The sequence below is a fragment of the Elusimicrobiota bacterium genome (assembly GCA_028718185.1).
GTDB lineage: Bacteria > Elusimicrobiota > UBA8919 > UBA8919 > UBA8919 > JAQUMH01.
Genome location: JAQUMH010000014.1, coordinates 1 through 44,869, shown reverse-complemented (window position 1 = coordinate 44,869; position 44,869 = coordinate 1). Strand labels below are relative to the sequence as shown.

Genomic DNA, 44,869 nt, shown 5'->3' with positions numbered 1-44,869 from the left:
CTCGCTACCTTCTCGCCGCTCTCATTCGTCCCATCCCATTCAGTTGACCATGTCCCGGCAGGCTTAGGTTCATCTACCAACGTTTTTATTAATTCACCGGAAACTGTATAAACTTTCAATGAAACAGGAAGATTGTCAGTTGTTAAATCATAATTAATGGTCGTTTTAACATCACCTTTTGCGGGTATAAACGGATTTGGACCGTTTTGGTAAAGTTTGTTTTCAGGTGCTGCGGCAACTACATTTACGACTAATGGTAATGGGTCAGAAGATTCTGATTTTCTAATACTGCCCTTAGATATTGATATCTGGTTATTACTATTAGTTACTTTAAGGATAACTGTATAGAGACCAACCGCAGTATAAGTGTATGTTGGTGAAATTCCTTCAGCATCATATATTCCATCGCCATCAAAATCCCATTCATACTTGGTTATCGTAGCACCCGAAGTGTCCAGTGACCTTGAACCATCAAAAGTAACAGACTTATTTACAATTACAGAACGACTTTTCATAGGCGTATGGTATACTTGATAAACAGGATCATACGGGCTTCTATATCTTTCGGAGACCTTAATATCAGGACAAGCATATGGTCCCGCAGGTAGCGCAGGAGTGTATAAGTCCACCTGGTAAAAATCAGAAAAAGAGATATATGACTCATATGGTCTTATGTTGGTTCGGCCTAAGAATAACTTATAGTAATTGTTTACTTCCTTTGGTACTGCGAATCTTAACGATATATAATAATCGTTCGGCATGTAATTGTAAGTAACGGTACCATATATAGGATCAGCTACCTTCCATTCAAGTATATAACTGTCCCAAATGTTGGTATTACCATCAAGATCTGTATCTATCATATCATATAAATCACCATCTGCAGAAGCCAGCCAATCTTGGTCAGTATAATTATCTATATCTCCGGTGACATATACTTTTGGATCAACGCCATTCACTTTAGGCGTCATGTCTACTGTAAGCAGAATATCTATAAAACCTTGTGCCTTATGAGCTGCTGTAACGTATTGTGAGATATCTGCCCACGCAACAGGCCAGTCGCTCGTTAAAAGATCTGCAGCAAGGAAATCACCATCAGCATGTTCAGGAGAACAGGTATATTCTCTGGATTTGTATATCAAAGTAGCATTCTGGAATGTTGAATCGCTGTTAGGTTGCGGTGTTACAATAGCTGTTAATAAACTAAAATTAGCAAAACCCAATAAAATTGCTAAGGCTAACACAAAACACTTCTTATGCGTTCTTAAACTTTTTATCATAAACCTCATGTTTTTCATTATATTTTTAACCTCTTTACATATTCAACTTCTCTTTGTTTATGTAGCAATTTTATTGCCAATTCGTTGTTTTTAACAAATCAATGAATCTTCAATACTGGTTTTTAGCAATTTTAAATAACTCAAAATAAATTTTATATTAAAATTTATTTTTCGGTTGGTACAACAATGCCGCGCATAATAAGATTTTGAGCGAAAACAAATATTATAAATGTTGGTATAGCAGCAATAATAAGAGCAGCGAAGGTTACCGATTGATGCGTGAGATCTTGTAGCTGATACAACCATACCATTATCGTCCACATCTTCTCATCCTGGCATACTATAAACGCAAACATAAAGGCTCCGTACGCTCCGTTAAATGCGCCTAAAGCTATAACTGCTAATATTGGTTTTGATAAATACATTGTTATATTCCAGAACATCACCCATTCGTTTGCACCGTCTAACATTGCTGATTCATATAATTCTCTTGGTAAACTATCAAAAAAACCTTTAAGTAAAAATATTGAATATCCGTTTACCATTCCGGGTAGAATCAATGCCCAAAATGTGTTTAGCATCCCTAACTGTTTAAGTAGTAGAAAGTTTGGAATTGCTGTTACCATGGGTGGGAATGCCATTGTTGCTAATAAGAATAAGATAATTTTGTAAGTTGAAGGCAGATTAAATCTGCTCATTGCATAAGCTGCCATAGGATTAACTGTAATCGTTATTAAAATTGACAGAAGGCAATATACAAAAGTATTCCATATTCCCCTGCCCTGTAAAAGCAGATATTGAAACACATGAATATAATTACGTGTTATAAATTCCCAGCGTATTTGTTTGGAATGTTTTAACATATTCTGATAATTTACATCTTCAGTCGGCATTGGGATTTTCTCAAATGATGCATACTCAGCTTCATGTGCCTGATTTAATGTTTTTATATTTTTGTATTTTTCTTTTAGATAATCTTGCCATAGAAATTCCGGACCTGTTAATGTTATATATCTTGGTGATATCTGCATAACAAAAACATTCCAGTCTACTAACCCGGTGCCGCCTATTTTTAAAGCATCTTCAAGGTAAGGTACTTCTTCAAAATTTTTATATTTTGTTCCATAAATTTTATTCAAAAAGGATATTGAACCTTCATATTTTTTACTTAAAAAATTCAAAAAGTCTGCTTTTGCTTTGGGACTTACACTAATGTACCGTAAGTTCAATTGTTTTTGCACAAACTCTGTCCAATCCTCTGCTTGCTTTTTGTTTTCCGGCACTGTTCGGGTCAAAATAAATTCATTATAACTCTTATAATTAGTGCCATGTGCTTTATTATAAGTTTCTATATTTTTACCATATTTCATGTATAAAAGAGTACGGACGTATCTGCCATCAAGTGATAAATAATAATAGTAACGACTTGGTTGTTCTGTCTTAAATTCGAACGCTGAACTTAAGGTTTTTGATGCTGCTAATGTGAATGAACGTCCTGCTACTGAATTAATAGGCGGAGGATTTACCATCAGCCAGGACGTGCTGGATGCGTCATGAACACGGTTATATTCTTTTAAGGAATTATTCCATTTTTTCTGTAACCATTTCCGGTATTTTCTTCCCATCTCAGGTAACATTTTATTGTTATACGAAATGAAATTTCCGAGGATACCATATGTTGACGGCATTTTTACTTTATCAGTAAATTCTTGCCAGTCTTTTATTCTTCCTTCATGTATTTTATCAGGCAGGGTGAGTTTAGCAAAATTGAATTTATCATCCCTGGCATTTTCATTATATTCTGTTAATGATTCATTATATTTTGTTTCTATATATTTTTGATATAATGCTTCATTCGAATAAAAATACCTGGGAATTGCATCGTAGTCATATATATCCACTCCACTTTTAAAAGACCCCGATATCATGATAAGAAAAGGATAAATCATTGTTATTCCACCGGTTATAAGCAGAAAATACATTATTACAATAACTATAATTGTTCCCAAGTCTTTTTTCCCCTGCGTTCGAAGTAACCCCATGTTTTTTTCCTCCTGTTTGAAATTGTGTTATGTGTTATGTGTAATGAAATTTAATAATCTTTCAATCTTTAATTTATTTTTTCTATTTCATTTACTATCTGATGTTCTGAACTGCATTCTGGTTAAGCGTTTTAATTGATATACAGTAAATCCAATCAATATAAAACCTAATATCCAGCTCATTGCGGTTGCTATCCCGAATTTTAAATCCATAAATGCATTATAAAATATTTCTAATCCCAGGACCGTTGTTACCTTTGCCGGTCCACCGCCTGTCATTACTAATATAAAATCGGCTGCCCTGAACGCTCCTATAAATGCACCTACAAAACTTATTGTGATTAACGGTTTTATTGTAGGAATAGTTACATTCCATAACTTATGCCATAAATTAGAACCATCTATTTCCGCTGCCTCGTATAAATCCTCAGGTATTGTTTTTAACGCAGCCAGATAAATTAGACAACCGGGTCCCACAGACGCCCATATAATAGGTATTATTATACATATCATAGCCAAATCAGGGTTTCTGAGCCATGCTTGAGGAAGTATTTTACCACCTGAAACAATATCTAAAAGCTTATTTAATAAACCACCGGCTGACGGGTCATAGAAACCTTTCCATAGAAATATTACTATTATACTGCTTATTACATGCGGCAAATAAAATATTACCCTGAAAAATACTTTGCCTTTCGGTACTTCATGTAACATTATCGCAAGAAATATCGGCGAGAAAAAACCTAAGCCAAGACTTAAAGCTGCATAATATAAACTATGTCCCAATGCCTGCCAGAATACTTTATCAAATAGAACATTTGCGAAATTATCTAATCCTATAAACTTGCTTTCACCGATTATCCTGTAATCCATAAATGCCATAAGAGCGCCGCGAAGCGTTGGAACGTACTGCCATACTGCCATGCTTAATATAGCAGGAATAAGTATCAAATATGCAACCCAGTATTTTTTGAATCCCCAACTTGATTTGACTCCTTCTGGTGTAAATGCTTTTATAATATATCTAAACGCAAAAACGAAGGTTATCAATATAATGGCAGCTAGAGATAATGCTACTCCTCTTCTAAATTTCATTTCCTTAGGAGGAATTATCCCCAACATCTTTTCATTAGCTTCTTTAACTCCGGCATCTAACAGTTCCTTTATACGTTTCTTTGCAATTTCAGGTGGTTTGGTGCCAAGTTTTTCTATCAGTGCTAAATCTAAAGGTTTGGACATATAACCATACTGCCAGTTTCTGCAATATGGTTCAGGAACACCATTGTTCAGGGTTTCTTTGTAATCTTTTTCCCAGCCTTTAGGAGTGTATTTTAAATATTCTGTATATCCATATTTCTTTAGTAGTACAGGATTAACAAAATTGCCGAAGCCATTTTCAACATATACTTTAGTGCGGATTTTCTCCGCTTCAGCACTACCCCAAAAATATATGAATTTCCAGCATGCATCACGGACTTCAGGGTCTTTTACTCCTGAAAATATTGCCAGTGAACCGGCATTAAGTTCCGAACCTCTTAATCCTGTAGGTCCTTTTGGAACCGGGCATATCCCGATAAATTGTGGGTCTACTTCAGCTATCGTGTCCGGGTTAAAATAAAATATGCGCATACCTATTTTACCGGCACCCCATTTCGTATTCATATCCTTATCGTTAAACGCTGCACCATAAACGGTTTTACCATTTTTAACAAAAGGTTCTTGTATAATACGGGTATAGAAATAAACTGCGTCTACCGCTTCCGGAGTATTAAAAACTGCCCGCCACTCGCCTTTCTCATTTTGTACTACCGCTTTTCCACCGGCTGATAAAAGCAGGAAGTAAAAATACCAGGAAGCTATACCTTCGTTTACAAACTCAGTTCCATAAATGCCTTTATCTGGGTCAGTAATTTTACGGGCGTATTCCAAGTATTCATCCCATGTCTCTGGAGGGTGTTCAGGGTCAAGCCCGGCTTCATAAAATAAATCTTTACGATATGCAAATCCCATAATTGAATAATTATGCGGGAACGCCCACCAGTGTTTTTTACCGTCAGTTCCTTCCCGGTATAATACGGGAAGTGCTTGCGGTAAAACCCTCTCTTTAAGTTCTTTTTTTGGTAATTTTTCCACGAATTCATCAAGCGGATATAGAAAATCCTGGTGGATATAATTATCTGACCTTGCAAAATTAACATAAAATATATCAGGTGCGATTCCACCTGCTATTGACATCAATATTCCTGAACCTATTGGTAAATTTCTGGAAGCTATACCACCCGATTCAACAATTTCTATCCAGGGATATTTTTCTTTGAACGCCTTGAGAACATTTCTGTTACACATTGTCGGTGGTCTTGAATCGTCAGGTCTTGGGAGAGCGGCTCCTTTTTCTATGGAGATTGTTATTTTTTTGTGGGTTTCTTGACCAGAGGAGACTGTCTGACAGAAAACATTAAATAACCATGTAAGCGACAATAGAATACAGAACTTTTTTATTAAGATAAAATCAACCTTTTTGTTTTTCATTTGCAGTTATACTAAAAGAGGTTTAAGATGTTTAGCTGCAAGTACTAACCCCTTTTTGATTTTCTCTTCACTACCAGACCATACCGGATCTTCATGTTCTATGCTTAATACACCATCATAACCTGCTTCTTTTAAAGTAGAGATAAACTTGCTCCAATCGATTTCACCAAGTCCCGGCATTCGTGCCTGCCACCATCCATCACCATAAATGCTTTTTTGACTTAACAAATCTTTTTTTATTATTGTGTCTTTAGCATGAGCATGAAAAATATATTTACTATATTTTTTTATTGCCTGTAAATAGTCAACATGTAACCAGTAAAGATGTGACGGGTCAAAATTTAAACCGAAATTTTTACTTGGAATCATTTTAAACATCTCTTCCCAAAGTTCAGGTGAAAACGATACTGTTCCGGGCAAACCTTCAAATTGCCAACCTACCATTGGGCAATTTTCAATCATTAATCTTATGTTTTTCTTCTCAGCATATTCAACTAAGTCTGTAAAAACTTTCTTATATTCCTTTAAGTTATCTTTGATAGTCTTACCGGGATCCCGCCCGACAAAAGTTCCTACCAAATCGCAGTTTAATAGTTTTCCTGCATCAATTACCTTTTTCAAGTGCTTAATTTTGGTTTCTCTTTCGTCAGGTTTAGGAGTCAGCATGTTGTCATAATAAGCCAGTGAAGATATTGTGATATTATTCTTATTAAATAGTTTTTTTATTTCATCTGTTTTTTTATTGTCAAGAGTTAATACATCTATGTGAGATGAAGCAAAATCACGGCCATGTACTTTTGGCCAACAAGCTACTTCCAGCGTTTCAAAATTTTCCTGTTTTGCCCAACTAACAATATCTTCCAACTTCAACTGCAGACAAGCAGTTAAAAAACCTAATTTCATATTGCCTCTCTGTTTTCTCTAAAATTATCAAAGATTAAAACTTAAATTTCATTTTGATAGTATTGAATGTAGTTTCTTACTATTCGCAGTAAGAAAAGATTTAAAAACTATTAAAGCTTCCTTTACTTTAATTTCGTGACCGCCTCTAAAAATGTTAAGAAATATATCTGCTTTAGGATGTTTTTTAATAATTTTGTTATAAAGTTCAAGGCTATGTGTAAATGGAACACTATTGTCACATTTACCATGAGAAATATATACTCGAGCTTTAGATATTTCATCAATATAATTTATTGGAGATCGAGCTGCATATTGATATTTGCTATCACAACAAGCTTCTATATGTGTTTTATAATGTAAATTTTCAAATCGCCATTTGTTTAAATCTGTTATAGGACACCAAGCACATACAACACTCCAAAGAGAAGGATAGGACGCAGCCATTAACAATGCCATATGACCGCCACCACTTCCTCCAAGAAGGAATACCTGTTTAGATGTTAAATGATACTTCTTTTGTATAAAGTAAACCGCATCTGCTATATCTTGTTTTGCAAGTTTAGAACCACAAGCTTCTTTTGCTCTTGGATTATTTGCTAAATTGGGACCTCTGAATTCCGGAGCAAGTATGTTCCATCCGGTAGACTTAAAAATATTTTTGATCTCTTTTTTCTCAGCTTCCTTGCTAAAACTCCAAGTATGAAGTTTTACAAGAAGCGGTGCATTTTTTCTTTTTGCTGGTATAAAAAAAACTTCTTCTATGGAATTATCAATACTAGATTTAACTTTTACAATTTCAATTAAACTGTTTTTGCCATACATAAAACTATAACTTTCCGATAGAAAACAATGTGTATACGTTTATAATAACAATATAACCGGTTATTAAACTTATAGATTTATGCAATTGTTTTTTCGGTTTCTATGTCAAAAACATGTATTTTATCCATGTTAAAGACGACTTCAATATCCTGATTTACTTCAACTTTATTGTGTGTGTCTACTATTGATATAAAAGAGTTTTTACCTGTTTTAAGGTAAAGATATTTTTCTGCACCGATGGGTTCTACTACTTCAACTGTTGCCATTAGTGTTTTGCCTTCAGTTTTAGTACCTGAATAGTAAAATTTATCATAGATATCTTCCGGTCTCACGCCGAGTGTAACCTTTTTGTTTAAATATTTTTCCAACAAAATACCTGACATTTTATCGTTTGTCTTTACTAAAAATGTACCTTCGTCTAAATGTGCTACATTATCTTTTTTTACTACTGTACATTCCATAAAATTTGTTGGCGGCGAACCTATGAAACCTGCTACAAATTTATCTGCCGGACTATCATAAATTGTATTTGGATCTGCTACCTGGTGAATAATCCCGTCTCTCATAACTACAACTTTGTCTCCCAATGTCATAGCTTCTATCTGATCATGGGTAACATAAATTATAGTGGTTTGAAGCCGTTGATGAAGTTTCTTTAATTCTGCACGCATTTGTACTCTCAGTTTTGCGTCAAGATTTGACAACGGTTCATCAAATAAAAAAACCTGCGGTTTGCGGACTATAGCTCTTCCTACTGCAACCCGCTGTCTTTGACCGCCAGAAAGTTCTTTGGGTTTCCTATTCAAGAAATCTTTTATTCCTAACATCGTTGATGCATATTCTATTCTTTTTTCAATTTCTTCTTTAGGGTACCCTCTAAGTTTCAATCCGAATTCCATGTTTCCCCGGACGGTCATATGCGGATATAATGCATAATTCTGGAATACCATAGCTATATCCCTATCCTTAGGTACTACATCGTTAATCAACCTGGAACCTATATAAATTTCGCCGCTTGTTATCTCCTCTAACCCTGCTATCATTCTTAATGTTGTAGTTTTTCCGCACCCGGAGGGTCCTACCAGAACACAAAACTCTTTGTCTTTAATTTCCAGATCAACACTTTTTACTACCTCCGTTTTGAAAAAAGACTTGCACACCTTCTTTAAGATTACTTCTGCCATAGATACGTCCTCCTTTTAAATTGTGACATCATCACAATATTAATTTGATCAAGACCGTTTAGGACTTTCAAACGGTCTTGATATAGATATAGTTCTACCGATGGATTCAGATAGACGTTTTATTAGTTTTGGTGCTCTAAGAAAAGCCTCACTTAAATTCATAGGGGAATCAACTATGCTATAGATTCCTTTTACACCATATGAATATAACATATCTGCATTTTCAGCAATACTTCCTGTAATACAAATTACCGGTTTATTATGTTTTCTGGCTAAATCAACTATTTTTCTGACCGTTTTTCCACAAAGGGTTTGGGAATCAATTTTTCCTTCACCTGTTATAATTAAGTCACAATGACAAAGCTCTTCTTCTAAATGAGTTGTATCTTTGAGAATTTCAAAACCGGAAGAAATTTCTGCATTCATTATTACTTTTAAAGCACCGCCAATTCCACCGGCGGCACCTGAACCGGCAACTTTATCAATATCCACCTTATAACTACTCATTAAAACTTTTTTAAATTGTTTTAAACATTTATCTAAAGTAAGCATCATCTTTTCAGTAGCACCCTTTTGTTTAGCAAACATTAGTGCTCCATTAATACCGGTTAAAGGGTTGGTAACATCTGAAGCAACAATTATTGTCACACTACGAAGTTTCTGGTTAATATTATGAGCGTTGATTTCATTAAGTTCAAGTAATCCCCTGGCATTTAGTTCTATGGATTTTTTTCTTTTATTTAAAAATTTTATACCCAGAACAGATAAAGCTCCAACACCGCAATCAATTGTAGCACTATCTCCGATACCTAAAATTATTTTTTTGCAATTTTTGTTTACAGCATCTAAAATAAGTTCACCCACACCTTTAGTTGTTGTTAATAGCGGGTTCCTTAGTTTAGGCGGTACAAGTTTTAAACCACAAGATTCCGCAAGTTCTATAATCGCAGTATCTTTTATTATTCCGTATTTTGCTACAACAGATTTTGTCAATGGTCCGGAAACTTTAAGGTTAATAAATTTTCCTTTCATCGAAGATGTTAAAATTTCACACGTACCGGTGCCGCCGTCAGCAAGTGGGAGTGTCTTAATTGTTAATTTTTTATTTCCTTTTTTTAATCCTTGAGAAATATACTTTGCAACTGCAATAGAATTTAGCGATTCCTTGAAACTGTTTGGAGCGACTAATATTTTCATAACAAAGCAAGCACTTTTACAAATTTATATTGATAGATTTAGTTGAGTCCTGATTTGCAGATTTAATATTTAACGGTAAATGTTTCGGCAAAATTATATTATCTGCAAGAAGTACCGCTCTTTTAACAGTATTTTTTAACTCGCGGATATTTCCGGGCCACTTATATGAAATAAATAGTTCTTTAACATCATCGGAAAAACCAGTAATTTGTTTGTTAAACTCTCTGTTTGCTTCTTCAAGAAAATATTCTATTAACAAAAATATATCGTTTCCCCTTTCCCTTAACGGCGGGATTGTGATGTCAAATTCGTTAAGTCTATGATAAAGATCTTCCCTGAATTCCTTGTTTTTTACTTTTACTTCTAATGGGATATTAGTATCTGCAATTATTCTTATATCTAGTTTTATTGTTTTGTTTCCGCCGATATGCTGAATTTCCCTTTCTTGTAATACTCTTAATAATTTTGCTTGTGCTGAAATGCTTAAGTTAGAAACTTCATTCAGGAACAATGTTCCTCCATTTGCAGTCTCAAACTGGCCTTCTTTTCTCCTGTCAGCACCGGTAAATGCGCCTTTTTCATGGCCAAAAAATTCACTTTCAATAAGCCCTTCCGGCAATGTTCCGCAATCAATTACGATGAATGGTTTTTCTCTCCTTAAACTATGATAATGTATCAACCTTGCAATTAATTCTTTACCAACACCACTTTCACCCTCTAAAAGAACCGTAATATTAGTAGGAGCTACTTTTTGCACAATTTCAAGTATTTTTTTAATACTTGAATCACTCCCAACCAGACGATCAAATTTATAGGTCTCGTATAACCGTTCGCTGAGATCTTGTACCTTTTGACGAAGTACTTTTGTTTCTAGAGCGTTTCTTATCGTAAGAAGTATTTTTTCTTCATCAAATGGTTTAGTCATGTAATCAAACACGCCCAGTTTCATAGATTGTACTGCTGATTCAATAGTGCCATAACCCGTTAAAATGATTATGAAACTATTTGTAGATGTTTGAAGATGTTCGCCAATCAAAGATAAACCATTTATATCAGGTAATCTAATGTCAACTAAAATAACATCCGGTTTTTCATTTTTTATTTTATAAAGTCCTTCTTTTCCGTTATTTGCAACAATAACTTCGTAACCTTCTTCAGATAGAATACTATCTAATACTTTACAGATTCCGGTATCATCATCTAAAATTAGTATTTTATTCATCATAATTATTTAAGATTAATTTATGTTAGTTTTTGTGCTTAACTCATTCATATAATAAGAAATACTTCTTCTCGGGATATCTATCCGATAATCATTTTTAATAATTTTCTTTATTTTTTCAGCACTAATATTTGCTTTATTTTTGTTAATAATTGTTTTAATGAGTGATATTTTTATATCTTTCTTGTTTAAAAAGAAATTTTTTAAAGGAATTTCTTTGCCGGATCTAAATTCAATGCTTTTGTTCATTATACTACGGCAAATAATACTCGGGTTTACATTAATATGTTCAGCAAGTTCCCTTTGTGTCAATAATCTTCTTTTATCTAAATCACTTGAAAATAAAAATTCTTTTTGATGCAATATTACACTTTCTAATATTTTATATATAACCGTTTTTCTTATGTTGACCAATTCAAGTTTGCGAACAAATGATTTTATTTTTTTATTTTTTAGTATTTCAAGCTTTTCATAATCAATTTCATATTTTCCTCTTGCTAAGTTCGGCGAAAAAAAATTTATTGTAAAATCATCGTTACTGGTTCTCTCCACTAACGCAAGTTTGTTATATTTAATTTGTGATTTTATATCAAGTTTCGAAGGATTATAAAATTCGGAATGAATGGATATTTCATTTAGTAACTTGACGACGATGTTTATTTCATTAACGGATATTCCGCATTTTGTTGCCATTTCGTTGTTTGAAATATTATCTGTAGCGTACAGGAAGTACTTTTGAAAATTTGATAATCCTATTTTTTTGATTATTTGAATTGCCTTTTGTTTTGTTTCTAAAATTAATTCTACATCAGGAGATGTGTGGTCGGTAGAGAGGTTTTCGTTCAATTCTAAAAATTGTGAATAAAATCCCCCTCTGTGAAATTTTTTATATCTGACAATATTTTCATTTTTTAATTTTTCAAAAAAGGGATGTGCTTCCAGTTCATTTATGAGTTGATTAAATCTATTGTCAGATAGTTTTACCATATTAGTTAATCGCGTTCCTAATATCTGACAAATGCTTGTTCCTATTGCGGGATTCAGTTTTAATTGTTGTTTCATTTTGTATTATGTGGCTGTTGGAAAAACGATTAACAGCTACTGATTATATCTATCCCGATGTAACATCGGGATGGGAATTTTTAACAACGGTTACACAAGAACTATCTGCATAATCTGTCGTTTAATAGGTAACTAGAAATTGTTGGTTTTTAAGCAACCTCATTATATCAAAATAATATTATTTTTCAATAGGTTTAATAAATAATTAAAAATTGAAATATTTTTTAACTAAAATGATAATAGTTAATAAAGTACAAATATATGCAAAAATATCTCCATGTTTTGTATAAAAAGTTAATTTGCTGGAAAGTTGGATAGAATCAGTAAGTATTGTTTTAGTGAAAATATTTGTTTTTAATCTTACTCTACCGCAAGAATCTATGAATCCTGAAATACCTGTATTCGCCGCTCTTATAACTTCGCGCCTATTTTCAACCGCTCTGAAAATATTAATCGTAAAGTGCTGATACGGTGCAGATGTTTTAAGATACCATGCGTCATTTGTAATATTTACTATTATTTCAGCTCCATTTCTGATTGATTTTCTTGTTTCGTTTGGGAATATTGTTTCAAAACAGATGTTTACTCCAATCTTTCCGATTGCAGAATTAATAACGTTATATTCTTTACCTGGTGTAAATTCTCCTATTTCATTTATTGCTTTTACAAATTTGCCTATAATATGTCTTAGAGGAACATATTCTCCGAATGGTACGAGATGAATTTTAGAATATTCATCTATAATCTTACCGTCATTAGATATTAAAAAAGCTGAAGTATAATTTTCATTGTTTCTAAAAACGTTTGAACCAACTAAATGTTGGGTCCTTGTTTTTTTTGCAAGATTCTTAATCCAATTGGAAATATTTTTGTTATTTACCAAATCCTCCGGAATCGCTGATTCCGGCCAAATAATTAAGTTGGTTTTTGACGGACACAAGTTAGCCAGTTGTGAATACGTATCAAGTATCTCCTGTTCATATGTATTATCCCATTTTTTATACTGATCTATGTTGCCTTGCAAAATACTTATAATCGTTGATTTGTTCATTTGTTCATTCGTTGATTTGTTAAGTTTAAAAAAACCGAATAGTAAACTGATTAAAAAAAGAAAACAAGTTACAATTGTTGAAATATTCTTTAAAGAGCGTTCATTAATAATTTTTAAAATTGTTAAATTTGTAATAACAATAAGGAACGATATTCCATAGACCCCTGTGAATTCTGAAATCTGGATTATAGGAAGAAAGTTCCATTGTGTATAGCCTAAAAGTGCCCAAGGAAAGCCTGTGAAAAGATGTGTACGAATAAGTTCTAAAGAAACCCAGGTAAAGGCAGGAAGAAAAACAGGAAGTAGGGAGTGGGTAGTAGGAAGTAAGGAATATGAAAGGCAGAAAAGTCCAAAGTAAATTGCAAGATAAAAAGAAAGTAAAATAAGAACGGTTATGCTGACTATTATTGATTCGCCGGCGGCAGAAAATGTCGTAGCAAGCCAATATAAAATTCCACAATAAAAAATTAGACCGGTGAAAATTCCGTATAAAAATGATTTTAACGGTTTTTCATCTTGAATTGCAGCAAAAAGCGGTACAAGTGAAATCCAAGCAAGAAACCATAATGATGTTTTTGGGAATGATAAAATTAAAAGTATTGATGATAAAATACATAAAAGTATTTTTTTCATTATGGTTTAAATATTGAGGGAGTACACAACTTGTGCTTTGCGCGATTCACATATTTACTTATTTTTTTAGTATATTTTTTATTTTTTAATTGCCATTCTAATTCGTCATAGGTTGTTCCAATTTCACTCTCGTCAGTTTGCCCTGCCCATAACCCGGCAGTCGGCGGTTTTTTTATAATTTCTTCCGGTATATTTAATTCTTTAGCCAACCCTCTGACTTCCGATTTATAAAGGTTGCCTATCGGAAGTATATCTACTCCGCCATCGCCATATTTTGTAAAATAGCCGATTGAAAGCTCAGATTTGTTACCTGTGCCGGCAACAACATAATTTAATTTATTTGCAAAATAATACAATACAAGCATTCTTAGCCGGGGTTTTAAGTTGGCATTTGATAGCTTATTTCCTGTCGGCAATATTTTAATAAAATTATCAAATATTTTTGTAATATCAATCGTTTTAGAGTTAAGACCAAATTTTCTTATTACTTTCTTTGCGTCATTAATATCTGATTTCTGAGACTGACAAGGTAAAATAATACATAATAAATTGTTTTTTCCCACCGCTTTTTTACTTAAAACAGCGACAACAGAAGAATCAATTCCTCCTGAAAGTCCTAAAACAATTCCCTTCTGACCGGATTCTTTAACTTTCTTTTTTAACCATTTAACAATCTGATTTTCTAAAGATTTGTAGTTCATAAAATAAGCTCCTTTGTCGCAAGATTAAGAAATTACTTTTATCCAAAATTCACGAGTTCTTGGACCGTCAAATTCACAAAAGTATATTCCCTGCCACATGCCAAGCTGAAATTTTCCATTTTCAATAATTATTGTTACAGATGAACCCATTAATGATGCTTTTACATGAGCTGCAGAGTTTCCTTCTGAATGCTTATAATTAGCATCGTTTAACGGGATTTTTTTATCCAAAATCATCAAAATATCTTCCACTACATCGGGGTCAGCATTTTCATTAATTGTGATTCCGGCAGTTGTGTGCGGAACAAAGACAACGCAAGTACCATTGTTGGATTTTGATTCTAAAATATTCTTTTCAACAATAGATGTAATATTAATAAATTCAACATTTTTATTAGTAATTAATTTTATTTTATGAAACATGAATGTTTACTTCCCACAACATTTCTTGTATTTTTTACCGCTACCGCAAGGGCAAGGATCATTTCTTCCAATTTTTTTGAGAGTTTTTGGAATATCTGACTGTGGCTGTTGTGTTTGATTAAACTGGTTTTCTATTTTTGGTTTTTGTGTGCCAAGTGGAAGTGGTGCAGGTCTCGTTCTTGGCTGGGGCATTACCTGAACTCTAAAAATATATTCAACGCTTTCTTCTCGTATTCTGTCCATCATCATCATAAAAAGAGACAACGATTCTTTCTTATATTCAACTAAAGGATCTTTCTGCCCATACGCACGGAGTCCTACACCTTTACGCAGCTGGTCTAAATCATAAAGATGATTTTTCCAGGCATTATCAATCACCTGAAGCATGACTTGTTTTTCTATGTTTTCCATTATTTCTTTTGTAAATTCTGTTTCACGCTGATTGTAGATATTCTTTATTTTATCTATCAGTAATTCTTTGAATGATTCCTGGTTAAGTTTCTGTATTTCTTCACCGGAAAGTTTTAAATCAAGTCCAAAAGTTTTCTTTGCCCATATAAAAATTGTATCAATTTCCCATTTTTCAGGATATTCTTTTTTAGGACAGTAGATTTCAATTTTTTCATCAACAGTCTCATCTATCATATTCCAAATCTTTTCGGAAATATTATCACCTTCAAGTATAGAATTTCTCAGTGCATAAATTACTTCCCGCTGCTTGTTCATTACATTGTCGTACTCAAGTAAATTTTTTCGTATTTCAAAATTCATTTCCTCTACTTTTCGCTGTGCATTTTCTATAGCACGTGAAACAAGCGGATGCTCAATGACCTCACCCTCTTTCATACCGAGTCTTTCCATAATAGGTGCAATTCTATCTGAACCGAAAAGCCGCATTAGTTCATCTTCCAGCGATAAGAAAAACCTTGACGAGCCCATGTCTCCCTGCCTGCCTGACCTGCCTCTTAATTGATTGTCTATTCTTCTCGCATCATGTCTTTCACTTCCTATTATATGAAGTCCGCCAAGTTTTTTAACTTCTTCCTGTTCTGAAGGTTCTGAAGGAGTTCCGCCTAAAACAATATCGGTTCCTCTTCCCGCCATATTTGTTGCTACCGTCACTGCTTTTTTCCTTCCCGCCTGTGCTATAATTTGAGCTTCCTGTTCGTGAAATTTAGCATTTAGTAATTGATGCGGTACGCCTCGCTTCTTTAACATTGCCGAAAGTTTTTCGTTTTTTTCAATTGAGCGGGTGCCGACTAAAATAGGTCTTCCAATTTTATGGAGTTCTTCTATTTCCTGTAAAATTGCATCGTATTTTTCTTTTGCAGTTCGATAAATAACGTCCGGAAAATCACTGCGTATCATTGGTTGGTTCGTAGGTATTTCAACAACATCCAGCTTATATATATGCCAGAACTCATGTGCTTCAGTCATTGCTGTACCTGTCATACCTGATATCTTTTTGTAGAGTTTAAAAAAGTTTTGATAGGTTATAGTTGCAAGTGTCTGGTTCTCTTCGGCAATTCTTAAATTTTCCTTTGCCTCAACCGCCTGGTGAAGACCTTCAGACCAGCGGCGACCCGGCATAAGTCGTCCTGTAAATTCATCAACAATTAAAACCTCACCGTCTTTAACAACATAATCAATGTCCTTATTGAAAAGGTCGTGCGCTTTTAGTGCCTGGTTTATATGATGGACCCATTCTGACTGTACATCATCATAAAGGTTTTTTATACCCAGCATTTTCTCGCATTTTTGTACACCTTGCATTGTTAATGTGACCGTGTGATTTTTTTCATCTATAATAGCGTCATAACCGACAGCCAAATCAACTCCTTTGTATTTTGCATCTATCTCTTCTGCTTCAGTAATTTTTTTTCGTTTAAGGTGCGGAATTATTTTATTGATAATATAATATTTGTCAGTTGATTCTTCGGCAGGACCGGAAATTATCAAAGGAGTTCTTGCTTCGTCAATTAAAATTGAGTCGACTTCATCAACTATCGCATAATTTAATTCCCGCAAGACTCTTTCTTCTTTTGAACGTTTCATATTATCACGCAGATAATCGAAACCAAGTTCTGAATTTGTAACATATGTAATATCACATTGATACATCAATTTTCTCTCTTCATCTGAGGTATCATGCTGGATAAAGCCTACGGTTAACCCCAAAAATTCATGGATAGGACCCATCCAGTAACGGTCACGTTTTGCAAGATAATCATTAACAGTTACTATATGTACGCCATTCCCTGTCAGGGAATTTAAATATGCCGCAAGAGGAGCAATAAGTGTTTTTCCTTCACCGGTTTTCATTTCAGATATTTTACCCTGATGCAGGATCATTCCTCCGATGAGCTGGACATCAAAATGCCTTAAACCTATCGTGCGTTTTGAGGTTTCCCTTACAACTGCAAAAGCTTCCGGTAAAATATCTTCTATAGTTTCACCATCCGAAAGGCGTTTCTTTAATTCGGTAGTTTTCAACTTTAAACTATCATCTGATAGTTTTTTGATTTGTTCTTCCAAAAGATTAATTTGCTCTATTAAAGGTTGGAGTTTTTTGATGTCCCGTTCTGATTTTGTTCCAAACAGTTTTCTGAAAATGAAATTTATCATAAGGTATGCAATTAGAGATTGTTATTTATACTTCGGACAACACTCTCATTATATTCATCTGTTAAAAAAAGTCAATAAAAAAATCCTCAATTTGTAGCGGTTGCATTACTATGCAACTTTACTGAGGACTTTTTTTATATTGTTTTATCGCCTAAGTCAACCAAGTCAACTCCCCTAAGACTAAAAACAACAAAAGAAATTAAAAACCATTTGTATTTTAACATAATTTTATATTTTTATTTAGTAGAGGTTATAGTAAAAAAGTTTATTTTCTTGATAACTAATAACCAATAAATACTTGCCATCTTTCGTTAGAAAAATATGTGGAGATGTATTCGTATATGATGCATATGTCTCCCAAATTCTATCTTCTTGCGAATCAATAACAATGATATTATTAGTAGACGCAGTATCTGTCTTTGTTCCCACCACCACTATAAATCTTCCATCAGAAGATAATACTACATCTGTCCCCTGAATAGGATATTCTTTTATTACTATCTTATCTGGCAGAGAATAAATAATGGTTGTAGTATCAAGTAAAAGAGCGAATCTTTTTCCGTCTGCTGATACTGAACCAAAACCTTCTATAACTACATTTCCATTCTTATCATAAACTTTTCCATGATGAGAAAATTCAGGATGTATTACATCTTCATGAGGATAAGTTGAAATATAATTACCATCTTCAGAAAGTGATACAATTCCATCACATTGTGTTTTTTCAAACATAAGATTACCATATCTATTAAATAATCGTAAATCACCACCCACACCTCCATCAGATAACCCTATAAAGCTAGAATCTGGAGAAAAAGCTATATTAGCCCCCCCCCAATTTCATAAATGTATTCCCAAATTTGTTTTCCATTGGAATCTAAAAGAGTTAAGTTGCTTCCCTCTCCACCAGAAGGACCAACTGCTACCATACTTCCATCAGGAGACAAATACCCTGCTCCCACCATTTTTTTATTCCAGAGTTCTTTTCCTTTTCTGGTAGCATAATGTATTTTAATATCCCAACCTGATTTTTGCAAATCTATTCCTTTTTCCCAAATATAATCCTCTGTCCAATTAGTTTGATAAATAATTATACTTCCATTATCAGATATATCTACTCCACTTGGTGCCCTATCTACCCTAGGTCCCCATTGAAATCTTTTGTAACCATTTTTATCATAAAGTATTATTTGACTGTTAGAAACAAAAATAATATCTCCGCTTCCCTTTGCCATTTTGATATCATCAATTTTAAAGGGCAATTTTTTTTCCCATAACAACACAGGATTTATCGTTCCAATAGAACTTGCTAAACATACTTGCCATATACTAATCAGCATTACTGTTATCGTTGTCAACATTATTTTTTTCATTTGTTACATCTCCTTTTTAATCTGTGCTCGGTCGGTGTGATAGCTCCGGCTTCCGATTGATCATCCCGATTTTTATTTATAACTGAATATGTAATCGGGATTGTGTTCTCGGTCGGTGCAGTTGCTCCGACCTCCGAGCACTAACCCGATTTTTATTTATAATGGAATTTGTAATCGGGATCATGTGCCCACGCTTTGCGGGATCATTTTTTTGGTCTCCAGTAGGGGACTCAAAAAAATAGACTCAGCCGTTTCGGTAGAGCCGGCTTCCGCGCATAGAAAAAAAACCAACCTCGAATATATCGAGGTTGGTTTTTGCTTTTATATAATGTTCTTAGACTTTTTTCACATTAGTTGCTTTTGGACCTTTATCAGAATCCGTAACGTCAAATTCAACTGCATCGCCTTCTGCCAGTGTTTTAAAGCCATCACCGGAAATAGAAGAAAAGTGAACGAACACATCACCTGAACCATCATCTTTCGCCAAGAAGCCGTAACCCTTGGAGTCATTGAACCACTTTACTTTACCACGCATCTACTTTAGCCCTCCTTATTAAACAATCCGTGCAGCTTAACTACAGAACAACCACAAATTAACTACACATTTGCCACTTAATTATAATTATACAAATTTAATAATATTTGTCAAGTAAAAAATGTTATTATGAAAATTATTATTCCAAGGGTTAGGAAGAAGGCAGACATAAGTATTTTTATTAAAAATATCTTCTTTCTAAAAGCTGCTTCAAGTAAGTCAATATCTAAACCATAATAGAATAAGAAAAATATGATTATTAGAGGCAATACGAACAATAAACAGTATAGTAATAAATAGAGGATACCTTGTGTGTGGTAATTAGGAAGTTTTATAATATACATTATTGTGGGCAAATATATCTGACCGGTGCAAAACAATTCTAAAATAGTAATGGCAGCACCTATTAAAAATGCAATCGGTATTAAATATTTCAATGCAGCTAATTTTGTAATTACAGTATAAATTATCCAACGTAATTTATTGGGAAGTTTTAGTTTTATGGTATTATCATATATGTTAGTACCTTTCTTTATTGCTATTGCTTCCCTTAAATGCTGAAAAGAAACGAAGAGTACAAGTACTCCGATTAATAAATACATTATTTTTGAGATTATTAAAATTTGATTGATTTGCTGGAGGAATTTTAGTAACCCTAAGCCAATTAAAAAATAGGTTACAAATACACCGACAACAAAAGACATTCCTGTTAATAATATTTCGTATTTTTGCTTTTTTAAAACCATGTTCAAATATGTAATAAGAAATATGATTGTAGCAAATGCGCAGGGATTTACGCTGTCAATTAAACCTGCAGATACGATAGGAAGTAAACTTAATTTTGAGGTGACATCACTTTTTTTAACTTCACCTGAAGGAATGTCTATTTTCTTCGCCCCGCCAAGCTTTATATATTTTTCTATTAAAAAGGATAAATTCTTTTTAATTTCTTCTTTCCCGCCTATTATATCATTGCCGATGAAAAGTACAGGAATTTTATTTAATGTCTTACCCATCTTTTTTTCAAGAAGAACAAGTGAAGAATAGTTTTTGGGGTCGCTAACAGGATATTTGGTAAGTTCTATTTTTACATTATATTTTTTTTCATATAAAGGTATGGTATTTTTTTCTAATTCAATGCAAAAAAGACAACCAACGGAGTCAAATATTGTAATTGGAATTGTCAGGTTTTTGTTGGATACTAATTTACCCTTAACATCAATTGAGATGTATGGATTTTTAGAATCATTTGACTGAATAAATATTTTTTCATTTATGTTACTTGTATATCCTGCAGTATTAACTTTAACTTTAATATTAATATTTTGATTTTGTTTAAGGTTGTATTTTTCAGGAGTAACAGTTATACAATTACAAGAAGGGCGAACACCAATGTTTAAAATATTTTTTGATGTATTTTTTATGTTAAGCGTTTGTTCTATTATAATCCCTTCTTTGAAAGAACCTAAATCAATAATATTTTTATCAATTTCAATGGCTTGACAATATGAAAAGGTTAGAAAGAAAAAAGGAAAGAATAAAGCTCCCCACAGCAAGCTGCGGGGTATCAAATTGCCACCTCGCACAGTTTTGTCGTAGACAAAACTAGACGTGGGGGTTCTCCTTTTCTTTATTCCCGTCAAGTGAAACTTGACGGGGTATTTGGTGAAGGAGAATAAATAAAAGACTTTTTTTATCATTTAGCGTCCTATTCTATGAGGACCGCCAGTGGGTGTGTCAATTGCACCGACTGCACCGGCTGCGGTATTTTTATGCGATAAATGATATTCAGCAATTAAATTTTTCACTTCACTATCATCAGGAATTTCTTTAGTAAGTGGTGTGAGTTCATTTTCAAAGGATATGATTTTTTTTGATTCATCAAATTTTAATAAAAGTTTCCCCACATATTTACCATTATCTCCAGCTTGAACAATCAACGTGTTGCCGATTTTAGTAGGGTTTCCTAAAAGAGTCTGTGAATGCCCGCCAATAATTACATCAATATTTCTGAACTTTTCCGCAAGCGTTCTGTCAACGTCATATCCTGCGTGAGAAATTAAAATTAAAAGGTCACAGTCCTTTTTATCCTGAGTTAGAACATCATCTACTGTTAAAATCTTTAGATTTTTAAGAATAGTTTCCGGGTAGAGACCAAATATATCCGGATAAATAATTGATATTATTTTAATTTTTAAGTTTTGTTTTTCAATTATCTTATCGTGAGGTGTAATAAACCTGCAAATATCTCCTTCACAATAATTTATATTTGAAGCAAGAAACGGGACTTTATACTTGTCGATGGTTTTTATAAAATCGGCATACGAGAATTCTATGTCTCCAATGCCAACAGCGTCATAATTTAATATCTCATAAATCTTTAAAATACCGGCAACAGAATTAGAAGAAGGATAATAGGAAAACAAATCACCTGAATCTAAAAGCAAATTGTTGGGATATTTCGCCCGTTGTTGTTTAAGTAAAGTTGCCCTTCTTGAAAGTCCGCCAAATGGATTACGCGGACAGTCACAAGATTCAACCTGACCGTTAAGTGAGTTAGTAAAGAATATTGCAAGTTCTTTCGGTCTATTGAGACTTTCTTTTTCAACAGCAAGTATTTTTTCTTCCAATATTGTTTCAATATTTTCATCATAACCGTCTTTAATGTATTTTACAATGCCACTGGAAGAAAGCATAATAAGTTTCGGAATGCTTGCTTTCCCTGCTTTTAGGACACCGTAATTTTCTCCTGTAATTTTTGCATCAGGGTCCAACATAATAGGAAGCGTTATATTATTGTTTTTTACAAATTCTGCTATCTTTTCTTTACTTAAGTTGTCAATGTTTATAAGATATATTGTAGCATCGGTTTTTTTTTGAAGATTTTGCAGGTGCGGTATTTCTTTCAAGCAAGGCTGACACCAGGTAGCAAAAAAAGAAATAATCACAGGTTTATCGCTTAAAAGAATGGTATTGAGTGAATTTTTACTGTCATTTAAATCTGATAAAATAAATCCCGATGCCTTGTCTCCAATAACAGGTCTTGCTGATGTAATACTAGTAAATAAAAAACACAAAACAAAAAGGCAAATATATTTTTTCATGATAATACCCCCTATCCAACATTGTTTTTATTCTGCAAGTTTTTGCGCTAATGTGTTGCATGCAGTTTTCAGTTCTTTTGCGGACATGGCTTCCTGGTCGTACGATGCAACAATTTTCCCTGTTTCAACTTCAACTAAATTTACTGTTATGTAATAAGTATCCATGAGTTTTGACAAGCTGCCGACTATCATCTGTTTTACATTTAACATTTTTCCGATTTGAACCGCACACTCTGAAGTAGTACAACCCGACTGTTGAAATGCCGCTTCGGCTAATATCTTATCCATGTTAGCTTTTTCTACAACATTATATACACCGGTATTAACCAGTTCGGTTCTTAAGAAATCCGCAACGATTGAGCCGTCCGCTTGGGAGACATTCTTTCCCCCAAAATCTGCTACAGCAATGTTGATAATCTCACCAGGTTTTCTTTCGGGTTTTGCTAACCTTACTTTTGTCGTAGAAGTTTCACCTTCAATTTTTCCAAATTTACACGATAAAGCTAACCGCAGAACTTCTATACCTTTTACATTTTGAATCGGCACTGAATAACTGGTATCTATTCCGAGTGCTTTATATTTTATTCCGATACCACCGGTCCAAACCGGGAATGCAGTGTCCTTAGTACCACCTAAACTATTCTTGAATCCCGTCCTTAAAGCAAGAGTTTTTTTAAAGATATTAAATTCGGTTCCTAAACCTAATATCTGTCCCCAATCAGTTTCTGTAACTTTTTCTATTGATGCTAAAAATGTTAAAGATTTATCTTCAAGCAGAGTATATGCCAAGCCTGCCCTGACTATCTGAGGTTGTGATTCGAGTTCTGTAGAAGTTACAACCCCGCCCTTATAGGCTTTCCTGTTTCCAATATTAGAAGCAGAAAGTCCTATACCTAATCTATCACCTTTATACATAAGACCTACATTCGCATTGAAGAATCCACATACTAGATTATCTATTTTTAAATTAGTAGCACCAGTACCAATACCAAAAGCAAATTTTTCAAAAAGCCTGTAACCGGCTAATATATTAAAATTATTACTTGTATCGGATATTGTCGCTCCAGTTCGTCCACTGGAAGTATAAATATCCACTTTAGTTTGTTGCTGGATTACTCTGAAACCTAAACTATATTTTTTATGCGGGTAAAAACCGGATATAAATGAATTGGTTATTTCAGCAGGAAGTCTGGTAAAAACGAACCCGACTTCCGGATTTTTTAAAAAAGCAGATGCAGCAGGATTCCAGTAAGCTGAAGTATAATCAAAACAGTTAGCGACTACCGCCCCGCCAAGCGATTCAGCCCGCGGTCCTTGTCCAACCATTAAAAACTGTGCGGTAGGAATATCACCGGCAGCAGCGAGAAGATTAGAATTGTTAAGCAAATTGAAAACTATTAAAAAGACTGCCATGGAAATAAAACAATGTCTTGATAATTTCATTAATTCCCCCTTAATTACTTAATAATTATTATTTTGAATATTTTTGGTTTACTATTGGAATCATCTGAAGCATGAACGATGTATGTTCCGGTTGCAATTTTGTTACCGTTATTATCCTTTCCATCCCAGGGAGCAAGGGAACCGTTGCTATCGGCTAAAAGATCTTTTACTGTAACTCCGGAAGTTGTCAATATCTTTACCTTAGCACTTCCTGTTAAATTAACAAATTTTATAGTATCACCTCTTGTCAGATTTGCCGGAACCGGATAGCAATATGCACTATTTATCAAATTGGTATTGCCACTCGGACCTATTAAACCTCTTTCCTGAAGAGAACCTTTTACAATACCTGACTGATAACTGTTTGTTCCAAATCCTCCGATTAAATATACTTCATTTTTTACTACTCCTACACCAAAACCGCTTTTTTGAAATGCAGGATTTACATTTGTTTTTGTTGTCCAGTGTCCTGTTGAAGAATCGAATTCCTCTACAGAAGCGGATTCACCTACTACATATATCTTGTTATTTAGCACAAAGGCAGAATGTTCACGTCTTGCAGTAAATACAGCCTCAGCTCTTGCCCATACATTAGTTGACGGGTTATATCTTTCAACCATAGTGGTACTAACCTGTTCAGCATTACCATTAATACCACCACCACCAATTGCATATATTTCATTGTTTAAAACAGCGAGTGCAGCACCATACCTTGCTACACCCATTGAAGATTTTGTTATCCATGCATTTGTTTGAGGATCATATTCTTCTACACTATTCAGAGGAATAAAATTACTAGCGTTTGTACCTCCGATTACGTATATTTTATTATCCACAACTGCTGCTGAGCATCTATTCCTTGAAGTAGGCATAGGTGCTCTTACTGTCCATGTATTTCCAGCAATATTATATTCATACACAGTATTGTAATAACCACCGCCACCACCGCCGATTACATATATTTTATTGTTTACTACTGCGACCGCTGCCCAATCTCTTGGCTGAGGAAGACTTGGTCTTGTGACTATATTGCCGGATGAAGGATCATATTCCTCTACACTTTGAAAGGTACCGCTGTTATTGTTACCGCCGATAATATAGATTTTATTATTTACTGTTGCAGCAACTAATCCAACTCTTGCCGGAGAAATAGTTGTTACTCTTTGTTCCCAGGAAAAATCTAATAAAGAATTGTCATTGTAAAGTGAAATATTTAATGGTGTAGCTTGATTTGCGGTAACCGTTACGCCAATTGCGGTTTGAGAAAGGTAATTTGCATGACCAATGTGCAAGTCATAAACCCCTTCATTCACCATTATTGAATAAACTCCGGAACCATCACTACCCCCGCGGGTTATTTCAGCTGTTCCATTATATACAACGATTATGTCATTCCCCGGTATACCTGCATTGTTATCATGCCTGAGAATTGTTCCTGAAATCGTTCCGGTTATAGCATCTGCATTATTAGAAAAAATAGAAAGAGCAACAATTAAAGAAAATAAAGAAAATAACAATTTATCTATCAATTTACTTCTTATCATAAAACCTCCAATTTATATTTAAAAATAACAATTTAATATTATACAACATGTTATCTTTTTGTCAAGGATGTTTCTAATATTTATTTTTATTTCAAATATCTTTCCTTTATCAATAAATTATATTTTTTTTTAATATTTCCAGAATATCCGCCAATCTTACCATCTTTGCAGATTACTCTATGACATGGAACTATTGGGGCAAAAGGGTTTTTAGAAAGTGCATTTCCAACTGCACGGGCTGAATCAGGACTGCCAATTCTTCTTGCGAGTTCAGAATATGAAATAGTCTGACCTTTGGGGATTTTGAGGCATTCCAACCAAACCTTTTTATGAAATTCAGGGTAATCAGATTCTTCGATACTTCGGCAAAGCTTTGCTTTGCGGTTACATTGAATTTTAGGCATTGGATTTTGGATTATTTCTCAATTCTTTGATATCTTTTATCTTTGGGGTAGTTAGATATATTAATTTCCTCATTTTCATCAACAAAATACCACATTTGTTTGTCTGACTTATGCTTTTGGTAGTTTTGCAGAACTGTACGAACATAATTTTCTGTTTCTTTATAGGGTGGAATTTTTCTCCCATATTTTTCTACTGCATTAGGTCCTGCATTATATCCGGCAAGTGCAAGTTTAGAGTCACCAAATGTTTTAAACAAATATCTAAGATATCTTGTTCCACCGGCGATATTTTCTTCAACATCATTAGGGTCGATTCTTAAGCCTTTTGCCGTCTCCGGCATAATTTGCATTAATCCAACAGCACCTTTGTATGAAGTGTCGTTTGGATTAAAATTAGATTCAGTCTCAAGCACTGCTTTTACAAATGCAGGGTCAAGGTTGTATTTATCAGCATAAATATAAATAAGAGTATCATATTCATAATTCTTTTCTTTTTCTTCTTTTATTTTTTTTGTGTTTCTCATTTTTTGAATAAAACTATTACCTACTTTGCTTTTAATGGATTTTGCTGCAAATTTTACTGATTGTATTTCATCTTCTGAAAATACAATAGAACATTTATTTGTTTCAACTACACAATCACCGTCTTCAGTATAAACAATATCTCCTGTAACAACATTTCCGTTAAGTAATAGCATGGTTCCTTTTCGGGCAAATAAAATTTGCGGCGACAGAATCAGGATACTGCAAAAACAAACCAAGAATAATATTCGCCTAAAGACTTTTGGCTGAATTAGGGTTAACCAAAGAATAACGATTCCAAATATAGGTAAATAATAGAAAACTATGGTCATATCAGGAAAGTAATTTCTGAGCAAGCATATTGTAAAAGAAGTATTTGAAGTGTTTATAATAGAATAAATAAGAAAAATAAATAAAAGTTTGCCCCACTTCTTTTCATTAATAAATGTATTAATTAAAAAAAACATCGGAGCAAGCGTCCATATAAACCAATGAATCTGAGAAAATTTACTTAATAAAATTGATAATAGTATAAATATATAAAATACTTTTTGAAATTGGTTTTCTTTCCAAGTATACAATATGCTTATAAAGACCAGTAATATCATTGTTAGATAATTTAAAGTATGTGACAACAGGTTGTTGGTAAATATTTTATTAAAAAAAGCAGTTATTGAAATCCAGTTTGGATATGTATCCCATTTTGTATAAGACCACAAATACCAAATATGTTTGAAATAGTTGAGATTAGTTTGTATTCCAAAAACAACAAAGGATATAATGAACCATAAAACAAGCGAAATAATCATAGAATAAAATATTTTCTTTCTTTTAGTCACCAAACCATAAATAATAAATATTATAGGAAATATTTTCATAAGTACAGGTATTGAAAGCAGGAATCCTGCTGCATAATCATTATTTTTTTGTATAAGTACTAAAGATAAGGTATAAATAAAAAATATTAAAATTGAAGCTTGACCGAGAAAAAGGCCGAATTTTACCGGATAGAAAAATATTGTTAATAAAAGAAAAATCAACAACATGTATAATTTATTGCCGGTGTTGGATTTCCATACAATATAGATACCGGTAAAAATAAAAATAATGTTTAACCAATACCATGTAATTCCTGCTATTTCATTAGAAAGATATGAGAATGGAAGAAATAGTAAAAGCGAAGGAGGCGCGTAGTTAAATTCTGCTGTTTGAAATTCTTTTAATGAAGAATAAGAGATATTTTTATTTTGGATGAAATTTTTGGCAGCAGAATAATAAACATTAAAATCAGCCCCTGAATATCCGGTTGTTAATCCGAGATATAATGCAAAAAATAAAATAATAATATATTCTTTTTTCATAAGTGAACACGAATTATCACGAATTTCACAACACATCACGAATTTGTTGCGAATATTAGTGTTTAATTCGAGATATTTGCTTTTATTCGGGTGTATTCGTGAGTATTAAACTGATTGTTTTCTTAAATATTTATGGTACGATATTGCAAATCTATGGGCTTCATCCCTGACATATTTTATCAGATTTAATGCTAAGGAATTTTTTGATAGAATTACGGGTTTTGAATTTCCAATGAAATATAATTCTTCATTCTTCTTTGCAATAGCAACAACTTTGGGCATTTGATTATCAGTAAAGTATTTACTTAGAACTGAAACAGCAGCAGTGAGTTGTCCTTTACCGCCATCTATAACAATTAGGTCAGGTAATAAAGTATTTTTTGCAAGAGAACCGCCATAACGGCGGTTAATGATTTCACCCAGCATTTCAAAATCATTAATTTGCTTAACAGTTTTTATTTTAAATCTTCGATAGTCCATTTTTTTAGGAACGCCGTTTTCAAAAACAACCATTGAGCCAACAGCAGTTTTTCCCGAGATATTGGATATGTCAAAACCTTCAATTCTATTTATGTTTTTATTTAGAAATGCAGATAAATCCTGCAAATAAGAAGGCATGTCAATATTTAATAAAACGTCATCAATGGTAATTTCCTTAAAATTCACTTTCTCAAGCGTGTTTTTTATTGCAAAAATAGTATTTCTCAATTTTGCTGCTTTTTCATATTCAAGATTATTTTTTGCCGCAGTCATTTCTTTTTCAAGAGTTTTTAATAGAAGTTTATTTTTTCCGGACAAAAACATTTTTACTTTAGTTATAATATTTAAATATTCCTTTTCAGTAATTTTCCCTATACAAGGTGCAGGGCATTTTTTCATAAAATAGTAAAGGCATTCATTTTTTCTTTTATCAAGATTATATCTGCAAGGTCTTACACCGAAGATTTTATAGATTAATTTCAATGTACTTTTCATTTCAGTTGCTTCCGGATATGGGCCAAAATATTTACCTCCATTTATTTTTTTTGTACGTACTATTTCCAAAGAAGGATACTTTTCTTTTGTTATATTAAGATACGGATACCGTTTATCATCTTTCCATATTATATTGTATTTCGGCTGGAATCGTTTTATAAATGCTTCTTCTAAAATCAATGCTTCTTTCGCGTTTTTAGTTAAAATATATTCTATGTTTTTAACAGCTTTTATAAGTATGGAATTTTTTAAATTGATTTCTCTGTTGGAGAAATAAGATTTGACCCGGTTTTTTAAAGAAGTTGCTTTACCAACATAAATTATCTTATTCGAGTTATCCCGCATTATGTAAATACCGGAATGTTTGGGCAGGTTATCTATATTAGGATTTACTAAATCATTATTCATTTTATTCATCTAAAATTGGTTCTTCCCGTTTAATAATTGACAGTATGACATAATTTTAATATTTTTGTTAAAGTGTATAAATAATAATTTCTATAATAATTGTACCGAACACCTTAAGAATGAGGGTACTAAATAAGTAAGTAAACAATGAGTAGCAGGATATATCCATTATTAAAGTCGCTAAACATATTAGGAATTCATAATGCTGTATAGAAAGCATCAGCGGACATTCCGGCGCCGAAAATCCAACCAACCAGCATATCCCGGATGTAACCGGGTATCCTGGAAAACATTGTTCCCGTAGAAACATAACTAATATATTTCGCTACTTTTGATTCTTTGTTAACTTCTTTTAAATTTTTACTTGACATTTTATTATATTTTTATACAATGAGATTGCCACGGGACTTTGTCCCTCGCAATAACAGCAGTGTTGTTCAGGAGATGCTGATTTTCAGCAGACCTTATCTAAGTTTTGGAGGAAAAATATATGAAACTAAAAACAGGCAGACACACATCAGCATTAAAAGAGGCCCGGAAAAATCAAAAAAGACGATTAGACAACAGGTCAGTAAAATCACAAATCAGAACAATGACTAAAAAGTTTACTGTGGCTTTGGCAGCGAAAAATATAAATGGTGCTGCAGAACTTTTAAAATCTTTATCAAGCATTCTTGATAAAGCTTCAAAAAAAAATATCATCCATAAGAAGACAGCTTCCAGGAAGATATCACGTCTTTCCCAACGGTTTGCAAAGATAAAAAAGTAATTTTTCAATTTGTATTTTACTGTTATCGCCTGATTTCATTTTCAATTCAGTGTCAAGTATTTTCTGTAAATATTTTGTTAAATCGGAGCCGGACAAAAGCCTCGCATCTCTTAAAAAATCATTCTGGTAAAATCTGACTCCTGCCTTAAAAGCTGCATCTTTTTCACTCATGCCTGCATTCACGTCATCATAAAACCTAAGATATTTTATATATCTGTCGGTTATCGCCGACATTACAGCAAACTCGTTTTCATTGTTATCAAACAAATTTATCAGAATACTCATCGCCTGATCAATTTCTTTCTTTGCTAATATGGGCAGTAATTCAAATGTCGTATTTTCTTTGTAGTGACCGCAGCAAATATTCACATCTTCAATAGTAACTTCTGTGTTTTGGTCAATATATAAAACCAATTTATCAATTTCCTGTTTTATATCAGCAAGATTTATACCGGTGATTGCGAGTATTTTTTCTGCTGACGGGTATGAAATATTTTTTTTGAACGCTCTGAATTCGCCTATTATCCATTGACAAATAGCAGGCTCGAATAAATGATAAAAATTTATTGTCGGGTATAGATTTTCAATCTTGCTGAAAATATTTCTTTTTGGAAGTTTATCACCTCCAACCAAAATCAAGCATGTTGTTTTTGAAGGATTATCAATATAATTTTCAAGAAAATCATCCTGCGATGCTGAAAGTTTATTAATATTTTTAATAATTACCAGTTTTTTATCAGACATGAAAGGATATGAATTTGCTGTTTGTAATATTGATTCTATGGAAACACCGGCAGATTCTTTATCCGGCAAATGAAAGATACTATAATTAAATTCTTTTATTGAAGGTTCAATGATAAGTTTTTCAATATGAGTTATTATTTCATTTTTTAAATAATTTTCATATCCATAAAACAAATATACCGGTGACAATTCGTTTTTTTTCAATGATTTAAGTTTTGTTTTAAAATCCTGATATTTTATAATCATATGATTTATAATAAATATTTTTTATATTTCTGCGTTAATCTTCATATAATCCCCATGTATCCGCTTCTATTGTTAGAAACAGAACAAAGTAGAAATTCACGCTAAAATATGCTAAAAAGTCGAACAACTAATAAACGTATTAATTATTCTGCTGGTGGAGGGACTTTTTTATCACTAATACCAGTCACTGAACCGAAACCTTTTATTGTCCTTTTTATGATATCTCTGGATAATTTTTCCCATATTATTTCTCTTGCTTCTTCTTCTGTTATTCCTCCGATATTCGGTGATATAAAAAACCTGTAGTTACCTTCAATATTATTTTCCTGCCATACTATTTCATTTTTCGTTTTGTCAATTAAAGAAATATTGAGCAATATTCTAAGTTTATATTCCTTAACAACGTGATTCTCATCATATGTCAATGGTTCCATAATATATCTTGTAATTTCACCGCGTAGAATTCCATCGGCTTCTGTTAGGTTTGATAAAGCAAGGCGTCCGTCACGCATGAACTCATTTGTAACTGCCGTTGTTAATTTATCTTCGATACCAAAAAAAACAGTTGAATTCTTGAATGTCTCAATTGTTACTTTCTTTATATTTTGGGGTAAACTCTGCGGTGCAGGTTTATACGGCGAAGAACAACCCAAAAGAATAAAGAAATAAGAAATAAGAAATAAGAAATAAACATTCTTTTTCCATTTCAGTCCCTGCTTCCCACTTTTCACTTCCAACATCCCACTTTTTCTCATCTTAACCTCCTATTAATATATTTAATATTTTCTTCGGCACATAAATGGTTTTTATGATTTGCCTATCAGAAATATATTTTTTGATTTTTTCATTTGATTTGGCGATTTCTATTATTTCCTTTTCGGAGGTTTCAGTTGTAACATTTACTTGTCCGCGTAGTTTTCCGTTTACCTGAACTGCGATAGTGACTTCTTTTTGCTGTAGTTTATCATCGTTCCAATCAGGCCAAGGTTCATTAAATATAGAGTTTTTAGACATGAGAATAGACCAGAGTTCTTCAGCAATGTGAGGAGCAAAAGGAGCAATCAATTTTATGAAGTTAATAGCTACTATTTCCGGGATTTCTTCGTAATTCTCAAGTTCATTTAAAAATATCATCATCTGAGAAATAGCAGTATTGAAAGATGAAATTGATTCAATGTCAGCAGATACTTTCTGTATGCTTTTATGCATAAGTCTTTCGAGCTTGTCATCAATAACAGATGATTTTACAATTTTTGTCTGTGTAAATAATGTAAAAATCCTTTCTAAAAATCTGCGCATTCCTTTTATTGAATTTGTATTCCATGGTTTTGAAACTTCAAGAGGACCCATAAACATCTCATAAATTCTAAATGTGTCTGCACCAAATTCTGAAACAATATCATCAGGATTTACTACATTACCTCTTGATTTTGACATTTTCTGGTTATCTTCACCGAGTATTAATCCCTGATTTCTAAGCTTAATAAATGGTTCGGTCGTTGAGACACATCCAATATCATAGAGAAATTTATGCCAAAACCGTGCATATAACAAGTGTAAAACTGCATGTTCTTTACCGCCAACGTAAATATCTACCGGTAACCAGTATTTTTGTTTTTCCATAGCACAAAGACTTGTTTTGTTTTTAGGGTCGATATAACGCAAATAATACCAGCAACTACCGGCCCAATTAGGCATTGTATTGGTTTCTCTCAGTGCGGGACCGCCACATTTAGGGCAGGTTGTTTTTACCCATTCTTTTGCATTTGCCAGCGGGGATTCTCCTGTTTCAGTAGGTGAAAATGACGTTACTTCAGGTAGTTTTAGGGGAAGGTCACTTTCCGGTATCGGAACATGACCGCAATTTTTGCATTCAACTATAGGAATCGGTTCTCCCCAGTATCGCTGGCGGGAAAAAATCCAATCACGTAGTTTATATGTTATACCAAGTTTGCCGATTTTGTTTTCCTCGAAATATTTAATAATTTCACGTATGAATTCACCTGTAGTTAGACCGTCATACTTTCCGGAATTAACAGCAAACCCTTCTTCAATAAAAGCTTCATTTGATTTTTCAAAAATGACTCCTTTTTGCGGTGATACTACCTGAACAATATCAAGATTATATTTTTGAGCAAACTCTAAGTCTCTCTGGTCATGTCCGGGAACAGCCATTATAGCTCCGGTACCGTAAGATATTAATATATAGTCAGATATCCAGATTGGAATTTTCTTCTTTGTTAAAGGATGAATTACGTAAGAACCGGTAAATGCTCCGGTTTTATCTTTAATTAAAGATGTTCTTTCAAGTTCTGATTTTGTTGAAGTGTAGTGCTTATAGTTTTCAATTTCTTTTTTTTGCTTGCTTGTAGTTATTTTATCTACGAGCGGATGTTCCGGCGCCAACACCATATATGTAACACCATAAATTGTATCGGGTCTTGTCGTAAAAACTTCAATTCTATCGTTAAAGTTTTCAATATCAAAATTTATATATGCACCTTCACTTTTGCCTATCCAGTTTTGCTGCATAGTTTTAATATCTTCAGGCCAGTCAAGCAATTCAAGGTCGGAAAGCAACCGTTCCGCATAAACTGTAATTTTAAGGAGCCATTGTGGAAGGTTTTTACGGATAACTACAGTACCGCACCGTTCACACTTTCCTTCTTTAACTTCTTCGTTTGCAATTCCGGTTAAGCAAGAAGGACAGAAATTTATAGGTGCTTCTTTTTTATAGGCAAGCCCTTTTTCAAAAAGTTTTAAAAAAATCCACTGAGTCCATTTATAATAGTCAGGATCGGTTGTGTTGATTTCCCTTGACCAGTCATAAGCTAATCCCAGCGATTTTATTTGTTTCTTAAAAACCCCAATATTTTTAGCAGTTGTAATTGCAGGGTGAGTTTTTGTTTTTATAGCGTAATTTTCAGCAGGAAGGCCAAATGCATCCCAACCCATGGGATTTAGTATATTGTATCCTTTCATTTTATAATAATGAGTTAATATATCGGTTGCAATATATCCTTCAGGGTGTCCTACGTGTAGCCCTTCTCCGGATGGATACGGGAACATATCAAGTATGTAAAGTCGTTTGTCTTCCGGGAAATTGTTATCTTCTGTAACTTCAAAAGTGTGGTGTTCATCCCAGTATTTTTGCCATTTTTTTTCTATATTTTTGAAATCATAAGACATATAATTTTATAAACCTAAATCCATAATATTAAACTCTAAACAAACCCAAGTTTTCATTATATAAAAAATTATAAAAAATGCAATAAAAAAACGTGTCCTGTATGTATATCAGGACACATTTTTTGGTTTTCTGAAATTGGATTTCTGACTGCATCAATTTCAATTTAAATCGAAACCTTAAAACAAGCAGAGCAAGCTCTGCGACTACAGTAAATTCTTTTATCTTTAGTTTGATTACTATTTTCCTGCAACAGCGTCATATTCTGCTTTAATTTCTTCAGCAGTCAAAGCTTTATTGTATATTTTGACTTCGTCAATCATACCATCGAAGAAATATGGCGGATTAGTTGCAGAACTTGCGCCTATTCCCAAATTTTCGGTTCCTGATAAAATTGTAGTAGTTGTTACTGTTTTTGAACCAAGCAAAGCTCCATTGTAATAAGTGTCAATCTTTCCGGCTAAAAATGTAACAGTTACCATTTGCCATGTGTTTGCTACAACTTTAGAGGCAGATGTTGAATTTCCGTTAATTGTTCCATCGCTTACAGTACAAACAATTTGTCCGCCAGTTGCTTTATCGGTAGTAAGTGATAGAAAATACCCGTAGAGGTAACCACCCATACGTCTTTTACCTACAATTGCACTAACATTAGAAAAACTTGCAGGATTAACCCACGCTGATATCGTAAATGCATTGGTTATATTCAAATTTGCACAAGGACCGCAGTTTACATAATTCTTACTCGCCCTGTCGAATAATAAAGCGGAGTTTACCTTTCCTTTTACCCATTTACATCCTATAATCGTTCCCTTATTTCCGTTAGCAGAAGAATCATTTGCAATGTTTTCAGCTCCTTCGTCAAATTTCCAGTATCCAACAAGTCCATCAGCCGAAACAACTGCGCTTTTTTTAGTAGATTGTGTAATTGTTTTTTTCTTGGGAATTTTCCTTGGTACGCTCCAACCTTCAGTGATACAAATACTTGATAAAAACAATGCTGACACTAATAACAAATTAAATCTTTTCATTGCTTATTTCCTCCATAGTTTTATTTTAAATAACATTCCGAAAAAAAAATCATCACCTCCATTTTAAGTTCTTGACACCGGACTTTAAGCTGCCATTACGGAAGCAAAGCAAGCTTTGCGACTACAACTTCGGGTTACGGGCTGCCTTTGTCTTTTACTTCCTTATCTTTTATTTGAAAGTTTTAAAATAGCTTCAGCGACCGTTTTCTTTGCTAGATATATATCAGAAGGAGTTGTTGAATATTCTGTCATACTTTTAGCAACCATATCCATACTTTTAGCAAGTGCTACTTCTCCTTCTTTTGCCAGTTGTGCATTACCTTCCTTCTTTTGCTTTTCAATCAATTTGCCTAACATATATAGATAACAATAATCTTCTCTGCCATCCCGCAGGACTTCTTCACGCATTGAACCCAAAAATGGATTATTTTTATCAAGTACGGGATTTGGATGAATATAATTTCTATTGCTTTTCATAACACTTGCAGGAAATGTCTCTTCCGGAGTTTTCCAATAAATATTCGGTGCATTATAATCAAGTCCCCTGAAACCGTAATCATAATTCCAAATAGTGAAAAAATCAATATTATATTTGTAAGCAAGCCAAAAGATATTTCTCTGTTCTATCAAAAGATGATACATCATGTAACCGGGGGCAATCGTGTTGGCGCCCCAATACCAACCTATCCTATCGCCAGCTTTTTTACGTTCTAATAAAAAACTGACATTATCATCACTTTCCCAAAGACCCATATGAGCAACCCATATACCGGTATAACCTATCATCTGATTAAAAACACCTTTAGCACGACCGGTAAAATCCGACAGCCAATTTGTAAATCCTGCATCTTTTATTTCTTGTTGCGATTTCTGCCACTTATCAAGAATACCGGGTTTTAGAAAATCAGGTTCATCCCAAGTATATAAAATAAAATTATCTAACCAACCTTTTTCTTTCAGGTGTTTATATAATTTTTTAAGTATTGCCTGGCGTTCCGGTCCCATGCGTTCATCATTGTTCTTGACTCGAAGCGGTCCATCAGGATAAAAATACCGCATATCTATGAAAATCCAGAATTTGTTCATACCAAGTTGAATAAGTTCTTCTGTCTGTTTATCAAAGGTATCATAAGAACCCTCAGGTGACGGACTCCACGTAAAATATGAATTCCCTCGGTGAAGCTTGACCATGTGTTTTGCCAGCATCTTTTTATATTCAAAATCAGGTATTCCTGTTGCTTTAGCAGCAGAGCCGCTATCTGACCATGGAACAAGACCTAAAGGACATTCTTTCAACAGAACAAAATCCCAAACTTTTAAAGAAACATTTACTTCTGTTCGTTTGCCGTTTTTTGGAATGATAGAAACTGTGCCGGTATATGTGCCTGCTACTGCATCTTTCGGAACATAAAAAGTAAGCCAGACTATATTGTTCTTACCGGGATGCGCATCAAATACTCTGTCTAATCTTAATGGGTCAGGACGAAAACCGATAACATCTTCCATCTGTTTAAGATGCCTTGCAGCAAGGAACTTCTGTCTTTGTTCTTCGTACCATTTATTGTTTTCTTTTGCTTTAAGCATTCCATATTCTGAATCTACATTTACCCAAGCCGCAGGATGATACTCTATGTTATCCTTACTTATTTTAAAAACATCACCTTCGTCGTTACCAGGTAGTGCATAAGTAAGGTCGCTAAATTCTATTTTGATACCTTTCAAATCTTCTTTACCTTTTGGTATAATGACTATCTGTGCAGGTTCATATTCGTCTTTAGCTAATGATAGCTCTATTGTTTTAGTTTTACCGGTAAATTCTTTGTCCCGGAATACACTTAGCATTGAACTTTCTGTAAAAGCATCGTAAGATATTTCTGCAAAAGAAACACTTTCAAAAAAACCAGTAACTAAAATTACCGGCAATACTACACTTAAAAGCTTTTTACAGTTCATAATCAATTCTCCTTTTTCATTTTTTCTTATTTGCGAATTGACATACAGAATTTGCGATATAGTGATGGTGTTGTATCGGTAAGACGTTTAAAATTACGATTAAAGCTAAATAGATTTGAAAAACCTACTTCAGATGCAATAGCAACTATATGTTTATTATTATCTGTCTCTAAAATACGTTTTGCTTCCAGCACTCTCCTGTTAGCGATAGATGACTTGAAACTTAATCCGGTAAATTTCTTAAACAAATGGCTTATATGATAAGAAGAATATTTAACTTGTTTTGATATGCCGGAAAGCGTGATATGTTCTTTAAAATGTTTGTCTATATAATCTAATACTTTATCAATTATAGGATTGTGTTCTTCAATAAAACCAATGTTTTTTTTCTTTTTAGACATGCTTCTTTTCAGTTGTATTAAAAATGCTACAAGTAAAGCTTTTATAGCTTCATGATTATTATCACCTTTCTTTTTCCACTCTGTTTCAATCATATGTAAAATTAACTCTATATCATTTGCTTCTTTTTCGTTAAGAAACAACTGGTGTGGAAAGTTTTTATGGCAATTAATAATACTTTTTATAAGAGGTCGCATCCAAGTATATTTATCTAATAAAAATTTGGAAAAAACCAAAAGGGTTATATTTATTTGAGGTATTTTATTCCCCTTCTTTAGATAGGTATGAACATCATGTTCGTGTATAATGAATAATGATTTGGGTTTGGTGGCATATTGTCTGTCTTTGATATAAAGAAATCCTTTGCCGGAACGGACATAATGGAATTCCAGAACAAAAGGATGAACATGGTGTTTTCTGTTCAGTATCTTATTTGTATTAATAAGAAAAGGAAAATTTTTATCAGGGAAAGGGAAAGAATATTTATTTACTTTCATTTGTTAGTAACAACTGAAATATGAGTTTATAGAATAGTTTAGTTTGGTTTTCTGAAAGTTGATTATACTAAATAATAAAAAAAATGGCAATTAAAAATATTTTCAGTTGGTTTTTTCTCAAAATAGGTCTTACCCTTATGCTTGCCAAGGGCAAGCGACTACAACTTCGGACGTTGGACATTGAACTTATTTCGTGGCAGCAAAGCAAGCTTTGCAACTACACTTTTGATTTTAGATATTAGATTTCGGACTAAAGACTATTTTACTAGTCCTATTTTTCCTGTTTTCTTGTTACCGGCACCATCTTCTATTTGGTAAATATACATTCCTCTGCCTACTTTGTCGCCATCGTCATTCTTGCCATCCCACTCGAGCCAGCCAAGATTACCAAAATCGACCTCTTTCAATTCCCTGGCTAACCTTCCAGATACACTATACAACTTCATAACGCTGTTAATTGGTAAATTGATTATCTTCAATTTACCTTGAACTGCTGTATCCGGGTTATATGGGTTAGGGTAAATTTTTATATTGCTCATATCAGCAGAAATATAACTACCCAATATACGGTATGTTGAGAAATGTTTGACTGTTGCAGTTAACGTTTTGTTTATTTTATCTATTATCTGCACACCTTCTACTAATTCCCAATCTGTTCCGGTCCAGTAATAGATTCTAAGTCCATCTTCGTTTAATGTCCCAATATCAGTTTTTGCATAAGGTAATGTTATGTTTACTGCTCTTGTGAATAACTGATTTTGCAGGACCGGTGCATTATTGTTGAATGTTAACTCACCAAAATCATAACATATCGGATTAATAGTGTTAACATATTTCATTGTATTCCGGACTGCCGGTGATGCACTTGTCTTAATAGCGGCAAGAAACTTGTTTGCGGGCAGAACTCCTGTGGGTATAAGTATCTTTAACCCGTTAGCACCTCGTATTGAACCACCCTGGTAACCTACAAACTTTGCTATATACATATCACTGAAATTTATCAGTATCGGTGCTGTTGTATCGCCACTTAGTTCTACCATATCTATATTACTGCGAAGCGGGACCGAAATCTCTTTTTCCCCCGAATCTGACTCAATTAAAGTTGCATCAACTTTATCCAGTAAACTACTTTTGCTGTTTATGGTTTTAAGAGTTACTGTTCCTGCATAATCTGTTGCTACGTTATTATCATCATTATATACTTGCACTTTAAATTTCAAATCCGCATTAGTTTTTAAATCATCATAGTAATATGTGTATATTCTGTATTTAATATTAGATGTCTTGAAACTATATTGTGTTGACTCTGCAATGTTACCAACTGCATCACGACTGTAGACCTTGTAATAATAGGTTTTAGCTTTCTGTAATCCGCTAATAGAAACACTATGCAACCTTATTAGTGTAGAATCTAAAGTTGCTATAGACCCAAGTGCCGTTGAAGTTCCATATGCCACCTGAGAATCGGAGTTCTCATCGGTTGTCCATGTTATTACTGCATTGTTTTGTGTTACACTTGCCCGGACATTACTTATTACAGGTGGATTGGAATCTTTTGCAATTGTTGTAAAAATATAATCACCGGTCGTTGTTGTGTTGCTATTCATATCTACGGATACCATTCTGTAATGATAGACTGTATTCTCAGCAAGACCACTTAGTGTAACGTTGTGGTTGTATATACCGGCGGTATCTGTTGCCGGAGTTACACTTCCATAACTTGCAGTTAATCCATACTCTACCTTACTGTTCGAAGGTTCATTTGTTGTCCATGTTATCACTGCTCCAGTGTCTGTTATGTTCGTTGGTGTTACTACACTTATTGTTGGTGGTGTTGTATCAGCAGTTAGTTTTACTAATTTAATGTGGTTAAAATTGCCGTTACCGGATACGCTACCGGTTTCCATGACTAACTTCATTATCTGATTGCCTTGCGTAAGTGACACATTGGATGAGACTTCTATATTTGCCCATTTATCCCATCCACCTGTTGACGGTATGGTTACTGATGATGTTTTAATATATGGTGCTTCCTTGTGCGTACCGAATTCAAGATGTACCGGACTTGCACTTGACAATCCATTGGCTGCTCTTAGTATTATTTTGTATTCGCCACCTTGATTCACATTTACACTGTATTCCAACCATTCATTTGGAGCAGTCCATCCAATATAATATCCACCATCAGTATCAGTACATACACCAATATCTACATTCTCGGTTGTCCTGTATGCACCACCACTATTGCCTGTTGTTGTATCATTGTATGTCTCACCGGATGCAGAACCGCTTGTTACTGTATCATAATTCTCTATCTGTATAGTTGTTGTTTCAGTTCCTATCTGCCATGGATTTCCAGAGTTACCATATGACTGCTGCGATGAGACAATTGTTATCACATATGCCACGCTGTTTACAGAACTGTCGGTCATAGTGTCTTTGAATGCACGTACTCGAACCGTTGCACTTGTCGTTAGCGTAAACGATGAAGAATATAATGTTGACGATGATGTCGGGTCTGTTCCATTTGTAGTATATCTTATCTCTGCCCCGCTGGTTGCACAACCTAAGGTTATTGTGATAGAATCTGCATATGTTCCTGCACCGGGGCTTATTGTAGGTGTTTCTACTGTATTTGGTGTGTCTGCAGTTACTTTTATTAATTTAATGTAGTTAAAATTACCACAGCCGGCTGCTGCACTAGTTTCCATAACTAACTTCATTATCTGGTTGCCTGCAGTAAGTGTTATTCCTGTTGATAGTGTTACATCTGCCCATGTACCATAACTACCTGTTGGCGGGATGCTTACTGATGATGTTTTAATATATGCTGATTCCTTGTGAGTGCCAAATTCAAGGTGTATAGGACCACCATTAGTTGTTAGTCCATTGGCTCCCCTCAGTATTATTTTGTATTCGCCACCTTGATTTACATTTATACTATATTCCAACCACTCACCAGGTTTTGTCCAACCTATATTGTACCCAACAACAGTATCTGTGCATACCTGTACATCTACATTCTCTGTTGTTCTGTATACTCCACCACCACTATTGCCGGTTGTTGTATCATGATATGCCTCACCCTCACCTATACCAGTTGTTAGCATATCGTAATCTTCTGACTGTATTGTTGTTGTCCCTGTTCCTACCACCCATGCTACTCCTGCAGGATACGCCTGCTGTGTTGGGAGTTCACTTACTATTATAGATATTGTTGCTACATTACTGTCAGACTCACCATCATTTACTTTAAAAGTAAAACTATCTGCTCCAGTGTATCCACTGGCTGGTGTATAAGTTACGTTCGGTACTGTACCGGACAACGTTCCATGACCAGGCGTGGTGACTGTGCTATATATCAAAGAATTATTATCTGCATCGGTCGCAGTCAATGTTATTTGTTTAGTTGTGTCTTTGAATATATTAACACTTTGGTCACTCGCTATTGGCGGATTATTTGGTGTAATGCCTGTAAGATGATTATACCAGACGTTAGCCATTTTATCGGCGCCTAAAGAATTGGGATGGAGAAGTTCGTAAGAAGCAAAATCAGTGGTCGTGCTAATATGGGCTTCGTTATAGATATCTACAAAATAAACTTTTTTGCCCTGACTTTGTTTCGCTGATATAACACCGGGAATTCCGTTGTTATATGCAACCGTTTGTGCAGCCTCATTACGTGTGGTGGTTGCCGGATTATCCTTGCATGGAATAATTGATGCCACGTAGACTTTTGCATCGGGTAATCTTGTTGTTATTTTGTCGATAAGAGTGCTAAGCCTATTTGTTGTATCAAGTAGCAGATAATTTTGGTTGATATCATTAGTTCCAAGATGCAATAAAACAATATCGGACGGATTCTTTGTTATCCATGAATCAAGATATTTAGAACTGGTATCAATTCTGTATCCACCCCACCCTTCCTGATTTATATCGACGCACTGATCGCCGGCAACCTGGGTGCTACCGACAAAATCGAAATCCCAGCCGGCATCATGTAGTTTTGTCCATAAAAGAACTCGATAACTATATGCCTGATGTGTTATTGAATCTCCAAGTGGCATTATTCTTATAGAAGTTGTTGCTTTACTTATTACATTAGATATTCCTGACCAGTTAGGTGCTTCATCTGCTGCTTTCATTGCAAAATAATATTGTGTGTTTGCATTTAATCCATTTACAGTGTAAGTTTGATTATTTCCGGCTACTAATGGGGTCGGTTCAGTATTGCATTGTGTTACGCTATTCCAATTGTTAGTTGTTATGCTAAATGTCGCATACCGGATATCATACGTTGTTGCTGTTCCAATATTTCCATCATCTCCCACTGATGTCCAACTTAATACTACACTGTTACTGGTTGCAATACCTGTCGACAATGTAGTTATCGCTAATGGTTGTGTTGTGTCGGATGGCGTAGAAGTTACGGTATATGTTAATAATTTATCGCTTTCTGAATAGTAACTACTTTTCAACCATGCATCTGACCGAAATACATTTGAAACGCGAACTTCATCCATTATTCCTTCAAACATTTGTCCTTGCGTTGGCATTGTTCCGATATTAAAATTTGATGCTGTGTTTGCAGGGGTACAATCTGTGTCGGGAGTACAATCTGATGAATTTCCAAAGTTAGCTGAGCCGTCTTGTAAATGATAGCCATTATGATAATAGGTATCCACCCATATATTAGTGGCATCCATTCTTCCAACGACTAGGATTTTATCTCCTACATTATACGCCGGCCCACTAATTGACCCATCTTCTATATACCCATAATGAACACCGCCATCTGGATAATTACCGGCTCCCGCACCTCCTCCTCCTGCAGGATGATGGACATAATGTGTTATCTCCTGATTTTTTTCTGAACCGGAATATTTACTACCTAGTCCAAACTCCCATTCCCAGCCAATCATATCACCCGTGGGGTAATCACCATAATCTGCTTTCCCCATCATATTTATATAATGTTCGCTGGATTGACTATCTTTTGTCCATGTAAGTACCGTTGGAACAAACCACCATGAAACCGTTATTGCCTTTGTCGGGTTCCATGACAAACCATCAGCGTCTGGAACACTAATTAAATCATTAACACCATCAAAAAATTGAGCATTCCCGATTAATCCACTATTCGTGACCATCGTTGGGGGCCCATATGTTATTGGACCATAATCATTAGAATTATAGTATTTAGTATTTGCTGTTCCATTTAATTTCATTGTAGAATCTTTATATTCTCCAGTACTACCCGAACCTTGTTCTGCAAAATGTAATACGGTTTGAAATCTAGAATCCCATACGGCTTTTGCAGCGACTGAACCTGTATCTCCAACAGACGCTGTATTATCGGTTCTGTTCTTATCGTAATTAAGATATAAAATGGTATCCTCGGTATTGGATATGCTTGGAACCTTGACCCATAGCCATGCCTGCTTGTTGGCTGTATCCCATTTTTCTATTTCAACATAGAGTTCTACTCCACTTTCAGTTGTTACAGAAATCTTCTTTCTGTTAACATCACTCACGAGTTCAGTGAATACTGTAGTAGTATTAGCTGAGTTGATTCCAGAAGCACTTCCAAGATGTACCAAGATAGGAAAATTAGATAGGGACGTATCTACATTTGTATGATCAATCGTAAGTTTGAGCTGACCCGCATATAATGCTAAACCAAAAAAACAATAATATACTATGTATAGTAATACTAACCATAACTTTTTCATTATATCTCCTGAAAAATGTGTAAAGATATAGAAATTTACTTTGTGAAATTTATTGTAATTTATGGAAATTTATTGTATCTTAATTTCTATCTAATTTCCAATTTCCAGTTTTTGTTTTCTGTCTCATTTGACTAGTCCTATCTTGCCTGTTTTCTTATTACCGGCAGCATCTTCTATCTGATATAGATATATTCCCCTGCCTACTTCATCACCTTTATTATTCTTGCCATCCCACTCGAGCCAGCCGAGATTACCATAATCTACTTCTTTGAGTTCCCTGACAAATCTTCCAGCCACACTATATAATTTCAGGACACTATTCATTGGCAGGTTCGTTACCTTCAACTTACCATGGAGACTTGTTGTCGGGTTATACGGATTAGGATATACTTTTATATTACTTAAATCCATCACTAACGCTGATTCCAACAACGCAAACTTGCTCAAGTGATTACTTCCGGCTACCAACTTGTTAGTACCGCTCTTTGTAGTAGGTAATCCTACCCAACATTCAGCACTATCATCATACCTGCCTATTACTAAATTGTCCTTATTATACCCTGATATTGCACTATCATCATAATTTATTGTTATTATTATCCCTTTTACCGGCTGCAAGTTCTTGTCATTCACTATATCTACTCCATATCCCACTACTTTTATCGTTTTGTTATTACTTTCAGGCACTTCCGTAGAGGTCAAGGTTAAAGTTGTTATTAAAGAAAATGCTCCTAAAGGCACAGTTACACCAATCTCGCTGTCTATACTGCTGCTGCCTCTCATTGGTGTTACTGCTATTCCACTACTCACCTGCACCATCGGATTAACTAACCGTGTTACGCTAAACGGTCTGCCTACATAATCCTGATTAACTAGGTTACTATCAAACATAGTATACTCCATCTTGTTAGGCCAGAACCGCCAGCCTGTTTTACTCGGCTCTATTGTGTAAATACCGCTTGTCAAGC

The 44,869-nt window shown here is 34.1% G+C and carries 33 protein-coding genes; 1 reads left to right on the top strand and 32 read right to left on the bottom strand.

The genetic code is table 11. The annotated features are described in order from the left end of the window. The 24 genes from PHE88_11400 to PHE88_11285 form a co-directional block, all read right to left on the bottom strand. Positions 1-1,280, bottom strand: a 1,280-nt coding sequence (locus PHE88_11400; GenBank protein MDD5688422.1) for a PKD domain-containing protein, incomplete at its 3' end; no start/stop codon positions are given. Positions 1,281-1,444: 164 nt separating this feature from the next. After that, positions 1,445-3,322, bottom strand: a complete 1,878-nt coding sequence (locus PHE88_11395) for a carbohydrate ABC transporter permease (protein MDD5688421.1) — start codon at positions 3,320-3,322, stop codon at positions 1,445-1,447. Positions 3,323-3,409: 87 nt separating this feature from the next. Continuing rightward, the gene (locus PHE88_11390) at positions 3,410-5,851 is read right to left on the bottom strand and encodes an extracellular solute-binding protein (protein MDD5688420.1); all 2,442 of its coding nucleotides are present in this window, start codon (positions 5,849-5,851) and stop codon (positions 3,410-3,412) included. Positions 5,852-5,857: 6 nt separating this feature from the next. Then, positions 5,858-6,754: a sugar phosphate isomerase/epimerase gene (locus PHE88_11385; GenBank protein ID MDD5688419.1), complete on the bottom strand. Its 897-nt coding sequence runs from the start codon at positions 6,752-6,754 to the stop codon at positions 5,858-5,860. Positions 6,755-6,802: 48 nt separating this feature from the next. Then, on the bottom strand, positions 6,803-7,576 hold the full coding sequence (locus tag PHE88_11380; GenBank protein ID MDD5688418.1) for a prolyl oligopeptidase family serine peptidase: 774 nt from the start codon (positions 7,574-7,576) through the stop codon (positions 6,803-6,805). 77 nt (positions 7,577-7,653) lie between these two features. Beyond that, the gene (ugpC, locus tag PHE88_11375) at positions 7,654-8,760 is read right to left on the bottom strand and encodes a sn-glycerol-3-phosphate ABC transporter ATP-binding protein UgpC (protein MDD5688417.1); all 1,107 of its coding nucleotides are present in this window, start codon (positions 8,758-8,760) and stop codon (positions 7,654-7,656) included. Positions 8,761-8,808: 48 nt separating this feature from the next. Further along, the gene (locus PHE88_11370) at positions 8,809-9,957 is read right to left on the bottom strand and encodes a glycerate kinase (GenBank protein MDD5688416.1); all 1,149 of its coding nucleotides are present in this window, start codon (positions 9,955-9,957) and stop codon (positions 8,809-8,811) included. A 16-nt stretch (positions 9,958-9,973) separates the two neighbouring features. Further along, complete coding sequence (locus tag PHE88_11365) at positions 9,974-11,182, bottom strand: sigma-54 dependent transcriptional regulator (GenBank protein MDD5688415.1); 1,209 nt, start codon at positions 11,180-11,182, stop codon at positions 9,974-9,976. A gap of 12 nt (positions 11,183-11,194) precedes the next feature. Then, a complete protein-coding gene (locus PHE88_11360; protein MDD5688414.1) occupies positions 11,195-12,241 on the bottom strand; it encodes a hypothetical protein in 1,047 nt (348 codons plus the stop codon). Positions 12,242-12,446: 205 nt separating this feature from the next. Further along, positions 12,447-13,925, bottom strand: a complete 1,479-nt coding sequence (gene lnt, locus PHE88_11355) for an apolipoprotein N-acyltransferase (protein MDD5688413.1) — start codon at positions 13,923-13,925, stop codon at positions 12,447-12,449. After that, positions 13,925-14,626: an NAD+ synthase gene (locus PHE88_11350; protein ID MDD5688412.1), complete on the bottom strand. Its 702-nt coding sequence runs from the start codon at positions 14,624-14,626 to the stop codon at positions 13,925-13,927. Before PHE88_11350 ends, lnt begins: the two co-directional genes overlap by 1 nt. Before the next feature lie 24 nt (positions 14,627-14,650). Beyond that, entirely contained in the window at positions 14,651-15,049 is a 399-nt protein-coding gene (locus PHE88_11345) for a secondary thiamine-phosphate synthase enzyme YjbQ (protein MDD5688411.1), read from the bottom strand. A gap of 6 nt (positions 15,050-15,055) precedes the next feature. Beyond that, on the bottom strand, positions 15,056-17,674 hold the full coding sequence (gene secA, locus PHE88_11340; GenBank protein MDD5688410.1) for a preprotein translocase subunit SecA: 2,619 nt from the start codon (positions 17,672-17,674) through the stop codon (positions 15,056-15,058). A 240-nt stretch (positions 17,675-17,914) separates the two neighbouring features. After that, positions 17,915-18,448, bottom strand: coding sequence for a hypothetical protein (locus PHE88_11335; protein ID MDD5688409.1), 534 nt, complete (start codon positions 18,446-18,448; stop codon positions 17,915-17,917). A gap of 44 nt (positions 18,449-18,492) precedes the next feature. After that, complete coding sequence (locus tag PHE88_11330) at positions 18,493-19,047, bottom strand: hypothetical protein (protein MDD5688408.1); 555 nt, start codon at positions 19,045-19,047, stop codon at positions 18,493-18,495. A gap of 334 nt (positions 19,048-19,381) precedes the next feature. Continuing rightward, the gene (locus tag PHE88_11325) at positions 19,382-19,582 is read right to left on the bottom strand and encodes a cold shock domain-containing protein (GenBank protein MDD5688407.1); all 201 of its coding nucleotides are present in this window, start codon (positions 19,580-19,582) and stop codon (positions 19,382-19,384) included. A gap of 110 nt (positions 19,583-19,692) precedes the next feature. Beyond that, entirely contained in the window at positions 19,693-21,153 is a 1,461-nt protein-coding gene (locus PHE88_11320; protein ID MDD5688406.1) for a DUF1573 domain-containing protein, read from the bottom strand. Between the two features lie 129 nt (positions 21,154-21,282). Continuing rightward, entirely contained in the window at positions 21,283-22,686 is a 1,404-nt protein-coding gene (locus PHE88_11315; protein MDD5688405.1) for a redoxin domain-containing protein, read from the bottom strand. 27 nt (positions 22,687-22,713) lie between these two features. Beyond that, positions 22,714-24,129 carry a CsgG/HfaB family protein gene (locus PHE88_11310; protein MDD5688404.1) on the bottom strand — a complete coding sequence of 472 codons (1,416 nt, stop codon included), beginning with the start codon at positions 24,127-24,129 and terminating at the stop codon, positions 22,714-22,716. Positions 24,130-24,143: 14 nt separating this feature from the next. After that, positions 24,144-25,673, bottom strand: a complete 1,530-nt coding sequence (locus PHE88_11305) for a kelch repeat-containing protein (GenBank protein ID MDD5688403.1) — start codon at positions 25,671-25,673, stop codon at positions 24,144-24,146. 86 nt (positions 25,674-25,759) lie between these two features. Next, complete coding sequence (locus PHE88_11300) at positions 25,760-26,077, bottom strand: MGMT family protein (protein ID MDD5688402.1); 318 nt, start codon at positions 26,075-26,077, stop codon at positions 25,760-25,762. 11 nt (positions 26,078-26,088) lie between these two features. Then, the gene (locus tag PHE88_11295) at positions 26,089-27,960 is read right to left on the bottom strand and encodes a transglycosylase SLT domain-containing protein (protein ID MDD5688401.1); all 1,872 of its coding nucleotides are present in this window, start codon (positions 27,958-27,960) and stop codon (positions 26,089-26,091) included. Between the two features lie 105 nt (positions 27,961-28,065). After that, positions 28,066-29,352: an excinuclease ABC subunit UvrC gene (locus PHE88_11290; protein ID MDD5688400.1), complete on the bottom strand. Its 1,287-nt coding sequence runs from the start codon at positions 29,350-29,352 to the stop codon at positions 28,066-28,068. A gap of 188 nt (positions 29,353-29,540) precedes the next feature. Then, complete coding sequence (locus PHE88_11285; GenBank protein MDD5688399.1) at positions 29,541-29,714, bottom strand: hypothetical protein; 174 nt, start codon at positions 29,712-29,714, stop codon at positions 29,541-29,543. A gap of 119 nt (positions 29,715-29,833) precedes the next feature. Between PHE88_11285 and rpsT the strand changes: the two genes are divergently transcribed. Further along, the gene (rpsT, locus tag PHE88_11280; protein MDD5688398.1) at positions 29,834-30,112 is read left to right on the top strand and encodes a 30S ribosomal protein S20; all 279 of its coding nucleotides are present in this window, start codon (positions 29,834-29,836) and stop codon (positions 30,110-30,112) included. Here rpsT and holA read toward each other — a convergent pair. From holA to PHE88_11240, 8 genes are all read right to left on the bottom strand, one after another. Then, positions 30,074-31,102, bottom strand: a complete 1,029-nt coding sequence (holA, locus tag PHE88_11275) for a DNA polymerase III subunit delta (GenBank protein ID MDD5688397.1) — start codon at positions 31,100-31,102, stop codon at positions 30,074-30,076. The two genes, rpsT and holA, sit on opposite strands and share 39 nt — an antisense overlap. A 143-nt stretch (positions 31,103-31,245) precedes the next feature. After that, a complete protein-coding gene (locus PHE88_11270; GenBank protein MDD5688396.1) occupies positions 31,246-31,857 on the bottom strand; it encodes an LptE family protein in 612 nt (203 codons plus the stop codon). 1 nt (position 31,858) lies between these two features. Next, the gene (gene leuS / locus PHE88_11265) at positions 31,859-34,291 is read right to left on the bottom strand and encodes a leucine--tRNA ligase (protein MDD5688395.1); all 2,433 of its coding nucleotides are present in this window, start codon (positions 34,289-34,291) and stop codon (positions 31,859-31,861) included. 237 nt (positions 34,292-34,528) lie between these two features. After that, positions 34,529-35,320 (bottom strand): LamG domain-containing protein, encoded by a 792-nt coding sequence (locus tag PHE88_11260; protein ID MDD5688394.1) that lies wholly within the window; start codon positions 35,318-35,320, stop codon positions 34,529-34,531. A gap of 162 nt (positions 35,321-35,482) precedes the next feature. Beyond that, entirely contained in the window at positions 35,483-37,273 is a 1,791-nt protein-coding gene (locus PHE88_11255; GenBank protein MDD5688393.1) for a hypothetical protein, read from the bottom strand. 26 nt (positions 37,274-37,299) lie between these two features. Next, positions 37,300-38,169, bottom strand: coding sequence for an AraC family transcriptional regulator (locus PHE88_11250; GenBank protein ID MDD5688392.1), 870 nt, complete (start codon positions 38,167-38,169; stop codon positions 37,300-37,302). Positions 38,170-38,426: 257 nt separating this feature from the next. Next, entirely contained in the window at positions 38,427-43,901 is a 5,475-nt protein-coding gene (locus PHE88_11245) for a DUF2341 domain-containing protein (GenBank protein MDD5688391.1), read from the bottom strand. 123 nt (positions 43,902-44,024) lie between these two features. Further along, positions 44,025-44,869, bottom strand: an 845-nt coding sequence (locus PHE88_11240) for a hypothetical protein (GenBank protein ID MDD5688390.1), incomplete at its 5' end; no start/stop codon positions are given.

Bases quoted from the DNA above. Each gene is read 5' to 3' on its own strand.
- PHE88_11395 (MDD5688421.1), bottom strand. From the start codon at position 3,322: ATGGGGTTACTTCGAACGCAGGGGAAAAAAGACTTGGGAACAATTATA.
- PHE88_11390 (MDD5688420.1), bottom strand. From the start codon at position 5,851: ATGAAAAACAAAAAGGTTGATTTTATCTTAATAAAAAAGTTCTGTATT.
- PHE88_11385 (MDD5688419.1), bottom strand. From the start codon at position 6,754: ATGAAATTAGGTTTTTTAACTGCTTGTCTGCAGTTGAAGTTGGAAGAT.
- PHE88_11380 (MDD5688418.1), bottom strand. From the start codon at position 7,576: ATGTATGGCAAAAACAGTTTAATTGAAATTGTAAAAGTTAAATCTAGT.
- ugpC (MDD5688417.1), bottom strand. From the start codon at position 8,760: ATGGCAGAAGTAATCTTAAAGAAGGTGTGCAAGTCTTTTTTCAAAACG.
- PHE88_11370 (MDD5688416.1), bottom strand. From the start codon at position 9,957: ATGAAAATATTAGTCGCTCCAAACAGTTTCAAGGAATCGCTAAATTCT.
- PHE88_11365 (MDD5688415.1), bottom strand. From the start codon at position 11,182: ATGATGAATAAAATACTAATTTTAGATGATGATACCGGAATCTGTAAA.
- PHE88_11360 (MDD5688414.1), bottom strand. From the start codon at position 12,241: ATGAAACAACAATTAAAACTGAATCCCGCAATAGGAACAAGCATTTGT.
- lnt (MDD5688413.1), bottom strand. From the start codon at position 13,925: ATGAAAAAAATACTTTTATGTATTTTATCATCAATACTTTTAATTTTA.
- PHE88_11350 (MDD5688412.1), bottom strand. From the start codon at position 14,626: ATGAACTACAAATCTTTAGAAAATCAGATTGTTAAATGGTTAAAAAAG.
- PHE88_11345 (MDD5688411.1), bottom strand. From the start codon at position 15,049: ATGTTTCATAAAATAAAATTAATTACTAATAAAAATGTTGAATTTATT.
- secA (MDD5688410.1), bottom strand. From the start codon at position 17,674: ATGATAAATTTCATTTTCAGAAAACTGTTTGGAACAAAATCAGAACGG.
- PHE88_11330 (MDD5688408.1), bottom strand. From the start codon at position 19,047: ATGAAAAAAATAATGTTGACAACGATAACAGTAATGCTGATTAGTATA.
- PHE88_11325 (MDD5688407.1), bottom strand. From the start codon at position 19,582: ATGCGTGGTAAAGTAAAGTGGTTCAATGACTCCAAGGGTTACGGCTTC.
- PHE88_11315 (MDD5688405.1), bottom strand. From the start codon at position 22,686: ATGAAAAAATATATTTGCCTTTTTGTTTTGTGTTTTTTATTTACTAGT.
- PHE88_11310 (MDD5688404.1), bottom strand. From the start codon at position 24,129: ATGAAATTATCAAGACATTGTTTTATTTCCATGGCAGTCTTTTTAATA.
- PHE88_11305 (MDD5688403.1), bottom strand. From the start codon at position 25,673: ATGATAAGAAGTAAATTGATAGATAAATTGTTATTTTCTTTATTTTCT.
- PHE88_11300 (MDD5688402.1), bottom strand. From the start codon at position 26,077: ATGCCTAAAATTCAATGTAACCGCAAAGCAAAGCTTTGCCGAAGTATC.
- PHE88_11295 (MDD5688401.1), bottom strand. From the start codon at position 27,960: ATGAAAAAAGAATATATTATTATTTTATTTTTTGCATTATATCTCGGA.
- PHE88_11290 (MDD5688400.1), bottom strand. From the start codon at position 29,352: ATGAATAAAATGAATAATGATTTAGTAAATCCTAATATAGATAACCTG.
- PHE88_11285 (MDD5688399.1), bottom strand. From the start codon at position 29,714: ATGTCAAGTAAAAATTTAAAAGAAGTTAACAAAGAATCAAAAGTAGCG.
- rpsT (MDD5688398.1), top strand. From the start codon at position 29,834: ATGAAACTAAAAACAGGCAGACACACATCAGCATTAAAAGAGGCCCGG.
- holA (MDD5688397.1), bottom strand. From the start codon at position 31,102: ATGATTATAAAATATCAGGATTTTAAAACAAAACTTAAATCATTGAAA.
- PHE88_11270 (MDD5688396.1), bottom strand. From the start codon at position 31,857: ATGAGAAAAAGTGGGATGTTGGAAGTGAAAAGTGGGAAGCAGGGACTG.
- leuS (MDD5688395.1), bottom strand. From the start codon at position 34,291: ATGTCTTATGATTTCAAAAATATAGAAAAAAAATGGCAAAAATACTGG.
- PHE88_11260 (MDD5688394.1), bottom strand. From the start codon at position 35,320: ATGAAAAGATTTAATTTGTTATTAGTGTCAGCATTGTTTTTATCAAGT.
- PHE88_11255 (MDD5688393.1), bottom strand. From the start codon at position 37,273: ATGAACTGTAAAAAGCTTTTAAGTGTAGTATTGCCGGTAATTTTAGTT.
- PHE88_11250 (MDD5688392.1), bottom strand. From the start codon at position 38,169: ATGAAAGTAAATAAATATTCTTTCCCTTTCCCTGATAAAAATTTTCCT.
- PHE88_11245 (MDD5688391.1), bottom strand. From the start codon at position 43,901: ATGAAAAAGTTATGGTTAGTATTACTATACATAGTATATTATTGTTTT.